This is a genomic window from Xanthomonas sp. fls2-241-TYG-148, assembly GCF_030208815.1.
Lineage (GTDB): Bacteria > Pseudomonadota > Gammaproteobacteria > Xanthomonadales > Xanthomonadaceae > Xanthomonas > Xanthomonas campestris.
In genome coordinates, this window is record NZ_JARVTE010000001.1 from 342,109 (window position 1) to 398,931 (window position 56,823).

At 65.9% G+C, this 56,823-nt stretch carries 51 protein-coding genes, 1 tRNA gene and 1 pseudogene (1 of these 53 only partly in view); 30 read left to right on the forward strand and 23 right to left on the reverse strand.

Features of this window, described 5'->3' with window-relative positions:
* The first annotated feature begins 107 nt into the window (after window positions 1-107).
* From asnS to QRM60_RS01495, 13 genes are all read left to right on the forward strand, one after another.
* Entirely contained in the window at window positions 108-1,502 is a 1,395-nt protein-coding gene (asnS, locus tag QRM60_RS01435; RefSeq protein ID WP_223647796.1) for an asparagine--tRNA ligase, read from the forward strand.
* Between the two features lies 1 nt (window position 1,503).
* The gene (locus QRM60_RS01440; protein WP_285445432.1) at window positions 1,504-1,758 is read left to right on the forward strand and encodes a hypothetical protein; all 255 of its coding nucleotides are present in this window, start codon (window positions 1,504-1,506) and stop codon (window positions 1,756-1,758) included.
* On the forward strand, window positions 1,755-2,060 hold the full coding sequence (locus QRM60_RS01445; protein ID WP_042598819.1) for a hypothetical protein: 306 nt from the start codon (window positions 1,755-1,757) through the stop codon (window positions 2,058-2,060). The genes QRM60_RS01440 and QRM60_RS01445 overlap by 4 nt, the downstream gene beginning before the upstream one ends.
* Window positions 2,057-2,392: a hypothetical protein gene (locus QRM60_RS01450; protein ID WP_012438669.1), complete on the forward strand. Its 336-nt coding sequence runs from the start codon at window positions 2,057-2,059 to the stop codon at window positions 2,390-2,392. The genes QRM60_RS01445 and QRM60_RS01450 overlap by 4 nt, the downstream gene beginning before the upstream one ends.
* 1 nt (window position 2,393) lies before the next feature.
* Window positions 2,394-3,032 (forward strand): FMN-binding negative transcriptional regulator, encoded by a 639-nt coding sequence (locus QRM60_RS01455; RefSeq protein WP_119959862.1) that lies wholly within the window; start codon window positions 2,394-2,396, stop codon window positions 3,030-3,032.
* Window positions 3,033-3,125: 93 nt separating this feature from the next.
* Window positions 3,126-3,788: a carbonate dehydratase gene (gene can, locus QRM60_RS01460; protein ID WP_070692891.1), complete on the forward strand. Its 663-nt coding sequence runs from the start codon at window positions 3,126-3,128 to the stop codon at window positions 3,786-3,788.
* Window positions 3,789-3,863: 75 nt separating this feature from the next.
* Window positions 3,864-4,394 (forward strand): 3-hydroxyanthranilate 3,4-dioxygenase, encoded by a 531-nt coding sequence (locus tag QRM60_RS01465; protein ID WP_014507392.1) that lies wholly within the window; start codon window positions 3,864-3,866, stop codon window positions 4,392-4,394.
* Between the two features lie 62 nt (window positions 4,395-4,456).
* Window positions 4,457-6,586 carry an FUSC family protein gene (locus tag QRM60_RS01470; protein WP_228440380.1) on the forward strand — a complete coding sequence of 710 codons (2,130 nt, stop codon included), beginning with the start codon at window positions 4,457-4,459 and terminating at the stop codon, window positions 6,584-6,586.
* A 32-nt stretch (window positions 6,587-6,618) separates the two neighbouring features.
* Window positions 6,619-7,890: a kynureninase gene (kynU, locus tag QRM60_RS01475; RefSeq protein WP_285445433.1), complete on the forward strand. Its 1,272-nt coding sequence runs from the start codon at window positions 6,619-6,621 to the stop codon at window positions 7,888-7,890.
* 49 nt (window positions 7,891-7,939) lie between these two features.
* Window positions 7,940-9,310, forward strand: coding sequence for an NAD(P)/FAD-dependent oxidoreductase (locus QRM60_RS01480; RefSeq protein ID WP_114997747.1), 1,371 nt, complete (start codon window positions 7,940-7,942; stop codon window positions 9,308-9,310).
* A 360-nt stretch (window positions 9,311-9,670) separates the two neighbouring features.
* The gene (sbcB, locus tag QRM60_RS01485; protein ID WP_285445434.1) at window positions 9,671-11,116 is read left to right on the forward strand and encodes an exodeoxyribonuclease I; all 1,446 of its coding nucleotides are present in this window, start codon (window positions 9,671-9,673) and stop codon (window positions 11,114-11,116) included.
* Window positions 11,113-11,799, forward strand: a complete 687-nt coding sequence (locus QRM60_RS01490) for a DUF2461 domain-containing protein (RefSeq protein WP_285445435.1) — start codon at window positions 11,113-11,115, stop codon at window positions 11,797-11,799. Before sbcB ends, QRM60_RS01490 begins: the two co-directional genes overlap by 4 nt.
* A 111-nt stretch (window positions 11,800-11,910) precedes the next feature.
* On the forward strand, window positions 11,911-12,483 hold the full coding sequence (locus tag QRM60_RS01495; protein ID WP_274348663.1) for a DUF2939 domain-containing protein: 573 nt from the start codon (window positions 11,911-11,913) through the stop codon (window positions 12,481-12,483).
* Between the two features lie 36 nt (window positions 12,484-12,519).
* Here the strand turns inward: QRM60_RS01495 and QRM60_RS01500 are convergent, their stop codons facing one another.
* The 10 genes and pseudogenes from QRM60_RS01500 to QRM60_RS01545 all read right to left on the reverse strand — a co-directional run bounded on the left by QRM60_RS01500 (window position 12,520) and on the right by QRM60_RS01545 (window position 22,373).
* Window positions 12,520-13,263 carry a transferase gene (locus QRM60_RS01500; RefSeq protein WP_285445436.1) on the reverse strand — a complete coding sequence of 248 codons (744 nt, stop codon included), beginning with the start codon at window positions 13,261-13,263 and terminating at the stop codon, window positions 12,520-12,522.
* A complete protein-coding gene (locus tag QRM60_RS01505) occupies window positions 13,260-14,225 on the reverse strand; it encodes a 5'-nucleotidase (protein WP_012438679.1) in 966 nt (321 codons plus the stop codon). The genes QRM60_RS01500 and QRM60_RS01505 overlap by 4 nt, the downstream gene beginning before the upstream one ends.
* A 174-nt stretch (window positions 14,226-14,399) precedes the next feature.
* The gene (locus QRM60_RS01510; RefSeq protein WP_011036730.1) at window positions 14,400-15,176 is read right to left on the reverse strand and encodes an NAD kinase; all 777 of its coding nucleotides are present in this window, start codon (window positions 15,174-15,176) and stop codon (window positions 14,400-14,402) included.
* A 211-nt stretch (window positions 15,177-15,387) separates the two neighbouring features.
* Window positions 15,388-17,523 carry a bifunctional 23S rRNA (guanine(2069)-N(7))-methyltransferase RlmK/23S rRNA (guanine(2445)-N(2))-methyltransferase RlmL gene (gene rlmKL / locus QRM60_RS01515; RefSeq protein ID WP_115572812.1) on the reverse strand — a complete coding sequence of 712 codons (2,136 nt, stop codon included), beginning with the start codon at window positions 17,521-17,523 and terminating at the stop codon, window positions 15,388-15,390.
* Window positions 17,520-17,715: pseudogene (locus QRM60_RS01520) on the reverse strand (hypothetical protein). Before QRM60_RS01520 ends, rlmKL begins: the two are co-directional and overlap by 4 nt.
* Window positions 17,694-19,307 (reverse strand): ATP-binding cassette domain-containing protein, encoded by a 1,614-nt coding sequence (locus tag QRM60_RS01525; RefSeq protein WP_285445437.1) that lies wholly within the window; start codon window positions 19,305-19,307, stop codon window positions 17,694-17,696. The pseudogene QRM60_RS01520 and the gene QRM60_RS01525 overlap by 22 nt, the downstream one beginning before the upstream one ends.
* Before the next feature lie 365 nt (window positions 19,308-19,672).
* Window positions 19,673-20,632: an SAM-dependent methyltransferase gene (locus QRM60_RS01530; protein WP_115555766.1), complete on the reverse strand. Its 960-nt coding sequence runs from the start codon at window positions 20,630-20,632 to the stop codon at window positions 19,673-19,675.
* A 174-nt stretch (window positions 20,633-20,806) separates the two neighbouring features.
* The gene (locus tag QRM60_RS01535) at window positions 20,807-21,313 is read right to left on the reverse strand and encodes an N-acetyltransferase (RefSeq protein WP_029217208.1); all 507 of its coding nucleotides are present in this window, start codon (window positions 21,311-21,313) and stop codon (window positions 20,807-20,809) included.
* 44 nt (window positions 21,314-21,357) lie between these two features.
* The gene (locus QRM60_RS01540; protein ID WP_042598807.1) at window positions 21,358-21,885 is read right to left on the reverse strand and encodes an alpha/beta hydrolase; all 528 of its coding nucleotides are present in this window, start codon (window positions 21,883-21,885) and stop codon (window positions 21,358-21,360) included.
* Window positions 21,882-22,373, reverse strand: coding sequence for an MOSC domain-containing protein (locus QRM60_RS01545; protein ID WP_012438685.1), 492 nt, complete (start codon window positions 22,371-22,373; stop codon window positions 21,882-21,884). Before QRM60_RS01545 ends, QRM60_RS01540 begins: the two co-directional genes overlap by 4 nt.
* Window positions 22,374-22,396: 23 nt before the next feature.
* Here QRM60_RS01545 and QRM60_RS01550 point away from each other — a divergent pair, with 23 nt between their 5' ends.
* On the forward strand, window positions 22,397-22,972 hold the full coding sequence (locus QRM60_RS01550; RefSeq protein WP_115004353.1) for an N-acetylmuramoyl-L-alanine amidase: 576 nt from the start codon (window positions 22,397-22,399) through the stop codon (window positions 22,970-22,972).
* Between the two features lie 9 nt (window positions 22,973-22,981).
* Here the strand turns inward: QRM60_RS01550 and QRM60_RS01555 are convergent, their stop codons facing one another.
* The 4 genes from QRM60_RS01555 to QRM60_RS01570 all read right to left on the reverse strand — a co-directional run bounded on the left by QRM60_RS01555 (window position 22,982) and on the right by QRM60_RS01570 (window position 26,476).
* The gene (locus tag QRM60_RS01555) at window positions 22,982-23,932 is read right to left on the reverse strand and encodes a DUF1684 domain-containing protein (RefSeq protein WP_285445438.1); all 951 of its coding nucleotides are present in this window, start codon (window positions 23,930-23,932) and stop codon (window positions 22,982-22,984) included.
* A 73-nt stretch (window positions 23,933-24,005) separates the two neighbouring features.
* Entirely contained in the window at window positions 24,006-24,893 is an 888-nt protein-coding gene (locus QRM60_RS01560; RefSeq protein WP_285445439.1) for a sulfurtransferase, read from the reverse strand.
* Complete coding sequence (locus tag QRM60_RS01565) at window positions 24,890-25,687, reverse strand: CoA pyrophosphatase (protein ID WP_115555763.1); 798 nt, start codon at window positions 25,685-25,687, stop codon at window positions 24,890-24,892. Before QRM60_RS01565 ends, QRM60_RS01560 begins: the two co-directional genes overlap by 4 nt.
* Before the next feature lie 90 nt (window positions 25,688-25,777).
* A complete protein-coding gene (locus tag QRM60_RS01570; RefSeq protein WP_004429231.1) occupies window positions 25,778-26,476 on the reverse strand; it encodes an FKBP-type peptidyl-prolyl cis-trans isomerase N-terminal domain-containing protein in 699 nt (232 codons plus the stop codon).
* Window positions 26,477-26,640: 164 nt separating this feature from the next.
* Between QRM60_RS01570 and QRM60_RS01575 the strand changes: the two genes are divergently transcribed.
* Genes QRM60_RS01575 through nth form a run of 3 tightly spaced genes read left to right on the forward strand, consistent with a single transcriptional unit; the run spans window position 26,641 to window position 28,482 of the window.
* Entirely contained in the window at window positions 26,641-27,423 is a 783-nt protein-coding gene (locus QRM60_RS01575; protein ID WP_040941495.1) for an enoyl-CoA hydratase-related protein, read from the forward strand.
* 10 nt (window positions 27,424-27,433) lie between these two features.
* Entirely contained in the window at window positions 27,434-27,802 is a 369-nt protein-coding gene (locus QRM60_RS01580; RefSeq protein ID WP_285445440.1) for a hypothetical protein, read from the forward strand.
* The gene (gene nth, locus QRM60_RS01585) at window positions 27,799-28,482 is read left to right on the forward strand and encodes an endonuclease III (protein WP_076035990.1); all 684 of its coding nucleotides are present in this window, start codon (window positions 27,799-27,801) and stop codon (window positions 28,480-28,482) included. The genes QRM60_RS01580 and nth overlap by 4 nt, the downstream gene beginning before the upstream one ends.
* A gap of 201 nt (window positions 28,483-28,683) precedes the next feature.
* On the opposite strand, the gene QRM60_RS01590 is transcribed toward nth, so the two are convergent.
* From QRM60_RS01590 to QRM60_RS01600, 3 genes are all read right to left on the reverse strand, one after another.
* Entirely contained in the window at window positions 28,684-30,243 is a 1,560-nt protein-coding gene (locus tag QRM60_RS01590; RefSeq protein WP_070692868.1) for a SulP family inorganic anion transporter, read from the reverse strand.
* A 12-nt stretch (window positions 30,244-30,255) separates the two neighbouring features.
* Window positions 30,256-30,936 carry a carbonic anhydrase gene (locus QRM60_RS01595; protein ID WP_014507368.1) on the reverse strand — a complete coding sequence of 227 codons (681 nt, stop codon included), beginning with the start codon at window positions 30,934-30,936 and terminating at the stop codon, window positions 30,256-30,258.
* A gap of 111 nt (window positions 30,937-31,047) precedes the next feature.
* Window positions 31,048-31,368 (reverse strand): hypothetical protein, encoded by a 321-nt coding sequence (locus tag QRM60_RS01600; protein WP_192884332.1) that lies wholly within the window; start codon window positions 31,366-31,368, stop codon window positions 31,048-31,050.
* A gap of 339 nt (window positions 31,369-31,707) precedes the next feature.
* Between QRM60_RS01600 and QRM60_RS01605 the strand changes: the two genes are divergently transcribed.
* The 9 genes from QRM60_RS01605 to rnt all read left to right on the forward strand — a co-directional run bounded on the left by QRM60_RS01605 (window position 31,708) and on the right by rnt (window position 40,406).
* Entirely contained in the window at window positions 31,708-32,958 is a 1,251-nt protein-coding gene (locus QRM60_RS01605) for an OprO/OprP family phosphate-selective porin (RefSeq protein WP_014507366.1), read from the forward strand.
* A gap of 192 nt (window positions 32,959-33,150) precedes the next feature.
* Window positions 33,151-34,170: a phosphate ABC transporter substrate-binding protein PstS gene (pstS, locus tag QRM60_RS01610; protein ID WP_285445441.1), complete on the forward strand. Its 1,020-nt coding sequence runs from the start codon at window positions 33,151-33,153 to the stop codon at window positions 34,168-34,170.
* 177 nt (window positions 34,171-34,347) lie between these two features.
* Window positions 34,348-35,439 (forward strand): phosphate ABC transporter substrate-binding protein PstS, encoded by a 1,092-nt coding sequence (pstS, locus tag QRM60_RS01615; protein ID WP_103699696.1) that lies wholly within the window; start codon window positions 34,348-34,350, stop codon window positions 35,437-35,439.
* Between the two features lie 112 nt (window positions 35,440-35,551).
* Entirely contained in the window at window positions 35,552-36,526 is a 975-nt protein-coding gene (pstC, locus tag QRM60_RS01620; protein WP_011036711.1) for a phosphate ABC transporter permease subunit PstC, read from the forward strand.
* On the forward strand, window positions 36,526-37,389 hold the full coding sequence (gene pstA / locus QRM60_RS01625; protein WP_011036710.1) for a phosphate ABC transporter permease PstA: 864 nt from the start codon (window positions 36,526-36,528) through the stop codon (window positions 37,387-37,389). Before pstC ends, pstA begins: the two co-directional genes overlap by 1 nt.
* A 22-nt stretch (window positions 37,390-37,411) precedes the next feature.
* A complete protein-coding gene (gene pstB / locus QRM60_RS01630) occupies window positions 37,412-38,242 on the forward strand; it encodes a phosphate ABC transporter ATP-binding protein PstB (RefSeq protein ID WP_011036709.1) in 831 nt (276 codons plus the stop codon).
* A gap of 123 nt (window positions 38,243-38,365) precedes the next feature.
* Window positions 38,366-39,076, forward strand: coding sequence for a phosphate signaling complex protein PhoU (gene phoU, locus QRM60_RS01635; protein ID WP_115576830.1), 711 nt, complete (start codon window positions 38,366-38,368; stop codon window positions 39,074-39,076).
* A 135-nt stretch (window positions 39,077-39,211) separates the two neighbouring features.
* Window positions 39,212-39,616: an RcnB family protein gene (locus tag QRM60_RS01640; protein ID WP_285445442.1), complete on the forward strand. Its 405-nt coding sequence runs from the start codon at window positions 39,212-39,214 to the stop codon at window positions 39,614-39,616.
* 139 nt (window positions 39,617-39,755) lie between these two features.
* Window positions 39,756-40,406 carry a ribonuclease T gene (rnt, locus tag QRM60_RS01645; protein WP_011036706.1) on the forward strand — a complete coding sequence of 217 codons (651 nt, stop codon included), beginning with the start codon at window positions 39,756-39,758 and terminating at the stop codon, window positions 40,404-40,406.
* A 183-nt stretch (window positions 40,407-40,589) separates the two neighbouring features.
* Here rnt and QRM60_RS01650 read toward each other — a convergent pair whose 3' ends face one another.
* From QRM60_RS01650 to rnr, 4 genes are all read right to left on the reverse strand, one after another.
* On the reverse strand, window positions 40,590-43,502 hold the full coding sequence (locus QRM60_RS01650; RefSeq protein ID WP_285445443.1) for a ligand-binding sensor domain-containing diguanylate cyclase: 2,913 nt from the start codon (window positions 43,500-43,502) through the stop codon (window positions 40,590-40,592).
* Between the two features lie 367 nt (window positions 43,503-43,869).
* Window positions 43,870-44,619, reverse strand: coding sequence for a 23S rRNA (guanosine(2251)-2'-O)-methyltransferase RlmB (rlmB, locus tag QRM60_RS01655; RefSeq protein WP_011036704.1), 750 nt, complete (start codon window positions 44,617-44,619; stop codon window positions 43,870-43,872).
* Window positions 44,620-44,934: 315 nt separating this feature from the next.
* Window positions 44,935-45,408 (reverse strand): GFA family protein, encoded by a 474-nt coding sequence (locus QRM60_RS01660; RefSeq protein ID WP_042598795.1) that lies wholly within the window; start codon window positions 45,406-45,408, stop codon window positions 44,935-44,937.
* Window positions 45,409-45,534: 126 nt separating this feature from the next.
* Window positions 45,535-48,060 (reverse strand): ribonuclease R, encoded by a 2,526-nt coding sequence (gene rnr, locus QRM60_RS01665; RefSeq protein ID WP_115540078.1) that lies wholly within the window; start codon window positions 48,058-48,060, stop codon window positions 45,535-45,537.
* Window positions 48,061-48,181: 121 nt separating this feature from the next.
* Here rnr and QRM60_RS01670 point away from each other — a divergent pair.
* Window positions 48,182-48,268, forward strand: a tRNA-Leu gene (locus QRM60_RS01670).
* A gap of 575 nt (window positions 48,269-48,843) precedes the next feature.
* On the opposite strand, the gene QRM60_RS01675 is transcribed toward QRM60_RS01670, so the two are convergent.
* A complete protein-coding gene (locus tag QRM60_RS01675) occupies window positions 48,844-50,367 on the reverse strand; it encodes a platelet-activating factor acetylhydrolase IB subunit (RefSeq protein ID WP_161962634.1) in 1,524 nt (507 codons plus the stop codon).
* A gap of 317 nt (window positions 50,368-50,684) precedes the next feature.
* Entirely contained in the window at window positions 50,685-51,803 is a 1,119-nt protein-coding gene (locus QRM60_RS01680) for an acyl-CoA dehydrogenase family protein (RefSeq protein WP_238150632.1), read from the reverse strand.
* 153 nt (window positions 51,804-51,956) lie between these two features.
* On the opposite strand from QRM60_RS01680, the gene QRM60_RS01685 reads away from it, so the two are divergent.
* The 3 genes from QRM60_RS01685 to metH form a co-directional block, all read left to right on the forward strand.
* Window positions 51,957-52,952 carry a metalloregulator ArsR/SmtB family transcription factor gene (locus QRM60_RS01685; RefSeq protein ID WP_285445444.1) on the forward strand — a complete coding sequence of 332 codons (996 nt, stop codon included), beginning with the start codon at window positions 51,957-51,959 and terminating at the stop codon, window positions 52,950-52,952.
* Window positions 52,949-54,088 carry a homocysteine S-methyltransferase family protein gene (locus QRM60_RS01690; protein ID WP_285445445.1) on the forward strand — a complete coding sequence of 380 codons (1,140 nt, stop codon included), beginning with the start codon at window positions 52,949-52,951 and terminating at the stop codon, window positions 54,086-54,088. Before QRM60_RS01685 ends, QRM60_RS01690 begins: the two co-directional genes overlap by 4 nt.
* A gap of 82 nt (window positions 54,089-54,170) precedes the next feature.
* Window positions 54,171-56,823 carry the 5' portion of a methionine synthase gene (gene metH / locus QRM60_RS01695; protein WP_285445446.1) on the forward strand. It continues 104 nt past the right edge of the window, so only the first 2,653 of its 2,757 coding nucleotides appear in the window; it begins with the start codon at window positions 54,171-54,173; the stop codon falls past the right edge of the window.

Consider the following 56,823-nt stretch of genomic DNA (forward strand, 5'->3'; position numbering starts at 1 on the left):
CCGTAGACAAGCGCGGCGCGCCTGCGCCTGTTCAGGTGCTCGCGCCGGCGCGGCCGCAGCCAGTAAACTCGCAGGTCACTCCAAGGTCGCTACGGCGAGGAATAGTCATGACGGTGGTCAGCGTTGAACATGCGCTTGCGGGGAAACTCCCGGAAGGCGGCGAAGTTACGGTACGCGGGTGGGTGCGCACGCTGCGCGGGTCTGCCGGACTGGCCTTCATCAACGTCACCGATGGCTCCTGCTTCGCGCCGATCCAGGTCGTGGCCACCGAGTCGCTGCCGAATTTCGACGAGATCAAGCGGCTGACCAGTGGCTGTTCGCTGATCGCCAAGGGCGTGCTGGTGAAGTCGCAAGGCAAGGGGCAATCGTTCGAGATCCAGGCCAGCGGTGTGGAGATCGTCGGCTGGGTCGAAGACCCGCTGACCTACCCGATCCAGCCCAAGCCGATGTCGCCGGAATTCCTGCGCGAAGTGGCGCATCTGCGTCCGCGCACCAACCTGTTCGGCGCGGTCACGCGTATCCGCAACTGCCTGGCGCAGGCGGTGCACCGCTTCTTCCACCAGAACGGCTTCAACTGGATCAGCACGCCGATCATCACCACCTCCGACGCCGAAGGCGCCGGGCAGATGTTCCGCGTCTCCACGCTGGACATGGTCAACCTGCCACGCGATGCCAAGGGCAACGTGGACTTCAGCCGCGACTTCTTCGGCAAGGAAACCTTCCTGACCGTGTCCGGCCAGCTCAACGTGGAGGCCTACTGCCTGGCACTGAGCAAGGTCTACACCTTCGGGCCGACCTTCCGTGCCGAAAACAGCCACACCACCCGCCATCTGGCCGAGTTCTGGATGATCGAGCCGGAAATCGCCTTCGCCGATCTGGCCGAAGACGCGCGCCTGGCCGAGCAGTTCCTCAAGTACCTGTTCCGCGCGGTGCTGGACGAACGTGGCGACGATCTGGCCTTCCTGGCCGAGCGCGTGGACAAGAACGCCATCAGCAAGCTGGAAGCCTTCATCAATGCGCCGTTCGAGCAGATCGACTACACCGAGGCGGTGAAGCTGCTGCAGAACTCCGGCAAGAGGTTCGACTTCCCGGTCGAATGGGGCCTGGACCTGCAGACCGAGCACGAGCGCTGGTTGACCGAAGAACACATCGGTCGCCCGGTGGTGGTGACCAACTATCCCGAGCACATCAAGGCGTTCTACATGCGCCTGAACGACGACGGCAAGACCGTTGCGGCGATGGATGTGCTGGCGCCGGGCATCGGCGAGATCATCGGCGGCAGCCAGCGCGAAGAGCGCCTGGACGTGCTCGACGCGCGCATGGCGCAGTTCGGCCTGGATAAGGAGCACTACAGCTGGTACCGGGATTTCCGCCGGTATGGCTCGGTGCCGCATGCCGGCTTCGGCTTGGGGTTCGAGCGCCTGGTGGTTTACGTGTGCGGCTTGAGCAATATCCGCGACGCGATCCCCTACCCGCGCGCGCCGGGCAGCGCGGAGTTCTGATATGAGCATGTTGGCCGCCTCCACACTGCAGATGCTGGCCTTCGTGCTGGCATTGCTGGCGGCCGGCATCGCCGGCGCGCGAGGCGTACGACTGGCGCGGCAGTCAGCCATGCAACTGGATTCCGCTGCATGGTGGCAAAGCGAGCCCGCACGCAAGGCGATCAGCCACGCAGTGCGCCCGCTGTGGTGGACCATTGCTGCGCTGCTGGTTGGCGCAGCCCTTCCCAAGCTGGCCTCGCTGATGGCGGACACATGACCCTGTTCTTCGCGCTGTGTTTCGTGGGTGTTGCGGTCGCCGGGCTGACCGCCCTGCTGATCTTCTGGCCACTCACCCTGGTACACCTGCGCGACCGCCACCCGGATGCGCTGGACAGCTTCGGCGACCCGGCCTTCATCAGCCCCACCGCGTGGCGCTGGTTGTTGGCGCGCCGCTACCGCAGCTACCGCGACAGTGCGCTGTCCGGTCTGGCCACACCCGCCTGGCTCTCGCTGCTGACCATTTTTTTCGGCCTGGGCATGGCGGCCCTGCTCGGGCTGCTTTCCAAGGTACTGGCATGAACATCATCGACATCGACGCAGCGCACAGCTCTGGCAGCCACGATCAGTGGTGGCTGGCCACCATCGGCCGCACCCTGATCTGGGCGCGCCTGCGCATCAAGGAAGCCGGCACTGCCGAAGTGCTGGACAGCGATGGCAAGACGCTGGCCTACGACAGCGAGGACACCGCACGCGCGGCCTTGTTCGATGCCGAATTCGTGGCACTGGACGGGCTGGACGAAGAAGACGCGCTGATGCGCGGTTTTTCGCTGCATGAGGTGTCGCCACCGCGCGGCGACAGCGATGCCGACCTGCGCGAGCGCATGGTGGTGACGATGGGCGGCCGCGCCTGAGATGTACGCACCGCGCGCGTTCGCACAGACCGATCTGGCGTTGCTGGACGGCCTGATCGCGCATGACCCGTTCGTCACCTTGATCACGCCGGGCGAGACCGGGCAACCGGCCATCTCGCATCTGCCAGTGATCTACCGGCGCGATGCGGAGGCGATCCTCATCGAAGGGCATTGGGCCCGCCCCAATCCGCAGGCGCGCCATCATGGCGATGCAGTGATGCTCGTGCACGGCCCGCATGCCTATGTGTCGCCCACCTGGTATCCGGACAAGGAAGCCGCCGCCCGCGTGCCCACCTGGAACTACGCGGTGGCGCATCTGCATGGCCAGTGCAGCGTAGTTGAGGACGAGGTGGCGGTCGGCGACTTGATCGGGCGCATGAGCGCGCAGTTCGAACACAGCATCGGCAGCGACTGGCTGTTCGAGATGGACCGTGACAGCCATCGGCGCCAGCTGCGCGGGCTGGTGGCCTTCCGCTTCGTGCCCAGCCGCATCGAACTCACTTTCAAGCTCAGTCAGAATCACCCGGTGGCCAATGTGCGTGCCGTCAGCGATGCGCTGGCCGCCCAAGCCTCTGCCGAGACGCAGGCGGTGGCCGCGCTGATGCGCGATGCACTGCAGGCGCGCAGCAGCCATGACTGAGCAGCGCCGTCGGCTTGGCGTTCCTGCACCACGGCTTTACGCCACTGCGGTGGCACCTACGCTCCCTTCCCCACGTTCTGGAATACTGCGCGCATGAACGAGCTCAACCATTTGCTTGAAAACAACCGCGCCTGGGCCGATCGCATCAATCGCGAAGACCCGGAATTCTTTGCCAAGCTGTCCACCCAGCAATCCCCGGAATATCTGTGGATCGGCTGTTCGGATTCACGCGTTCCGGCCAACCAGATCATCGACATGGCGCCGGGCGAAGTGTTCGTCCACCGCAACATCGCCAATGTGGTGGTGCATACCGATCTGAATTGCCTGTCGGTGATCCAGTTCGCGGTGGACGTCCTCAAGGTCAAGCACATTCTGGTCGTCGGCCATTACGGCTGCGGCGGCGTGTTTGCCAGCCTGACCCAGAAGCGCATGGGCCTGGTGGACAACTGGATCCGCCACGTCACCGATGTGGCCGACAAACACGAGGCCTGCCTGCACCAGGCCGGCGACCTGTCGGTGCAGCACGCACGCCTGTGCGAGCTCAATGTGCTGGAACAGGTAGTCAACGTCTGCCGCACCACCATCGTGCGCGATGCCTGGGACCGCGGCCAGGAACTGCGCGTGCACGGCTGGGTCTACAGCCTGCGCGACGGGCGTGCGCACGATCTGCGTATGTCGGTCGATCGTGCGGACATCCTGCAAGAGCGCTACGACACGGCGCTGGCGCAGATTCAGGCCGACCATAGCGAACGCTGAGCGCAGCCGGCCGCGCGGCACCCATCGGTGCCGCCGGTTGGCTATGCTGGGCGTCTTCTTCGCCAAGGAACGCCGATGCTGGTCCCACCGATCAACCTGCACGCCTGGGTCGAGCAGCACCGCCATCTGCTCAAGCCGCCGGTGGGCAACAAGTGCATCCAGCAGGACGGCTTCATCATCATGATCGTCGGTGGGCCGAACGCGCGCACCGACTATCACTATGACGAGGGCCCGGAGTGGTTTTTCCAGCTCGAAGGCGAGATGGTGCTGAAGGTGCAGGACGACGGCACCGCGCGCGACATCCCGATCCGTGCCGGCGAGATCTTTCTGCTGCCACCCAAGGTGCCGCATTCGCCGCAACGCGCCGCCGGATCGATCGGCTTGGTGATCGAGCGTGAGCGATTGCCGCATGAGCAGGACGGCCTGCAGTGGTATTGCCCGCAGTGCAATCACAAGCTGTATGAAGCGATGTTCCCGCTGGAAAATATCGAAACCGACTTCCCGCCGGTGTTCGATCATTTCTATCGTTCGCTTGCGCTGCGCACCTGCTCACAGTGCGGGCATGTGCACCCTGCGCCGGAACGCTATGCCGCCGCCGAGGCCTGAGCCGCGGGCCGTGAGTTGCACCCGCATTTGCCAACCACCTTGTTTGTGCTGACCTCCACGCCATGCTGCGCGCACTGATCGACCTCAAGCCGCGCGACGTGCCATTGCGCGTTGCACTGCGCAACACCGCCGCGGTGGTGTTGCCGCTGCTGATCGGCGTGGCGACGGGGCATGTTGCGGCCGGCCTGGCGGTGTGCAGCGGCGCGTTGAACACCATGTTTTCCGATCAGCCCGGCCCGTATCGGGCGCGCCTGCAGCGCATGCTGATGGCGGCGCTGGCTGCCGGCGGCGCCGCGCTGCTGGGCATCTGGGTCGGCCATAACACCCCCGCCCTGGTGCTCGCCGGGCTGGTGCTCGGCCTGGGCGGCGGCCTGCTGGTCGCATTGGGCCCGGTGGCGGCGCGGGTGGGCCTGACCAGCATGATCCTGTTGGTGGTCAGCGCCGACATGCGCCTGCCAGTAGCGCAGGCGCCAGGCGTTGCGCTGCTGATCTTTGCCGGCGGCGTGCTGCAGGTCCTGCTGGCGCTGGCTGCATGGCCCCTGCAGCGTTACCGGCCCGAGCGCTTTGCATTGGCAGAGCTGATGCGGCAGCTGGCCAGCATTGCGCGGCAACGCCCGGAAGCCAGCGCGCCGCCGCCGGCTACGCAGGAAGTGCTCGATGCCATGGTCATGCTGCATGGCGAGCACCGTTCGCGCGCAATCGCGGTGCAGAGCTTCCGCATCATTGCCGAGCTGTGCGACCGCGTGCGCCTGGAACTGCTGTCGCTGGCCGATGCCGACACCCGCCTGGGCCAGTCGCAGGCGCGGCCGGCGATCGAACGCGTGCTGGAGCGCAGCGCCATCGTGCTGGAACAACTTGCCCACGCGATGACCGTGGGGGAAGACCCCGCTGCCGCCACGGCCTCGATGACCGGCTTCGACGATCTGGTGGCGGCGCTGGCGCAGTTCCAGCACGACAACGCCGATACCCGCGAGCGCCGCCTGGTGCGCGTGGCAGTGGCGCGCGCGCAAGGCCTCGGCGGCCAGCTGCGCGCCCTGGTCCGCAATGCGCACTGGGCCAGCAGCCGCGGCGAGATCCAGGCGCAGCTGGCCGAAGCGCGGCTGCCCGCGGCGCTGCGCCCGGCCGCCACCTGGGCCACGCTGCGAGCGAACCTGGACCTGTCTTCGGTGGCGTTTCGTCATGCGTTGCGCTGCGGCGTGTGCCTGGCCCTGGCGATCGCCTTTCAGCGTTGGCAGCAGATTCCGCACGGCTTCTGGATCCCGATGACCACCGCGATCGTGCTCAAGCCGGATTTCGGCGGCACCTTCAGCTTTGGCGCCTTGCGGGTCGCCGGCACCTTCGTCGGCTTGTTGCTGGCCACGCTGCTTGCGCATCTGGCGATGGACGGTGCCGGCATCCGCCTCAGCCTGTTGGCGCTGTTTTGCCTAGGATTTCGCCTGTTGACACAGGTCAACTACGGCATCGGTGTGGCGTTTTTGACCGGCATGCTGGTGCTGCTGTTGTCGTTCGAAGGGGTGTCGCCGGGCGAGGCAGTCGGCGCGCGTCTGCAGGCCACCGTGGCCGGCAGCGCGCTGGCGCTGATTGCCTACGCACTGTGGCCCACGCGCGAACGCCGGCAGATCCGCGCCTCGCTGGCGCAATTGCTCGACGCCTACCGCGCGCACCTGCGCAACCTGCTGCTCGGCCAACTGGATGCCTTGAGCGACAGCCGCGCTGCCGCGCGGGTAGCGCGCACCAATACCCAGGCCTCGATCGAACGGCTGCGCGGAGAACCCCGCAGCCGACGCAACCTGGACGAGCTCAAGCGCGCCGAATCATTGTTGGCCAATGGCAACCGCTTGATCCGCGCCACGCTGTCACTGGAAGCGGTGCTGCGCGATGGTCACCCGCTGCCGGCACTGGATGGATTGCCTGCGTTTGCCGAGCAGGCCGATCAGGCCCTGGCCGAGTTGAGCGCCTGTCTGCGCGAAGGCCGCGTGCCGGCGCCGGCCACGCTGCGCACCGCCGAGCGCGGGGTGTCCGATGCGCTGGCGGCCCTACCTGATGGCCTGCCCGCAGCGGCGGCGCTGGCCGACACCATCGACCGTATCACCGACAGCATCGGCACCCTGACCCACCTGTTGCGCCCCGCCCGCCCCGCCACTGCCGAGGCGCCGGCCGTGCATGACGGCGCACAGGGCGCCGGCAGGTAAACTGCGGCATTGACCTGCGCCGCGAGCCGATGATGACCGATCCACTGTCCCGCTCCCATGCTGCCGCACTGGACGCTGCCGACCCGCTGCGCGCGCTCCGCGATGCGTTCGTGTTTCCGCAACATGGCGGCCAGGATCAGACCTATTTCGTCGGCAATTCACTGGGCCTGCAACCGCGCCAGGCGCGTGCGATGGTGTCCGAAGTGCTCGACCAGTGGGGCGCGCTCGCGGTGGAAGGCCACTTCACCGGCCCCACCCAATGGCTCACCTATCACCAGCTGGTGCGCGACGGGCTGGCACGGGTAGTCGGCGCACAGCCGGACGAGGTGGTGGCGATGAACACGCTCACCGTCAACCTGCACCTGATGATGGCCAGCTTCTACCGGCCCAGCGGCGAGCGTGCCGCGATCCTGATCGAAGCCGGCGCGTTTCCGTCCGACCGACACGCCGTGGAGTCGCAGCTGCGCCTGCACGGACTGGACCCGGACACGCACCTGATCGAAGTGGAGCCCGACGCACCCGACGGCACGCTGTCGATGGACGCGATCGCTGAAGCAATTGCGCAGCACGGCCCGCGGCTGGCGCTGGTGCTGTGGCCAGGGATCCAGTACCGCACCGGCCAGGCTTTCGCGCTGGGCGAGATTGCGCGGCTGGCACGCGCCCAGGGCGCAGCGGTGGGTTTCGACCTGGCGCACGCGGTGGGCAACATCCCGCTCAGCCTGCACGACGATGGCGTCGATTTCGCCGTGTGGTGCCACTACAAATATCTCAACGCCGGCCCGGGTGCGGTGGGTGGGTGCTTCGTGCATGCGCGGCATGCGCATAGCAACCTGCCGCGCATGGCCGGCTGGTGGGGCCACGAACAACCCACACGCTTCCGCATGGAACCGCAGTTCGTGCCTTCGCCCGGTGCCGAAGGCTGGCAGCTGAGCAATCCGCCAGTGCTGGCGCTGGCGCCGCTGCGCGCGTCGCTGGCGCTGTTCGACCAGGCCGGCATGCCGGCGCTGCGTGCCAAATCCGAGCAGCTCACCGGGCATCTGGAACAGCTGATCCACGCGCGCGTGCCGCAGGTGCTGCAGATCGTCACCCCGGCCGATCCCGCGCAGCGTGGCTGCCAGCTGTCGCTGCGCGTGGCCGGTGGCCGCACCCAGGGCCGTGCCCTGTTCGAATACCTGCAATCGGTGGGCGTGCTGGGCGACTGGCGCGAGCCGGATGTGATCCGCATCGCGCCGGTACCGCTGTACAACCGCTTCTGCGATCTGCACCAGTTGGTGGAGCACGTGGAAACCTGGGCCGCTGCCTGAGCCCTTCCTCCTTGCCGGCGCCCCTGTCCGGCCGCTGCCGGATACCGCATTGAGCGCTGCTGCCTCCCCTCGTTCCCTGACCCTGATCGGCGCCGGTTTGGCCGGTTGCCTGCTCGCCATTCTGCTGTCGCGGCGCGGCTGGCAGATCACCTTGTACGAACGCCGTGGCGACCCACGCATCAAGGGCTACGAGTCCGGGCGTTCGATCAACCTCGCCTTGGCCGAACGTGGCCGGCATGCCTTGCGGCAGGCCGGCGCCGAAGACGCGGTGATGGCCAAGGCGGTGATGATGCGCGGACGCATGATCCACCCGGTCAGCGGCGAGCCGCAGCTGCAGCGCTACGGGCGCGACGACAGCGAGGTGATCTGGTCGATCCACCGCGCCGCTTTGAATGTCACCCTGCTCGATCTGGCCGAACAGGCCGGCGCGCGCGTGCATTTCTATCGGCGCCTGCACACGGTGGATTTCGACGCCGGCTACGCGCGCTTCATCGACGACCGCGACGACCAGCCGCACGAGATCCACTTCCAGGCACTGGTCGGCAGCGACGGCGCCGGCTCGGCCTTGCGCGCGGCCATGCAGCGCAAGGCGCCGGTGGGCGAACACATCGCCTTTCTCGATCATTCCTACAAGGAACTGGAGATTCCGCCGCGGGCGGATGGCGGTTTTCGCATCGAACGCAATGCGCTGCACATCTGGCCGCGCGGGCGCTACATGTGCATCGCCCTGCCCAACGACGGCGGCACCTTCACGGTGACCTTGTTCCTGCCCAACGAAGGCACGCCGAGCTTTGCCACCACCCGCAGCGGCGACGAAGCGTTGGCCTTGTTTGCCCGCGACTTTCCCGATGCATTGCCGCTGATCCCGCAGCTCAAGGAACACTGGGAAGAGCACCCGCCCGGCCTGTTGGGCACGCTGACCCGCGAGCGCTGGCATCTGGATGGCCGCGCCGTGCTGCTGGGCGATGCCGCGCATGCGATGGTGCCGTTCCACGGCCAGGGCATGAACTGCGCGTTCGAAGATTGCGTGGCGTTGGCCGAGCAGCTGGATGCACACAGCGACCTGGGCGAGGCGTTCGCGGCCTTCGAAGCCGCGCGCCGCGACGATGCAGCCGCGATCCAGCAGATGGCACTGGAAAACTATCTGGAGATGCGCGATCGCGTGGGCGATGCGCAATTCCTGCTGCAGCGCGCGCTCGAACAGGAACTGCAGGCACGCTGGCCCACCCGCTTCGTCCCGCACTACACCATGGTCACCTTCCTGCGCACGCGCTACGCGATCGCCCTGGCACGCAGCGAGATCCAGCGCGAGATCCTGGTCGAAGCCACCCACGGCCACACCGATCTAGCGCGGATCGACTGGGCAGCACTCGAAACGGTGGTGCATGCGCGCCTGGAGCCGCTGGAAGGCGCGCACTGAACGCAGGGATGCGGCGTTGCCGATGACGTAGTGGCAGCGCCGTGGCGCGCAGGCGGCCACGACCCGAGCGACGCCTCGCTGTCAGTCGCCGCATGACATGTATGCGCGCCTTGGTCGCTATCTCGCGTGCGGCGCACGGGCAGCAGCGCTGGGCCATGACGTCAGCCGTTTGCCCGCACCCGCTGGCATCGACGAGCGCACAGCGCCTCTCTGCCGCGGGTGAAGCATGCGGCGTATTCCACTGCACCTCACAGCGCCCCCCGCACAGCCGCGCCTCAGCGAGGCGGCGGGAGGATGAGAGATACTAAGCAGCACCGGCGGCGCCTTGCAGCGCGCCGCAGCTTTGGATTGTGATACGGCATGCCTGACAGCTTTCTCTTCTACGACCTGGAAACCTTCGGCCAGGATCCGCGCCGCACCCGCATCGCGCAGTTCGCTGCGGTGCGCACCGATGCGCAACTGCGCGTGATCGAAGAGCCGATCAGTTTCTTCGTGCAGCCGGCCGACGATCTGTTGCCCTCGCCCTACGCCACCATGGTCACCGGCATCACCCCGCAGCACGCGCTGCGTGAGGGCGTGAACGAGGCCGAGGCATTCGCGCGCATTGCCGAGCAGATGGGCCGCCCGCAGACCTGCACGCTGGGCTACAACTCGATCCGCTTCGATGATGAGTTCGTGCGCTGCGGCCTGTTCCGCAATTTCTATGATCCCTACGAGCGTGAGTGGCGTGGCGGCAACTCGCGTTGGGATCTGCTCGACGTGCTGCGGTTGGTGCATGCACTGCGCCCGGACGGCATCGTGTGGCCACAGCGCGAGGATGGCGCCACCTCGTTCAAGCTGGAGCATCTGGCCGATGCCAATGCCGTGCGCGAAGGCGATGCGCATGAAGCCCTGTCGGACGTGTACGCCACCATCGGCATGGCGCGCAAGTTCCAGCAGAGCCAACCCAAACTGTGGGACTACGCGCTGCGGCTGCGCGACAAGCGCTTTGCTGCCAGTTTGCTGGACGTGATTGCGATGCAACCGGTGCTGCACATCTCGCAGCGCTACCCGGCCACGCGCCTGTGCGCGGCGGCGGTGTTGCCGCTGACCCGTCACCCGCGCATCGACAGCCGCGTGATTGTGTTCGATCTGGACGGCGACCCGGATGCGCTGTTGCGCCTGAGCCCGGACGAGATCGCCGACCGCCTGTACATTCGCGCCGCCGATCTGCCCGAAGGCGAGCAGCGCATCCCGCTCAAGGAAGTGCATCTGAACAAGGCCCCCGCCCTGGTGGCCTGGCAGCATCTGCGTAGCGATGATTTACAGCGCCTGGGCGTGGACCGCGCCGCGGTGGAAGCCAAGGCCGCGCGGTTGCGCGAACTGGGCCCGGAGCTGGCGGAAAAAGTACGCCAGGTCTACGGCGCCGAGCGCGCAGGGGCAGCAGCGGTCAACGACGCCGATGCCTCGCTGTATGACGGTTTTCTGGCCGAGGGCGACAAGCGCCTGCTGACGCAGGTGCGCAGCAGCGCGCCGGGCGAACTGGGCGCACTGGAAGCGCGCTTCCGCGACCCACGCCTGATCGAACTGCTGTTCCGTTACCGGGCGCGCAACTGGCCGCAGACACTTTCGCCGGACGAGCACCAACGCTGGAACGATTATCGCCGTCAACGTTTGCTGGAAGACCGCGGCCTGGGCGAGGTTACGCTGGAACAGTTCTACGCGCAGATCGCCGATTTACGGCTTGCTCACCCCGACGATGCTACCAAGCAATCCCTGCTCGACCAGCTCGCCGCCTGGGGTTCGGACCTCCAACGCACGCTATGACCACCTATTTTTCCGACGCCAGCTTCAAGTTCCTGCGCGCCCTGGCCCGCCACAACGACAAGACCTGGTTCAACGACCATCGGCATCAGTACGAGGCGCATGTGCGCCAGCCGTTCCTGCAGCTCATCACCGACCTGCAACCGGACCTTACGCAGGTCAGCGAGCACTATCGCGCCGATCCCAAAACGCAGGGCGGCTCGCTGTTCCGCATCTATCGCGACGCACGCTTTTCCAACGACAAATCGCCCTATAAAAACTGGCAAGGCGCGCGGCTGTTCCACGCGCGGCGGCGCGAGCTGCCGGCACCGTCGTTCTACATCCATCTGCAACCCGGCGAGAGTTTCGTTGGCGCGGGGCTATGGCATCCGGAGCCGGAGACGCAACGCAAGCTGCGGCAGTTCATCTTCGACAACCCGGGCAGCTGGAAAGCCGCCGCGCACGCGCCCAAGCTGACCCGCAAATTCGCACTCGACGACAGCGAAAAACTGGTGCGTGCGCCGCGCGGTTTCCCTGCCGACTTCGAGTTCATCGACGATCTCAAGCACCGCAACTGGGCGTATCTGCGTCCGCTCGACGACGCCACCATGACCGGCAATCGACTACGCCAGACCATTGCGGCCGATCTAGTGGTGTTGGCACCGTTCGTTGACTACCTGTGTGCCGCGCTGGATCTGGAATTCTGAGCGCAGGCACGCCATGCATGCCCGCGCACGGCCTGCCGCAATGCGCACATCCGCCACGCCTTCCAACACGTGCACCCGCTGTAATGCGCTATCAATCCAGGAGTGGCGGCAATGAAAAAATGGTGGTGGTTGCTCCCGCTGTTGATCGTGCTGGCACTGGCCGGCTATGTGGTCGGCGGGCCGTATCTGGCAATCCGCGGCATCAGTCAGGCGGTGGCCAACCGCGACACCGCGCAGCTGGCGCGGCACGTGGACTTTCCGACGCTGCGGGTCAACCTGAAAGCGCAACTGGACGACTACGTGGTGCGCGAGGCCGGCAGCGGCCTGCAATCGAGCCTGCTGGGTGGTTTTGCATTGCAGCTTGCCAGCCGTCTCGGCGGCGCCGGCGTGGATACGCTGGTGACACCGTTAGGCATCAGCGCGTTGCTGCAAGGCCATCAGGTCTGGAACCGCGTGACCGGCGAGACCGTCAGCCCGGACACCTACGCAGCACCCTCGCCTGCGCGACCGCTAGACGGCGCCGAGCAACGCTTCGAATCGACCCGCAGATTCACCGCCACCACCCACACCGCCAGCGGTGCGCCGGTGGTGTTCGTGCTGAGCCGCCAGGGCCTGCGTTGGCGCCTCACCGATATCCAACTGCCGCTGCGCGATGCTGCAGGCAGCGCCCCTGTCGGCGGCTGAGTCGCGCCAGCATGCACATTGGTCGGCACGCAGCGTTTAGCTGAATCGCCAAGCCCGCTCCGTCCACGCCGCCTGCAGGCGCTGCATGGAGGGCCGCAGTTGTCGCGCCGCTGACCACGGCAGCCGCCGCAGTGCATCGGCGACGCTGCCGGGCGTGCGTTTACCTTCCCAGCAAAACACGATCTGGTTACGCAGATCCGGCTCTGGCAGCACCAGCATGTGTCCATCGAACAGCGCGCGCAGCGTGCCCAGATGCTCGGCGGTCGCCACCTGGAACAGGTTCAACACGAGCACACCGCCGGGCCGCAGCGCCGCCTGGCACGCCGCGTAGAATGCGGTAGTGCACAGCGCCGGCGGAATGCCGTCGGCGTCGTAGGCGTCCAGCAATAACAGGTCATAACGTTGCGGACGATGGGCGATCCAGGCCGCGCCATCGTCCAGGCTGACCTCCAGGCGTGCGTCATCGCGCGGCAGGCGAAACACATCGCGCAAGGCCAGCACCTGCGGATCGGCCTCCACTGCTTCGACACGTGCCCAGGGCAGATACCGGTGACAGAACTTGGCCTGCGCGCCGCCGCCCAGACCAATGATGCCGATGCACTGCGGGCGCGGCTGTAGCCATAACGCGGCCAACATGCCGCGCGTATAGGGCACCACCAGCCGGTGCGGCGCCCAGCGCGCCATGCGCGTCTGGATGGTGTCCTCGGCGAAGGACAGCTCCACCGCGCGCCAGCTCATCCGCAGCGCGGCGCGGACCGGCGTGCGCTGCGGCCCGCTCATCCGATCGGTGGGTCGTTGGCCACGCCGTGCGGCACGTGGCCGGCGGCCACATGCTGGTGCTGGCGTGCGCTATCGATGTTGTGTTGCGAATCATCGAAGAAGATATCCGCGCCAAATGCTTCCAGGAACGGCCCCTTGTGGCGCCCGCCCAGGAACAGCGCTTCGTCCAGCCGCACACCCCACTCGCGCAGGGTGCGGATCACCCGCTCGTGCGCCGGTGCCGAGCGCGCGGTGACCAGCGCGGTGCGGATCGGCGAAGCCTCGCCCGGCGGGAACGCCGCCTGCAGCGCATGCAGGGCCGAGAGGAAATTACGAAACGGACCCACCGACAACGGCTCGCGTGCGCGCTCGCGCTCGTGGCGGCCAAACGCTTCCACGCCCTGTTCGCGCGAGATGCGCTCGCTCTCGTCGCCGAAGATCACCGCATCGCCGTCGAAGGCGATCCGCAGCTGCGTGGACAAGCGGGTGTCGTCGTTGTCGACGATGGCCGCAGCCGCCTCGGCCCGTTCGCCCGGTGCACGCGGCATGATGGTGGCCGCTGCGATGCCATGGGTGAGCGCGCGCCGCACCGACTCGGGATTGGCCGACAGGAACAGATCGGTGCCGAACGGTTTGACATAAGGCCAGGTCGGCTGACCAGAGGTAAAGGTGGCGCGCACGATGCCCAGGTTGTAATGCTGGATGGAATTGAAGATGCGCAAGCCGGTGTCGGCGGAATTGCGCGACAGCAGGATCACTTCAACGCGCGGCGTTTCTTCGGGCGTGTCGTGGTTGAGCGCCAGCAACTTGCGCACCACCGGAAACGCCACGCCCGGCTCCAGGATGTCGTCCTCGTGCTCGCGCTGGAATGCGGAATACGCCTCCACCCCGTCGGCCTCGAACAGCGCGTGGCCTTCTTCGAGATCGAACAATGCGCGGGAGGTCACCGCGACGGTCAGCAGTCTGGGGGAGTTGTCAGCCATTTGAATGCCGGGATTGGGGAGTGGGGAATCGGGAATAGGTAGAAGCAGGAACGGCAGATCGGGAGTGCCTCGGGCATCCGTGCAGCATCGTAGCGTGTGCGTACACGTCTAAAGCACACGTGCCGCGCTGTTGCTGTTGCCAATCCCGCATCCCGACTGCCCAATCCCCGCCCCTCACACCGCAAACTGCTCGCTGAAGATGCGTTCTTCCAGGTTGTGTTCGGGGTCGAACAGCAAGGTCACGCGGCGCTCGGTGGATTCGCGGATGGTCACTTCGACCACGTCGCGGATTTCATGCGAATCGGCGGTCACGCTGACCGGGCGTTTGTAAGGATCCAGCACGCGAAAGCGCACTTCGGTATCGGCCTTGAGGATGGCGCCGCGCCAGCGCCGCGGCCGGTACGGCGCGATCGGGGTCAAGGCCAGCGTGTGCGAGCCCAGCGGCAGGATCGGGCCGTGCGCGGAGTAGTTATAGGCGGTGCTGCCGGCTGGGGTTGCCACCATCACCCCGTCGCCGATCAGCTCGGCAATGCGGGTCTGGCCATTGAGATCCACGCTCAGATGCGCGGCCTGGCGGGTCTGCCGCAGCAAGGAGACCTCGTTATAGGCCAGCGAACCGGCACTGGTGCCGGATTCGGTCTGCACCAGCATTTCCAGCGGACGCAGGTGGGCCGGCTCGGCGCGTTGCAGGCGCGCCAGCAGGTCGTCCTCATCGTCGCGGTACTGGTTCATCAAAAACCCGACCGAGCCCAGCTTCATGCCGAACACCGGCTTATCGGCGGCACCGTGCCGGTGCAGGGTCTGCAGCATGAATCCGTCGCCGCCCAGCGCGCAGACGATGTCGGCATCGTGCAAGGCGTGGTCGCCGTAGCGCTGCACCAGGCGCGCGCGTGCGGCCACTGCCGGCTCGGCGGGGCTGGCAAGAAAAGCGATGCGGGGCATTGCGGTCATCGTTGACTCCAGGGCATGCGAATCAGCATACCGCAGCGCCGTGGTGGGCTTGTGCGTGGGCCGCTGTCACGGCGCGCGCGCCGCAGCGGATGCGTTGCTGCGCGGCATCCGCTGCGTGCGGCAGGCCGCCGCGCCGCCAAGGTGCATGAACCCGCCGCAGGTCGTCCAAGCCCTGCGCTGCGCCGTCATCCGCCGCTGGCGCGGCGTGTCATCACGCGGTCAAACGCCAGGCGCGGTGGATGCGTGCATGCCGCTCGAAATCCGGGTCGATGGTGCGCGGGCTGATCTCCTCGCATTGCGCAAACTCGGCCACCGCCTCTTCATCCAGCTTGAACCGGCGGAAATTGTTGGAGAAATACAGCACGCCGCCCGGCGCCAGGCGCGCCACTGCCGCGCGCAGCAAGCGCACATGCTCACGCTGGATATCGAAATCCTCGGCGCGTGCGGAGTTGGAGAACGTCGGCGGGTCGCAGAAGATCACGTCGAAGTGCGCACGCTCGGCTTCCAGCCAGGCCAGCGCGTCGGCCTGCACCAGCTTGTGCTTGCTGCCGGCCTGGCCGTTCAAGGCCAGGTTGTCCGCGCACCACTGCAGATAGGTACCGGACAGGTCCACGCTGGTCGTGGCGCTCGCGCCGGCCACCGCCGCCTGCACGCTGGCCACGCCGGTGTAGCAGAACAGGTTGAGGAAGCGTCGCCCCTTGGACTGTTGCGCCATGGTGCCGCGCAACGGGCGGTGATCCAGAAACAGGCCGGTGTCCAGATAATCGAACAGGTTCACCCGCAGCAGCGCGCCGTGCTCGCGCACGTTGACGATTTCGTTGCGCTGCTCGAAGCGGCCGTACTTGCTGCCACCCTTGCCACGTTCGCGCGACTTCAACGCGACACGTTCGGCCGGCACCTCGAACACCTCGCGCGCAGCGGCCAACAATTCGCCCAGGCGACGGCGCACATCCGCCTCGGGAATGGTCGCCGGCGCGGCGTATTCCTGCACATGCAGGAAGATGCGGCGGTCGCCATCGGCTTGCTGGTACACGTCGATGGCAGCGGAATATTCCGGCAGGTCGGCATCGTAGACGCGGAAGCACTCGATGCCTTCGCGGGCGCGCCACTTCTTGAATTTCTGCAGGTTCTTGCGCAGGCGGTTGGCCACCATCTGCGCGCCTTCGCTGAGCGCCGTCGGTGCCGCCAACGGAGTCCGGCGCGGTACCGCGATCGGGTCGCAGACGATCAACGCGCACTCGATCGCGCCATTGAACAACTGGTATTTCTTGCCCGCACGCAGGCCGGTGGCGTACGCCAGCTCGGCATTGCCGCACAGCAGGCTCGCCCGCCACTGCGGCACCACGCGCTGCAGGGTGTCGCCAAGTTTGCGATACAAGGCCGCGTCGGCAGCCAGGCGCTCGTCGTACGGCGGGTTGCACACCACCACGCCGGTGGCCTGCGGCGGAGTCTGCAGGTCGCCGACCTCGCGCACGCCGAACCAGATGGCCTCCGCCACGCCGGCCACCTGCGCATTTTCCTTGGCAGCGCGAATCGCATGCGGGTCCATGTCGCTGCCATGGATCACCTGCTTGAGCGCGGCACGGCCAACGCTGTCGCGCTCGCGTGCCTCGGTCACCAGCTGCTGCCAGCTGTCGCGGTCGAACCCGCGCCAGCGGCTGGGAATGTCGCTGCCATACCGCTGCAGACCGGGCGCGACATCGGCCGCCATCAGCGCGCCTTCGATCAACAAGGTGCCGCTGCCGCACATCGGGTCCAGCAAGCCACCGCCATCGGCATAGGCACGCGGCCAGCCGGCGCGCAGCAGCACGGCAGCGGCTAGGTTTTCCTTCAACGGCGCTTCGTTCTGCGCCATGCGCCAGCCACGCCGGTGCAGCGGCCCGCCGCCCAGATCCACCGAAATAGTGGCGCGGCCCTTGCGCAGCGACAGGTTCAGGCGCAGATCCGGGCTTTCCACGTCCACCGACGGGCGCTCCAGCCCCTGCCGGCGAATGGTGTCCACCACCGCGTCCTTGATGCGCTGCGCCGCATAACGGGCATGCGTAATGGCGGTGCCGGAGACGTGCGCGTCGACCGACAGCGTGTGCCCGGTAGACAAATGCTCATGCCAGGGCAGCTCGGCAACGCCGGCATACAGGGCGTCTTCGTCCGGGCACTCGAACTCGGTCAGCGGCCACAGCACCCGGCTGGCCAGCCGCGACCACAGCACGGCGCGCTGGGCATCGCGCAAGGCGCCCTCGACGTTGACGCCGGAAATGGTGGCGGTGGCCTTGCTGGCACCGAGCGCGAGCAACTCGTCGGCGAGCAGGTATTCCAGGCCCTTGGCACAGGATGCGAAGAATTTCACGTAGGCAGGTATCGATGGAGACGATGACCGCGCAGCTGGCGGCGACCGTGGAAGCAGGACAGCGGGCCGGTGGCGGTGAAGCGCTGCCGTGGCCGCCGCGGGCGGGGGCAAATGGTCGGCCATCAGGGCCGGCATTACCAGCCCGACGGCCTGCCCTGCCCGTGCGCGGTTCACCACGGCGCCAGCCGCCACTGCGGCTGGGCCGTGTCCAGGCGCTGCTGCAGACCCAGCCGTTGCAGGAAGGCGGCGTCGTGCGAGACCACCATCAGGGCGCCCCGATAGTCCTGCAGCAGCGCTTCCACCGCCTCCACTGAGGCCAGGTCCAGATGGTTGGTTGGCTCGTCCAGCAGCAGCAACTGCGCCGGCCGGGCCCGGTATAGCGCACAGTCCAGCGCCACCTTCAGCCGCTGGCCGCCGCTGAGCTGGCTGGTGGGCAGGTCGGCACGGGCCTGGTCCAGGCCCAGCAGCGCAAGCCGCAAGCGCTGCGAATGGGCCTGGCCATCAGGGTCGGCAGCGTGCAGGTGCTGCGCGGCAGAACGCGCCGGGTCCAGCTGCGCCAAGTCCTGGTCCAGATAGGCCACTGGCACGTGGATCGCGCACTGCCCGGCTGACGGCAGCAGTTGCCCGGCCAGCAGCCGCAGCAACGACGACTCGCCGGTGCCATTGGGCCCGACCACCCCGATGCGCGGCTGGCCGTGCAGCAGCAGGTCCAGCCGCCGCCCACCCAGCCGCCCATCCGCCAGCGCCACCTGCTGCAGCGTGGCGAGCCGGTGCGCCGCGGTGGCCGGCGAGGACGGTGGCAGCAGCGCGACCGCCTGCGCGTGATCCACCTGCAATGCCGCATCGATGACGGCAGTGGCCAGGCGTGCGCGCTCGGCGCTGCGCTGCTGGTGCAGGCGCCCGGCGCTGGCCTCGCTGCGCTGCTTTTGCCGGCCAAGCAGGATCGGCGCCTGATTGGCCTGGCTGGCGGCACGGCTGCCACGTGCCTGGCGCTGCTGCTGCCGTTGCTGCTGGCTGCGCAGGGCCTGCTCGCCCCGCTGCCGCTCCAGCTTGCGGCTGGCCAGCAGGTCGCAGGCGGCCTGCCGTTCCAGCGCCCGCTGCGCGGCATAGGCGCTGTAGTTGCCGCCGTAGCTGCGCAGCCCCTGCGGCGACAGCTCCAGGATGCGCTGCATCGTCTCCAGCAACGCGCGGTCATGGCTGATGACCAGCAGCCCGCCGGTCCAGGCCTGCAACTGCGCCAGCAAGCGCGCGCGCTGCACGCCATCCAGATGATTGCTCGGCTCGTCCAGGATCAAAAAGTCTGGCTGCGCCAGCCATGCGCCCGCCAGAGCCACCCGCATCGCCTCGCCACCGCTGAGCGTGTCCGCCGGCGCACGCGCATCGCGCCCGCCCAGGCCGTGCTGTTCCAGGGCAGCGGCGAATGTCTGATGCGCGGTCCAGCGCTCGCCGACCCGTTCGAAATCAGCCGCTTCCACGCTGCCGTTCGCAATGCGGTCCAATGCATCCAGAAGCGGCGCCACGCCGGCCAGCGCGGCAATGCTCTGCCCAGGCGCGGCGCTCACGCGCTGCGGCAGGTAATGCGCGCTGCCAGTACGAACGCAGCGCCCGGCACTGGGCGCCAGCGCACCGGCCAGGATGCGGCCAAGCACGCTCTTGCCCACGCCATTGCGACCGACCAGGCCGGTGCGGCGCTGATCGATGTGCGTGGTGAGATCAGAAAACAAAGGGCTGCCATCGGGCAGCAGATACATAACGCTTTCCAGCGCCAGCGAAGGACAGGTCATCGGTTACTCCATTGCATGCCAGCACGCGCGCCGATCCAACCGGAACGGCAGCGGGTTCGGCCGTCATCACGACGGCGGCATCAATAGCGCATTGGACCAACCCTCAAACGGTGAGCAATGGTGCAAGTGTAGGCCGGTGCGTGGGCGTGACGGAACCCTCTGGCACGTTTACGCCGCTGATTCCATTCAAGTTGCGCGTCATGTGAGCGCGGCTAGTGCGCGTCGCATCCAACGCCCGGCGTTGGATGCGCACCGCGATCCATCTTGCAGAGCAGCGCGTGCCGCCTGATGGCCACGCACACACCGAGGCCACGTTGCACACGGCCAAGAACGGGCAACCAGGGCCTGCACTCGGGAGTTACATCTCAGTCGCGCATCGGTTTCCGCGCAATCACCGTCGGAAAGATGCTTGCGCGATCATCGATGAAACGCACATCGGCAAACCCTGCGCTCTCCAGCTGCGTGCGGGTCTGCGCATGCGTACGGAACGACGCCCAGCGCGCCTGCACCACATCGATGAATACCTGGCTCTGCAGCACCAACGCAGCCCCGTCGATCAGGGCCAGTTTCCAGGGCGACTCGGCACACAGGCTCGGTGGCGGCGTGAGAAAGCTCGCCACCAGCGTGCCGCCCGGCCGCAGCCTGTCGAAAAATGCGCGGTACAAGGCAATCACGCGCGCATCGTCCGGCTCGTAGAGATTGAGGCCGTTGCTGGTCAACACATCCACGCTGTTCGCCTCGCCCGGCGCCCAGGCATCCTCGAGTTGCAGCGTCAACTGGCCTTCCAGGCCGTACTGCTGCGCAAGCCGCAATGCACCGTCCAACGCCTGCGGGTCGAGATCGATACCCATCAGCCGCACATCCGGGCACTGCCCGTAGTCCAGGCTCAGCACATCGGCCATCCAGCCGCACGGCAGCGAGGCCAACGTCATGCCGGGCCGCAGCAACGCCTGCAACTGCGTACGGAAGATGCCAAAGCGCTCGCGCGTTGCGAGCACGGCGGGCGTCTTTTCGAAGAGTTGGTACTCCAGCGCAGGCGTCGTCTGCTGCACCAGGGTTCCTGTCTGATACGTCACCAGCTGATGCGTCCAATACGCATTGAGGCCGCGGTTGCGCAGCAGGAACCGGCCCAGTTCCATCGCCCACAATGCATCAACCAGTTGCAGTAGATGCTCCAATTCTGCAGCAGAGCGATCGCTGTGTTGACGCAGCCGCGTCTTGATCGACGCGAGCAAGGTCGCGTCATCGGTGTCCGTCTCGCCCAGATGCGAAATCACCCGGCCGTGCGGTGCCGTCTGCGGCAGTGGTTGCTCGTCCCGTTGCATCGTTCACCTCGGCAAGCGCCAATCGCTGTCTACCGCCATGGTGGCGCGTGCGGCGCTGCGATGCGGCCCAAAGGGCGAGGCAAGATGCCGGCGAGCGAATGCGCACGATGCGAGCGCAGCGCGGCTGCGCCATTACCCGTGCGCAGCGACCACAGCGCAGCGAACGCGAAAAGCTCAGCCCAGCCCGAAGGCCGGGTGATAGGCCACATCGGCCAGCGGCAGCAGCCGGTCGCCGAAGGCCAGCGCCTGCAATTCGGATGCGGGCGCGTCGGGCACGCTCAACCCCGGCTCCACCGCAAATCCCAACCGCCGGAAAAAGCCGGGTTCGCCGTAGGCCACGCACCCGGCCGCACCGCGCTCGCGCAAGGTGGCCAGGGCCGCCTGCACCAAGCGCGTGCCGAGCCCCTGACGTTGATGGCCTGGACCCACTGCCAGCGGTCCGAGTGCAAACCAACCGGAAGAACCGTCGGACAGCGCCACCGGCGACACCGCCAGATGGCCGACCACATAGCCGTCGTGATCGGCGACCAACGACAGCGCCAGCGCATCGTCGTTACGCAGCGCGGCAATCACATGCTGCTCGTCATGCCGGCTATGCTCGGCGCGCATGAAGGCCACCATCGTCAGCACCTCGATGGCAGCGGCGTCGCCGTCGCTCGCCTCGCGGATCAGCACACTCATCGGCGCATCGGTCTGCGCCGACGGCATATCGTGGTCGTCGTGCATCACAGGCTCTGCAGCAGTTCGGCGAAGGCGCGCGAAGCGGCCTCCACGTGCGCACCCAGACGATGCCCGTCATCGACCAATAGCAGCCGCGCCGAACGGGCCTGCGCCCAGGCAATGACGTCGGCGGCCGGAATCAGTTCATCGTGCCAAGCATGCACGATGGAGATCGGCACCGCAGCGGCATCCAGCGCCGGCAGCGGCCCCATCTTGGTCGGCGGCACCATCAGGAACAGCGCGCGTGTCGGCACCTGCAGCGAGACCTGTGCGGCGATGTAGGAGCCCAGGCTGGAGCCCGCCAGCACCACCGGGCCTTTCTCGGCGGCGGCGCGCGCAATCTCCAGCAAACGCTGCAGCCGGCCGCGCACGTCGCCCAGCTGGCCCAGGTCGCGGCGCGCGTCCAGGTCGGTGAAATCGGGCCGCTCATGCGTCCATCCCAGGCGCTCGGCCACTTCTGCCAGCGCGGTGACCTTGAGCGCATCGGGCCCGCTTTCGAACCCATGCGCCAGGATGCAATGGCCGCGACTCATAGCGCCTGCACCGTATCGCCGATGCGCAGCACGCCGCCGCGCAGGATGCGCGCGCACAGCCCGCCGTGGCCGCGCATCGCGTTATAGCCGCCCGGCCCCAGCGCCTCTTCCATGCGTGAACACGGGTCGCAAGGGTCGGTGCCTTCCAGCTCCACCTCACCGATGCGGAACCGCCGTCCTTTCAGTGCAATCAACGGAATTCCAGCCACCACCAGGTTGCGACGCAAGGTCGCCGGCGCCAGTGCCGCCTGGCCGGCCAATGCGGCAATCACCGGCAGGTGCTCGGCCTGGATCAGGGTGATGCCGCGCTTGCCGCTGCCGCCCTTGTAGCGATCGCCCACCAAGCCAATACCGGTGGTGGCCTGCGCCGCATCCACTTCCAGCATTGCCACATCACGCGCAGGACGCACGCCGATCCAGGTCACCTGCCCGGTCTGCGGCAGCGTCGCCATCAATTTGCCCAGCGGGCTGTCGGGATTCAAAGCCATCGTCGAATGCTAGCATCCGCACCATGTCCGATGCCGTCCTGCCGTCGCCCCCGATCACCTACGCGCCGTTGTCCTACGAATCGCGGCTGGCCCGGCGCACGCTGCGCGACATCGACATGGTGGTCATTCATTGCACCGAGCTGCCCGACATGGCGATGGCGCGCGAATACGGCGAACGCGTGCTCTACGACAGCGGCACCGGCAACAGCGGCCACTACTACATCGACCGCAATGGCAGCATCCAGCAGTACGTGGCGCTGGAGCGCGTCGCCCACCACGTGCGCGGCCACAATCCGCACACGCTGGGCATCGAGCTGGTCAACAGCGGGCGTTATCCGCATTGGCTGGATTCGCGCCATCAGCAGATGCACGAGCCCTACCCCGACGCGCAAATCAACGCGCTGGTGACCTTGCTGCAATGGTTGCAGCAACAGCTGCCGTCGGTACGGCGGATTGCCGGCCACGAGGCATTGGACACCACCCAGGAAGCGGCCAGCGACGACCCTTCGCGCAAGATCCAGCGCAAGCGCGACCCCGGGCCGTTGTTTCCGTGGGAGCGCATCGAAACTGCCGTGCGCTGGGTGCACGCGCCGCGCTGAGCGCCGCGCTCAGCGACCGGATGGGCGATAGGTCTTCTCGCCGGCGTTGACCGCCAGATCCAGGCGATTATCCGGCGGTGCAATCGGGCACACCACATGCGGGGTCAGCGCGCACGGCGGGTTCTCGGCCAGATTGAAATCCAGCACAACGCGGCCGTCGCGCGGCGCGTCTGTGTAGAGGTAGCGCGCGCCGCCGTAGCTTTCCTTACCACTGGTACGGTCGGCGAACACGAAGAACAGCCGCGCATCCCCGTCCTGTGCGATTGGACGCAGGCGATAACGCTGGCCGTTGCGGGTGAACACCGCTTCGCCCGGCACCTGCACCGTCAACGGTGTGCCGATAGAGGTCAACAACGTGGTGGCACGTGGCGCGTCATACGGCTGCCACTGCGCGTCGATACGCCAGTGCGCATCGGTGGGGAAATAGTCGAGCTCACCGAACTGCGCCAGCGCCGCCGGGTCACGAAATCGCCACCCGTACAAGGCGCCGGTCTGCACCACATAGAACTCGCGCGCATCGATGCGCAGACGGTCGCCCGGCTGCCCTGCCCGCTCGGGCGCGAGCACCACCTCTGTCACGGGCTTGCCGTGCAGCGTCACTCCGGTGCCGGCCGCGGCCTGGAAGCGCAGCTGGCCTTCGGGATCCAGCGTCAGGTTGCCCAGCTGCGCAGGCCCCGCCGGCAGCACGATATCGGCATGCGGGTCGGCCCCCACCCGATAGCGGCCCGGGCGCACGCGGCCGGAGCCGGTGTAGCTCAACCAGCCATCCGGAGCATGCAATTGGGCACGGCGCGCCGCGCGTGCCTGCGCAAGCGCTGCAGCGTAGCCATCACGATCGGTACGCGCGCTCGACGGCTCAGCCGCTGCACCACTGCCCTGCGAGGTCGACCCGGCCGAACATGCAACCACCAGCACGATTCCCACGACGCCTACCGCGCCACGCTGCAACTGCCACCGCATCAGCACACCCAACACTGCGAGAACTGCGCTCCGCGCAGCGAGCCTGCGTCCCCACAGGCCACCTTTCCTGCGGCTATTGTGCCTGCAATTGGCTAGCGACCGCGACCGGGCGGCTGCGATCCTGCAACCAGCCGCTCCACGATCCGGCATACACGCGCGCACCGGAGAGCCCTGCCACCTCCAGCGCGAGCAGCACATGGCAGGCGGTCACGCCCGATCCACACATCACCACGGCCTGCTCCGGCGCGTAGTCGCCCAGCAGCGCGCCCAGTTCGGCGTGCAACTCCGCCGCCGGCTTGAACCGCCCATCGCGCAGGCTCATGCCGAGCGGGCGACTCACCGCGCCCGGCACATGCCCGGCCACCGGATCGATGGGCTCCACCTCGCCACGAAAGCGCTCACCGGCGCGTGCGTCGAGCAGCCAGCCCGGCGCCGCGTCCAGGCGCGCCAGGATCGCCTCGGCGTCCACCACCGCATCCGCATCGAAACTGCCCGGATACGCGCCGCTGTCGGCCGGCGAAGGCACTGCCGTGGTCTCGGGCAACCCGGCCGCACGCCAGGCGGCCAGACCGCCATCCAGTACCGCCACGCGGCGATGGCCCATCAGCCGCAGCATCCACCACGCACGTGCGGCCGCCATGCTGCCGTCGGCCGCGTCATAGACCACCACCTGGCTGTCGGGCGTGATCCCCCAGCGGCCGAGCTGGGCCGCGAAGACATCGCTGTGCGGCAGCGGATGACGCCCTTGCCCAGGGCGCGACACATCCGCCAGCACGTCGTGCAGATCGGCGAAATGCGCACCCGGCAGATGTCCTTGTGCGTAGTCGCGCTGTGCGGCGCTTGGGTCCGGCACAGTGGGCGGTGCCGCCCGCGCATCCAGCAGACGCAGCTGCGGGTGCTGCAGCGCTGCGGCCAGGGTGGCGCTGTCCACCAGCGTGGTCCAGTCGGGTTCGGCACTCATGCACTCTGCTCCAGACGACGGCGAAGATTGAGAAGAATGGCCGCGGTGGCACCCCAGATCCGGTGACCGGGCCAGTCGTATTCGAGCACGCGGCGTGGCCGGCCGCGGTACTCCAGCTCCACGCTGCGCAGATTGTCCGGGTCCATCAGATAGGCCAGTGGCACCTCGAAGACGTCGGCCACCTCGTCCGGCTGCGGTACGGCCACAAAGGCCGGGTCGATCACCGCCACCACCGGGGTGACGCGGAATCCGCTCACGGTCAGAAACGGGTCCAGGTAGCCCAGCGCGTGCACCTGCTGCGCGCCCAGCGCGATTTCCTCGCAGCTTTCGCGCAACGCCGCCGCTGCCGCATCGGCATCGGACGGCTCGATCCGGCCACCGGGGAAACTCACCTGCCCGGCATGGTGGCGCAGGCTGTCGGTGCGCCGCGTCAGCAACACCATCGTGCCCTGCGTGCGCGGCACCAGTCCGCACAACACTGCCGCTTCGGCCGAGGCGCCACCTTCGGTGAGATCGATCAACTCGGCATGGTTCCAGCCGGGCCCGTCCGGCGCGGTGTGCAGCGGATACAGCGCACGCTGCAAGGCCGCGCACTCGGGCAGCTGCGCCGCCAACGCGCGCGCGGGCAGCACCGTCTGCAGATACTCCAGGCGTTCACCGTCACTCATGCTCATCCAGCGTGCAATTTCATCCAGGCTCCGCAGGCAACCGACACAGCTCCCCTGCGCGTCCAGCGAACATACACCGATACACGGGCTGGCCAGGCTACCGCTGTTCGAATCCTCGCCCTGCATCGTGCGGCCTCCGCGCGTGATGTCCTTCCGATACCTGAAACGACAACGCCGGCCTGGTGGCCGGCGTTGTCACAGCAACAGCAAACGCAATTACTTGACGCTGACCAGCTTGATCTCGAACTGCACGGCCACGTTCGGCGGGAACGGGGTACGCGGGTCGGCACCGTAGGCCTTTTCCGGCGGCAGGGTCACTTCCCACTTGGAGCCGGCAGGCATCTGCAGCAGCGTGTCGCGCATGGCCTGCATCTCGACTTCGCTGACCTTGATGGCCGGGATCTGCTGCGCAGGACGTGCCTTCTCGCGGTCGCCGAAGGGGAACGGACCGGCGACTTCGAGCTGCACGGTGCTGGCCTGGGTCGGCTTGGCGCCCTTGCCGGCTTCGATCACGCGGTACTGCACGCCGCTCGGCAACGTCTGCACGCCAGCGGTGCTCTTGTTCTTGGCCAGGAACGCATCGCTCTTGGTCTTATTGGCGGCAGCGGCCTTGTCGTACTCGGCCTTGGCCTGCTGGGCACGGCCCTGCTCACGCTTCTGGAACGCTTCCACGGCCGGCTTCAGCTGGTCGGCAGTGATGGCCGGCTGCTTCTTGGCATAGGCGTCCTGCAGACCCTTCACCACCGAGTTGATATCCAGCTGTTCACCACGTCCGGTGAGCTCGGCAAGGTTGTTGCCGTAGTCATAACCAAAGTAGTAGCTCAGCTTGCCCTTCTCGGACGTTGTGTCCTGGGCCAGCGCATTGCCCGTCAGGGCCAGGGCCGCCACAGCGACCGCGATCGAACGCAACTTCATCAAACAATTCTCCAGGGTGGTGGCACAGGACGGGTCTGCCGCCTGAGATGACGCGCTAGGATAGCGGCCGCGATAGCGAACCGCTACTTATCACGAAACCTATGACCAGCAAGGGTTTCAGAAGTTCCGCATTTACTTTTTTTTTACGTTAGCCAGGAAGTTCGATGTCCAATCACGTCATTCTGATCGCAGACCACGCCAATGTCCGGACCATTACGGTCAATCGCCCGGACAAACTGAACGCCTTGAACCAGCAGACCATGCAGGCGCTGGATGCTGCATTCGCAGAGGCGGCAGCGGCCGAAGACGTGCGCGTGGTCGTGCTGACCGGCGCCGGCCCCAAGGCTTTCGTAGCCGGCGCAGACATCGCCGAGATGAGCGAGCTCTCCGCAATGCAGGGCCGCGAGTTTTCGCTGCTGGGGCAGCGGCTGATGCGCAGGATCGAACGCATGCCCAAGCCGGTGATCGCCATGGTCAACGGGTTCGCGTTGGGCGGCGGGCTGGAACTGGCGATGGCCTGCCACCTGCGCATTGCCGCCGCCACTGCACGGATCGGGCAACCGGAAATCAATCTGGGCCTGATCCCGGGCTTCGGCGGCACGCAACGCCTGCTCCGCCTCACCGGCCGCGCCGCCGCATTGGAGCTGTGTCTGCTCGGCACACCGATCGATGCCGCGCGCGCCCTGCAACTGGGCCTGGTCAATCGCGTGGTCGAACCAGAGGCCTTGCAGGCAGAAACCACCGCACTGGCCGAGCGCCTGGCCGGCTCCGCACCGCTCGCACTGCGCGGCATCTTGGATGCGGTGGTGGTGGGTGGCGAATGCGGCATGGAAGAAGGCCTGCAGCTGGAAACCGCACAATTTGCCCTGCTGTTTGCGACCGACGACATGCGCGAAGGCACACGTGCGTTTCTCGACAAGCGCCCCGCGCAGTTCCGCAATCGCTGATCGCATCGCCATGAATGCCGATGCAGTTTCCTCGCCGCATGCACTGCCTTTGCAGTTGTTCGAACGCGTGCTGGCCGACGATCTCGATGGCGCGCTGGCGCTCGGGCTGATGGAGTACTGCCCTGAACAGCACGACGCAGTGGATGCCGCTGTGACCGCCACCCTGCTTGCCGCACAGCAACGCCTACACACCGCATGGGCCGCGCGTCAACGCTATCAAGCACGCACCGCACGGTTGCAACGACGCGCGGCCGAACGTGACGCGCGCCGCGCGCCTGCGCCCACGCCTGCGCAACCCGCAACGCCAGCGCTGCCCCCGCTCGCCGCCGCGATCCTGGCGCGCGCGAAAGCCAAAGCCAGCGGTGGAGCGTCTACATGAGCAGCGCACTTCCCGCATCGCCCCCGCGTCGCGGTAGCACCCTGCGCAAGCCGGAGATACAGGAGCTGTTTGCGCGGCTGCGCGAACTCAACCCGCATCCCACCACCGAGCTGGAATACACCACGCCGTTCGAACTGCTGATTGCGGTGCTGTTGTCCGCACAAGCCACCGACGTGGGCGTCAACAAGGCCACGCGCAAGCTGTACCCGGTTGCCAATACGCCATGCGACATCCTGGACCTGGGCGAAGAAGGCCTGAAGCGCTACATCTCGACGATTGGATTGTTCAACGCCAAGGCCAAGAACGTCATCACCACCTGCCGCATCCTGCTAGAGCGTTACGGCGGCGAGGTGCCACATGATCGGGCCGCGCTTGAGGCGCTACCTGGCGTGGGCCGCAAGACCGCCAACGTGGTGCTCAACACCGCGTTCGGCGAACCCACCATGGCCGTGGACACCCACATCTTTCGCGTCGCCAACCGCACCGGCCTGGCACCCGGCAAGGACGTGCGCGTGGTCGAAGACAAATTGGTCAAGGTCATTCCGGCCGAATTCCTGCACGACGCCCACCACTGGCTGATCCTGCACGGGCGCTACGTCTGCAAGGCACGCAAACCGGATTGCCCGAATTGCGTGATCCACGATCTATGCCGCTACCGCGACAAGACCGTGGCTGCCTGATCGCGAAAGAAAACCGGGGACGTAAGGATCTGGCTGCGCGCAGTAACCGCCACCCGAAAGCCGCCATTGCGAATCCTCAATCTGCGAATCCCCAATCCCGGCCCAAAAAAAATCGCGACCGGATGATGCGTCTTATCGGCGCCATGCATCATCCGGTCACGACAGGACACACCCGGCGCGAACGCCGGGTGGCTATCAGGGTCAGGCCGCTTTGCGCGGTTCCTGCGTCGGCACAGGATCCACCTTGCGCTGGCCCTCCACGCGACGATCCAGCTCATTCCAGTCCACCGCCAGCTCGCAGCCGCGCGACGCTGCATTGCGGCTCCAGTCACGCAGCAACTCGATGCACGCATGGTCGACGTGATGCAGCTTGGCCACGTCCAGATGCAGCACCGTGTTCGGCGGAACGCTTTCCAACGTGCGCGCCATCGCCGGCACCTTCAGGAACGTTGCAGAACCCTGCAGGGTCAGATGCATTTCGTCCTTCTTGTCGGCGTGCTCGCGCACCTCGACCTTCAGGCGCGAGGAATGCAAGGCCAGACGGAACAGCGACAGACCGAAACCAATCAACACACCGGTCAGCAGGTCGGTGGCCACGATCGCGAACGTGGTGGCCAGATAGATCGCTGCGGTGCCGCGGCCATAGGTCGCCAGTTCCTTGACCTGACCGATCTTGATCATCTTCACGCCGGTGTAGACCAGGATGCCGGCCAGACAGGCCACCGGCGTCATCCGCAACAGCCACGGCAGCAGCATCGCGAACACCAGCAGCCAGCTGCCGTGCAGGATGGTCGACGCACGCGTGGCAGCACCGGCCTGCACATTGGCCGCACTACGCACGATCACGCCGGTCATCGGCAATGCACCCAGGAAACCGCACAGCATGTTGCCCACGCCCTGCGCCGCCAGCTCACGGTCGTACTGCGTCCGTGCGCCCTGGTGCATCCGATCCACCGCCGCTGCCGACAACAAGGTCTCGGCACTGGCGATGAAGGCGAAGGTCACCGCCGACACCAGCAAGGTGTGATTGAACACCCCGAAGATGTCGGAAAGGCTGGGAATACTGATCGCCGAGAACAGGTTGGTCGGAACATCGACCTTGTTGACGTTCAGTCCCTGCAGCTGCACGGTCGCCGTCACCACCACCACCGCGATCAACGCACCCGGCAGGAAGCGCAAGCGCTGCGGACGCAGCTTGTCCCACGCCAGGATGATGCCGATGGTCGCCAAGCCCACGAACAAGGCGGTGCGGCCGGTGCCCTCGCTGATCGCCTGCCACAACACGGCAGGCAGTGCAGCGAAGTTCTCCAGACCACGCGCCTTGGGCGCTGCATCCATCAATACGTGCGCCTGCGAGGCCACGATCAGGATGCCGATGCCCGACAACATCCCGGCCACCACGGCCGGCGACGTCATCCGGAACCACACCCCTGCCCGGCACAGACCAGCGACCAGCTGGATCGCGCCAGCCACCAGAATCACCGGACCGAGCGCGGCAGCGCCATGCTCGCGCACCAGTTCGAACACCAACACAGCCAGGCCGGCGGCGGGGCCGCTCACCTGCAACGGTGAGCCCGCCAGAAAACCAACAACCAGTCCGCCGATGATGCCGGTGATCAGACCCGTTGCCGGCGGCATGCCGGATGCGATCGCGATGCCCATACACAAAGGCAACGCGACAAGGAAGACCACCACTGACGCGAGCAAATCACGCCCGAACAGCCCCTGACGGAAATATCCGCCGATACCTGCTGTGTTCATGAGTGTGCTCCGTCAGACGAGTTCAGCCCGCACCGCTTGCTGCAAGCGCGGGCGAGGAGTGGCTTCGGGAGTCTTCTCGCCCAGGAGCGGGCGGAAGCCCCCCTTTTCGGCATCGAAGGCGCGGATCTCTCCGTGGGCGATATCGTAGATCCAGCCATGGATCCGCAACGTGCCTGCCGCCAGGCGTGCTGCCACGACCGGTTGCGTCCGCAGATGGTCCAACTGCGAGACCACGTTCTCTTCGGTCATGCAGCTCAGCGCCTCCTGGCTGGCCGGATCATGGCCATGGTGTGCGGTGACGTGACGCGCTGCGTCGGTGTGCTTCAACCAGGCAGCCACGGACGGCACATCTTCCAGCGACTCGGGCTTGAGCACGGCCTTCATGGCGCCGCAGTCGGTATGGCCGCAGACCACGATGTGGCGCACACCCAACACGGCGATGGCGTATTCGATCGCCGCAACCACGCCACTGACGTGCTGCGAGTAAGGCGGCACCACATTGCCGATGTTGCGGTAGACGAACAATTCGCCGGGCTGCGCGGAGAAGATCAGCTCCGGCATGACGCGCGAATCGGCGCAGGTGATGAACAGCGTGTGCGGCTTCTGGCCGGCAGCGAGTTCATGAAAGCGCGCACTCTGGCGCGGATACACTTCCTTACGGAAATGACGAAAACCTTCAAGCAAACTTTCCATGGGAGATAACCTCTAGGCAACGGATAGCGATCCGCGGCGCAAACCGCGAATTGCGAAATTGAACAAATCAAGAGAATCCGGCGGAAACGCCGGGTACAGCGACAGCTGGGATCAGGCGCGCAGGGCGTTTGGAGGACGCAGTTGCGGGATCAGGTCGCGTTTGTGATTTGCCGGCGCGTGATGCGCGTACCAAGAGGGTGAATACCGCGCCAGCACCGGCCATGCTTGGGAGAGCAAGGGGATATCGTCTGCAGGCTGTGTATCGACTTGGGTCTGGGAGTCCCCATCGTCCTGCGGATCTTCGGTGGCATCGCGTTCTTCGCCAGCATCCACCATCACCGCCAAGCCGTCGCCCATCACCGCATTCTGGATGCGGGTGTGCGCATTGGCTGCCGACCACGCGGTGAGCGCGAGCAGGCAAACCAACAGCAATTGGAGGAATCGCGGAAACATGGCCTCGAAACTAACAATTTAGAACCCGACAGCGCAAGTGGTGCGATGCACAAAGTGCGATGGAAAGCGCCACTTGCGGGCTGCGGTTCAGCTCGTCATTAACTAAGTCACGCAAATCGCCGGGTTCTAGCGCTTACCAGAACTGTCATAAACGCGACTTCGTTCAGACTCATGACACACACTGACAAAAACTAAACACGCGTAAATCTTTGTCTTGATTGACAAAAAGTGTTCCGACGAGTGGTTGCGGAATTGTCACATTAACGCAACTTTCACAGCCTAGCCTGCGCCCACTTTCTCGTCAGGTCGCAAGGCACCATGAAACTTTCTCCTACCCTGCTCGGCTCCGCATTGCTGATGGCGCTCGCCGCGCCGGCAGCCCACGCCGAAATCGCCATCGATGTGATCGGCGGCTCGGAAATGTCGCTGGAAGGCCTGGTCCAGGCCGATGGCAACTGGTTCCACAACGACGTGCAGGATCTCAACGGCCCGATCGGCGCCAACGGCGACAATTCCGAATTCAGCATTCGCCGCGCCGAGTTGGTGCTCAAGGGCAAGGGGCCGGGCAACTTTGAATGGGTCGCCGGCTACGACCCCAGCGTGCTGAAGGAAGTCACTGTGCGCGGCACCACCATCCGCAGCACCGGGCGCTTCCTGGACAACAACATCAAGTACAAGTTCGGCGGCAACGCCAACAACTACCTGCAGTTTGGCCAGTTCAAGCAGCCCAACAGCCTGGAAGAGCTGTCCAGCACCAAGAACAATGACTTCGTGTCCAAGGCCGCGGTCACCAATACCTACGGCATCTCGCGCCGGCTCGGTGTGGCGTACGGCATGGGCGACAACAACTGGAGCCTGACCGCCAGCGCGTTCGGCCGCGAACTGACCCGCAACCAGGCCCACGGCAGCGGCTACGGCGCACGCGGCACCTGGGCGCCGATCAATGAGACCGGCAATGTGCTGCACTTCGGCCTCAGCTATCTGGCCTACGACACCGACGACGACACCCTGCGCCTGCGCGCGCGGCCGGACGCCGACCTCACCACCGTGCGCCTGATCGACAGCGGTGCCATCACCAATGTCGACAACGTGGGCGTGGCTGGCGCTGAAGCGATGTGGATCACCGGGCCGTTCAAGCTGCAGAGCGAGTACTTCCAGGAAAACGCCAACCGCATCGGCGCCAACGCAAACGACTATAAGAGTGACGGCTGGTACGTCAGCGGGGTCTGGAACATCACCGGCGAGACCTGGGGCTACAAGGCCGGCGTGCCGACCACCCCGCTGCCCAACGAACCGGCATCGGGCATGTGGCAGCTGGCAGTGCGCTACGACACCCTGGACCTCAACGACGGCCACCTGGTCGCCAACGGCAACACGCCGTTCGTCGATGGCGTGCTGGGCGGCAAGATGGATGTGTGGACCATCGGCGCCAACTGGTACTGGCGCTCCAACTTCAAGTTCGCACTCGACTACGCCAAGGTCGAAAGCACCCGCTACAACAGCGCCACCCGCGGGCTGGTCGACGACAACCCGTCGATCATCGAGGCACGCGCGCAGTTCTATTGGTAAGCCATCGCAGCGGCCGGCGTCTGCGGACGCCTGCCGCCGGCATTGACGGCACGTGGCCCTGTGCGTCGCTGTGACAGGCGCCACTTCCGCCCCGTCATCTTCGTGTCATCTCCCCGACATTGCGCAGTCACGCCGTTGCCCTGCAATGGCGCCCTGCGGGACGTCATCCCTATCGCTACAAGGAGCTGTTCCGTGATCTCTTCCATCAAATCCCGTCTGGCTGTCGGCGTGCTCGCTGCCGCACTGGCCATGGGCGCACAGGCTGCCGATGTCACCGGCGCCGGCGCATCGTTCATTTACCCGGTCATGTCGAAGTGGTCGTCCGACTACAACACCGCCACCAAGAAGCAGGTCAACTATCAGTCGATCGGCTCCGGTGGCGGCATTGCGCAGATCAAGGCCGCCAGCGTGGATTTCGGCTCTTCCGATGCCCCGCTCAAGCCCGAAGAGTTGGCTGCCGCCGGGCTGGCGCAGTTTCCCTCGGTGATCGGCGGCGTGGTGCCGGTGATCAACGTGCCGGGCATCGCTGCCGGTGCGGTCAAGCTGGACGGCAAGACCCTGGGCGATATCTTCCTGGGCAAGGTCACCACCTGGAACGATGCGGCCATCGTTGCGCTGAACCCGGGCGTGAAGCTGCCCGACAGCAAGATCACCGTGGTGCATCGCTCCGACGGTTCGGGCACCAGCTTCAACTTCACCAACTACCTGTCCAAGGTCAATCCGGACTGGAAGAGCAAGGTCGGCGAAGGCACCGCGGTGCAGTGGCCGACCGGCATCGGCGGCAAGGGCAACGAAGGCGTGGCCGCCTACGTGAAGCAGATCAAGGGCGGCATCGGCTATGTCGAGCTGTCGTACGCGCTGCAGAACAAGATGGCCTACACCGCAATGAAGAATGCGGCCGGCAAGTTTGTGCAGCCGTCCGATGGGACCTTCGCCGCGGCCGCCAACAGTGCCGACTGGGGCAGCAGCAAGGACTTCTACCTGGTGATGACCAATGCCGCCGGCGACAACGCCTGGCCGATCACCGCCACCAATTTCATCCTGGTGCAGAAGAAGCCGAAGAATCCGGCCGGCCTGAAGAACACCCTGGAGTTCTTCCGTTGGGTCTACAGCAAGGGCGATGCGCAGGCCAAGGCGCTGGACTACGTGCCGCTGCCGGACACGCTGGTCAGCCAGATCGAGGCCTACTGGGCCAAGACCCTGCCCCGCTAAGTGCACAGGACCGACGCCGTCTCTCTCCCCGGCGTCCGGACCGGGACGCGGACTTTCGGGTCCGCGTCTTTTTTTGTGATGCCAGTGCCCGGATGGCACTGTCATGCACGTGTAACAAAAACATCATTTCATAGCTGCGTCTGCCGGACACCCGGCCAATCCTGCCTCGGAGCCACCATGAAACTGCAGTCGGCCAGCCTGACCGCCCTGTCCCTCACCATCGCCCTCGCCCTGGCGGCCTGCTCGCCCGGCAAGGACGCGCAGTCCGGCGATCCCGCACAAGGCGGTGCCAACGCAGGCGCGGCGGCCGGCGAGAGCAAGACCGCGGAGATCGCCGGCGCCGGTGCGTCCTTCATCTACCCGCTGGTGTCCAAGTGGTCGGCCGACTACAACGCCGCCACCGGCAACAAGGTCAATTACCAGTCGATCGGTTCGGGCGGCGGCATTGCGCAGATCAAGGCCGGCACCGTGGATTTCGGCTCCTCCGACAAGCCGCTCGATAGCGCCGAGCTGCAGCAGGCCGGCCTGGGCCAGTTCCCCTCGGCCATCGGCGGCGTGGTGCCGGTGGTGAACATCGAAGGCATGGCGCCCGGCAAGCTGCGCCTGACCGGCGCCCTGCTCGGCGACATCTTCCTGGGCAAGGTCACCATGTGGAACGACGCGGCGATTGCTGCGGCCAACCCGGGCGTGACCCTGCCGGCGACCAAGATCAACCTGGTGCATCGCTCCGACGGTTCGGGCACCACGTTCAACTTCTCCAACTACCTGTCCAAGGTCAGCCCGGAGTGGAAGACCAAGGTCGGCGAAGGCACCTCGGTGCAGTGGCCGGGCGGCGTGGGCGGCAAGGGCAACGAAGGCGTGGCCTCGTACGTGCAGCAGATCAAGGGCTCGATCGGCTATGTCGAACTGGCCTACGCGCTGCAGAACAAGATGCCGTACGCGTCGATGCAGAACGCTGCCGGCCAGTGGGTGGAGCCGAACGCTGAAAGCTTCGGCGCCGCAGCGGCCAGCGCCGACTGGACCAATGCCAAGGACTTCAACCTGGTGATCACCAATGCACCGGGCGAGAAGGCCTGGCCGATCACTGCGACCAACTTCATGCTGATGCACAAGCAGCCCAAGGATGCGGCCCGCAGCAAGGCCACGCTGGACTTCTTCAAGTGGGCACTGGAAAACGGCCAGGCCCAGGCCAGCGAACTGCACTATGTGCCGTTGCCGCCGGAGCTGGTGAAGCAGATCGAAGCCTACTGGGGCAGCGAGTTCAAGTGATGTTCGCCTCCCGCCGCTGTGGCGGGTTGCGCTGCGACGCGGTGCCTGAGGGCGCCGCGTCGATCCTGCTATCTCACGCTCCCGCGATTGCGCGGGTGACGAGCCCAATCGAATGAATGCCACCGCCATTCCCGAAGCGATGACCGCACCGCGCGGCCGCGATCTGCGCGATGCGCGTGCCGATCGCCTGTTCAAACTGGCATTGGCGGCAACCGTCGTCTTCGTCCTGCTGGCCCTGGGCAGCGCTGCGCTGTCGATGTTGTGGGGCGGACGCCACGCGCTGCAGATGCAGGGCCTGAGCTTCTTCTATTCCGCCGACTGGAATCCGGTCGAGAACAAATACGGTGCGCTGGCACCGATCTACGGCACCTTGGTCACTGCGCTGATCGCGATGGTGATCGCAGTGCCGGTGAGTTTCGGCATCGCCTTCTTCCTCACCGAAGTGGCGCCGCGCTGGTTGCGCGGCCCGGTCGGCACGGCGATCGAATTGCTCGCCGGCATTCCTTCGATCATCTACGGCATGTGGGGCCTGTTCGTGCTGGTGCCGGTGATGACCGAGCACGTGACGCCATGGCTCAACGACAACCTGGGCACGCTGCCGCTGATCGGCAAGCTGTTTCAGGGCCCGCCGCTGGGCATCGGCCTGCTGACCGCCGGCTTTGTGCTGGCGATCATGGTGATCCCGTTCATTTCCTCGGTGATGCGCGAAGTGTTCCTGACCGTGCCGACGCGTCTGAAGGAATCGGCGTACGCGCTGGGATCGACCAAGTGGGAAGTCAGCTGGGACATCGTGCTGCCCTACACGCGGTCTGCAGTGATTGGGGGCGTGTTCCTGGGCTTGGGCCGCGCACTGGGTGAGACCATGGCAGTGGCCTTCGTGGTCGGCAACACGGTGCGTCTGTCGCCGTCGCTGCTGGAACCCGGCACCACGATTGCGGCATTGATCGCCAACGATTTCGGTGAGGCAACCGAAACCTATCGCTCCGCGCTGCTGTTGCTGGGCTTCGTGTTGTTCATCGTGACCTTCATCGTGCTGGCCATTGCGCGCTTCATGCTGATGCAGCTGTCGCGTCGGGAGGGCAACTGATGTCGTCGGTCTCGCAACACCTCTACACGCGGCGCCGCATCACCAACGTGGTGGCGCTGCTGCTGTCCTGCGTCACGGCGTTGTTCGGGCTGTTCTTCCTCGGCTGGATCCTGTGGACGTTGCTGTCCAAGGGCGTGCCCGGCATCGACGTCAACCTGTTTACCAAGATGACCCCGCCGCCGATGCAGGAAGGCGGCTTGCTCAATGCCTTCTTCGGCAGCGCGGTGATGTGTGGCCTGGCAATCGCGATCGGCACGCCGCTGGGCGTGGCGGCCGGTACCTGGCTGGCCGAATACGGCAATGCGCGCAAGACCGGCGTGGTGGTGCGCTTCGTCAACGACATCCTGTTGTCGGCACCGTCCATTGTGCTGGGCCTGTTCGTGTACACGCTGTACGTGATGCAGACCGGCGGGCGCTTCTCCGCGTTCGCCGGTGCGCTGTCGCTGGCCTTCATCGTGCTGCCGGTGGTGGTGCGCACCACCGACGAAATGCTGCGCCTGGTGCCTTCGCAAATGCGCGAAGCGGCGCTGTCGCTGGGCATTCCGCACTGGAAGGTGACCGTGCAGGTGCTGTATCGCAGCGCGTCTGCCGGCATCGTCACGGGCGTGCTGCTGGCGCTGGCGCGCATCAGCGGCGAAACCGCACCACTGCTGTTCACCGCCTTCGGCAACCAGTACTGGAACAGCAACATCTTCCAGCCGATGGCCAGCGTGCCGGTGATCATGAACCAGTTTGCCGGCAGCCCGTATGAGTCGTGGCAGACCCTGGCCTGGTCGGGTGCACTGGTACTGACCGTGTTCGTCTTGTTGGTGAGCCTGGGCGCACGTGCGCTGCTGTTGCGTAACAAGATTTCCAATGACTGACCTTTCTTTCCGGACGCCCGACATGAACGATCTCCAAAACGCCAAGCCGATGCATCGCATCGCTGTTCCGGCCGCCAAGGGGGCGCCGACGGCGCAGGCGCCGGTGAAGGTGGCCGCACGCAATCTGGACTTCTATTACGACAAGTACCACGCGCTCAAGGGCATCAATATCGAAATCCCGGAAAAGCGCGTCACCGCGCTGATCGGGCCATCCGGTTGCGGCAAGTCCACGCTGCTGCGCATCTTCAACCGCATCTATGCGCTGTACCCGAAGCTGGAAGCGCGTGGCGAAGTGCTGCTGGATGGCGAAAATATCCTGTCGCCGAAATATCCGATGAACCGCCTGCGCAGCAAGGTCGGCATGGTGTTCCAGAAGCCGGTGCCGTTCCCGATGACGATCTTCGAGAACGTGGCCTACGGCATCCGTCACCACGAGAAACTGTCCAAAGCCGACATGCAGAACCGCGTCGAGCACGCGCTGCGCCAGGGCGCGCTGTGGGACGAGGTCAAGGACAAGCTGGGCCAAAGCGCACTAGGTCTGTCCGGTGGCCAGCAGCAGCGCCTGTGTATCGCGCGTGCGGTGGCGCTGCGGCCGGACGTGCTGTTACTGGACGAACCGACCTCCGCGCTGGATCCGATTTCTACCAGCCGTATCGAGCAACTGGTGGAAGAACTCAAGCGCGATTACACCATCGTGATCGTGACCCACAACATGCAGCAGGCCGCGCGCGTCTCCGATTACACCGCCTTCATGTATCTGGGCGACCTGATCGAACACGATCGCACCGAAACCATTTTCTCGCAGCCGTCCAAGCAGCAGACCGAGGACTACATCACCGGCCGCTTCGGATGATGTAGGCCTGCCGTATCACCGCATTGAAGCAGCTCCGCCATCACCCCGCCGCGTGCGACGCCACCTGCATGCGCGTGCCTGGGCAGGGACGGACATCCACCACTGCCACGAATCGAGAACACGATGAACCAGCACCTCAACGACCACATCGTCAAAAGCTACGACGAGGAGCAGCACCGTCTTGTCACCGAAATCGTGCGCATGGGTGATACCGCAGTGGCGCAGCTGGAAGCGGCGCTGGATGTGGTGGAACGCCGTGATGACAATGCCGCGCACCGCATCGTGGTCAACGACGAAGCCATCGACGCGCTGGAACATGCAATCAGCCACGACGTGATGCGGCTGGCATTGCGCGGGCCGATGGCGCGCGACCTGCGCGAGATCCTGGCCGGCCTGCGGATTCCGGCCGACATCGAGCGCATCGGCGATTACGCGGCCAACGTGGCCAAGCGCTCGATCGCACTCAATTCCGCGCCGCCGCTGCCGCAGACGGTGGGCTTGCGTGCACTCGGCCAGATGGCGGCCGATGCGGTACGCGAAGCCGTGCAGGCCTACCGCAACAAGGATGCCGATGCGGCCATCCGTGTGCGCGACGAAGATGCACGCCTGGACGCGCAGTACACCGCGCTGTTCCGCGAGCTGCTCACCTACATGATGGAAGACCCGCGCAACATCACCCCGTGCACGCATCTGCTGTTCATGGCCAAGAACCTGGAACGGATCGGCGACCACGCCACCAACATCGCCGAGAACGTCTGGTTCCTGGTGCATGGCGAGCAGCCGCTGCCGCCGCGACTGAAGCGCGACGAGACCAGCACTACCGGCGTCATCTGAGGGCAGCGCCCTGCCCCAGCGGCGCTGCGGATGACCGGGAGATCGCCTGCAAAGCCTTATTTCATTACGTATTCATCTTCCGACGCCTAGGGTGAAATTACACAGGCAGTCCCTGTGACCTCAGGAGTCGCGCAGATGAAACGCATCATTGGTTCCTTCATGGCCCTTTCGCTGCTGGCGTCTGGCGGCGCGTTTGCCGCACCTCAGCAGCACGACAATCGCGGCCACGACGACGATCGCAACCGGTCTGCACAACGCCATGACGACCGTGGCCCTGACCATCACGACGACCGCCACGATGATCACCGCGACGACCACCGCAATGCGCGCGCCAACGACCACCGCAACGATCGCCACGGCCCGCCGTACCGCCGCGGCGAACGGCTGGCACCGGACCATCGCGGCAACCGCGTGGCCGACTACCGCAAGCATCATCTGAACACGCCGCCGCTTGGCCACGAGTGGCGCCGGGTGGACAACACCTATGTGTTGATCGCGGTTGCGACCGGCCTGATTGCCAGCGTGGTCGCCGGCCGCTGATACCTGCGCCCCGCAGCTGACGTCACCAGGCCCGATCCGTGCACGCACGGGTCGGGCCTTTTCGTGTTTGGTCGTCTTTCTCATGCGCACGGACGGCGGCCGTGTGACCGATCGGGCCGGCCATGCGACCTGCTAGGCTATGCCGATGAACGAACCGGTCGACCTACAACCCTCCCCCTCCCTGCTCCCCATGTCGCGGCGTTTTCGCGGCTATTTGCCGGTGGTGGTGGACGTGGAAACCGGCGGGTTCGACTGGAACAAGCACGCGTTGCTGGAAATTGCCTGCGTGCCGATCGAGATGGACGCGCAGGGGCATTTCTTCCCGGGCGAAACCGCCAGTGCGCATCTGGTGCCGGCGCCGGGGCTGGAGATCGATCCGAAGTCGCTGGAGATCACCGGCATCGTGCTCGACCATCCGTTCCGTTTCGCCAAGCAGGAAAAGGACGCGCTGGACCACGTGTTCGCGCCGGTGCGCGCAGCGGTCAAGAAGTACGGCTGCCAGCGCGCGATCCTGGTGGGCCATAACGCGCATTTCGATCTGAATTTCCTCAATGCCGCGGTTGCCCGCGTTGGCCACAAGCGCAACCCCTTCCATCCGTTCAGCGTGTTCGACACGGTGACCCTGGCCGGCGTGGCATACGGCCAGACCGTGCTGGCGCGCGCCGCCCAGGCCGCCGGCCTGGACTGGAACAGCGCTGACGCGCACAGCGCGGTGTACGACACCGAACAGACCGCACGCCTGTTCTGCAAGATTGCCAACGCGTGGCCGGGCCCAGCCAGCGCGGGGTGAGTGGGTGGGGATTTGGCAGTCGGGATTAGGGATTCGCAAAAGCGGCGTTCCCGGCTTCTGAGACAACGTCGGTGGCAGCAGTGCTGCATGCACGCGATCAATCATTGCGCCGTTTGTGGTAACCAGCACAGCGCCAGACAGCGCGCTCTTGCGAATCCCAAATCCCCAATCCCCACTCACGTCCTAACCAATACAGATCCGGTCGCGCCCGGCGCTCTTGGCTTCGTAGAGCGCATGGTCAGCGCGTTGCATCAGCGATGAACCCGACTCTTCCTCGCCCAGTTCTGCCAGCCCCGCACTGAAGGTCACCTGCAGGCCTTCCACGCCGCCCCAGTCGTGCCGTGCATGAAACTGCGCGCGGATGCGCAGGCATAGGGCGTGCGCCTGCTCAAGCGTGGTGTCGCTTAGCAGTAGTGCGAATTCCTCACCGCCCAGGCGCGCGGGCAGGTCCGAGGCACGCGCCGCCGCCGTGAGCAGTACGCCCACGTCATGCAGCACCGCATCGCCGCTGGCATGCGAATACTGGTCGTTGATGCGTTTGAAATGGTCGATGTCCAGAATCGCCAGCACCAGCGGCCGCCCGCTACGGCGGGCACGACTTAGATCACGTGCCAGCGCCTCGTCGAAATGCCGCCGGTTCGGCAAACCAGTCAACGCATCTTCGTGGGCCTGGCGTTCGAACGCATCGGACTTGATGCGCAAACGCGTCAGCAACTCGCTCTTTTCCTGGTTGGCCTGCAACAGCCGTTGCGCCTGCCGTTGCAGGTCTTCGGTGCGCTTGCGCACCAGTTCGGCCAGCCGCGCGTTGTGGGTCTTGTAGCGCCGCAACAGAAAGCGATACAGCAACGCCAGCAGCAGCAGCGCGCCCAGCACGCCGGCCAGCCGCACGTCCTGGCGTTGCCACCACAGCGGCAGCACCTCGAACGCCCAGACCGCCTCGTGCGGACTCCAGGCACCACCTGGGTGGCGCGCGGCCACGCGCAAGCTGTAACGCCCCGGCGGCAGGCCGATGAATTCCACGCTGCGCTGCCGGCCGCGCTCGATCCAGGTGTTGTCCAGACCATCCAGGCGCGTGCGGTACTCGATGCGTTCGGGCAGCAGGAAACTCATGCCGACATAGGACACCGTCAGCCGCTGCCCGCCCGGCAGCTTGGTCTGCTGCCGCCATGGCACCGGCCGGCCGCCTTGCTGCACGTTTTCGATCAACGGCGGCGGCGCGGGCCGTTCGCGGAAGCGCTGCAGGCGTGCCGGGTCCACGGTGCTCACGCCACCGGCCGTCACCACCCACACGCTGCCATCGGCACGTTCGATCATGCTCGGGCCAGAGCTGCCATTGGCCTGCGCGTTGCCCATGCCATCGATCTCACTGTAGCGTTCGATGCCGAGCCGGCCGCGCCCGTCGGCCACTGCATTGAGTGTATTGAGTTCAGTTCGCAGCACGCCGCGGTTGCTGCTGATCCAGGCATTGCCCAGGCGGTCGGCGACCAGCTGGAATACGGTGTCCACCGGCATGCCCTGCTCCAGTCCCACGCGTGCCAGCGCGCCATGACGTGCCCGGTACAACCCACGGTCGGTGGAGATCCAGACATCTTCGCCAATGCGCTGGAAACCAAACACGCTGCGCGCGCCGCCCAGCCGCTCCAGTGGCAGTTGCTGCAGCACACCGTTACGGACCACGGCCGCGCCATCGACCGAACCGACCCACAGCGCACCATCGATGCTGGCCAGCGCAGTCACCACACCATCGGGCAGGCCGTTGATGGCCAGCGGCGCACGCCGCCCATCGACCAGATGCACCACCCCACGCTGGGTCGCCAGCCAGACGGTGTCGGCATCGTCGATCACGATTGCGCGAATGTGCCCGTTGGGAATGCCGTCGGCCTCACCGAAGTGGCGCAGCACACGCCCGTTGCGCAGCACGAACACGCCATCGGCGTAGGTGCCCACCCACAGGTCGCCGCGCCGATCCAGCGCCAGGCTGAGCACCGACAGCCGCCGCCCGGACGGCGTGGCCACCGGCACAGGCACGATGCGGCCGTCGGGCAGCAGGCGGTCCAGGCCTGCGGTGGTGGCCACCCACAGGCTGCCGTCGCGGTCTTCCAGCAGCGCGCGCGCGTAGTCGCCACTGAGCCCGTCGCGCTGGCTGTAGCTGCTGAACAAGGTTTCGCGCAGGCGGAACAGGCCACCGTTGGCGCCCACCCAGATGCTGCCTTCGGCATCCTCGCGCAGGCTGACGATGCGCCCGGTGGGCAGCGCACGGCCAGCCTCCAGATGCTCCACGCCGTGGCTGCCAATGCGCAGCAGGCCCTGGCTCTCGCTGCCCAGCCACAGGTCGCCATGGCGATCCTGCAGCATCGCAGTGAAGTGGCCCTGCCCCGGCACCTGGTGCACCAGCTGCGCACGTTCGCCCTGCAGGCGATACAACTGCTCGCCGGCCACCACCCACACGGTGCCGTCCGGTGCCCGATACGGCCAGGCCAGACCCGGCGGCAGGCCGAACGCTGTGGGTGCGCGATGCATGCGGCCATCCGGCTCGCGGTAGATCAGCCCATCCAAGGTGCCGATCAGCAGCCGTCCACGGCCGTCGAACACCATCCGCGGGAAGCTGCTTTGCAACGGCACGCCGGCCTGCGGCGGGAAATAGTCGAAGCGCCCATCCGGCCACAGGCAGCCCAGTCCATGGCCTTCGAACAGCAGCCACATCCGGCCATCGGCATCCATGGTCATGCCGTGGATCAGCGCCTGCGGCCAATCAGCACGGCGCGGCCACTGCCGCCAGTGACCATCGGCACCGTGGCGCACCAGATTGCCGCGTGCATCACTCAGCCACAGGGCGTCGTCGTGATCCACGTATAGCGCACCGACGCCGTTGTCGGGCAAGCCGGGCCGCGTGCTGCGATCGATGACAGTGAATTCCAGCCCGTTGTAGCGGACCAGGCCCTCCCAGGTGGCGAACCACAGGTAGCCATCGGCGGTCTGGGCGATGTCGCGCAACGAGTTATGCGGCAGTCCGTTGCGCGAACTCCAGCTGTCGATGGCGTAGTCGCGCAGGCGTGCGCTCGTGCCCGGGGCCGCGTGTGCTGCAAGCGAGCACATCCACAACAGCGCGCACACGCAGGCCGCGAGCCAGCATTGCCACTGCCCCCACCCTCGTGTCGACGCCGTTGCGCCATCCCCACTATCGCCCGCGCTGCGAGCGCCCACCCCAAGCTTCATCACCCACACGACACGCCGTTCGCTGCGGATATGGTAGGCAAAAACGCGCGCCAGCGCCGCTGCCGCGATGGCCGGGCCTGGTGTAGTGGGCTTGCCGGTGCGTGGGCGAGGCCAGCGCACCGCGCAATGCGCTGCAATTGCGCAGGAGTGTGGTGTTGCCGGTATGCCACCGATGGGCGCTGCGCGCTTATAAACTCGCTGCGGCAGTGCCCGGCCCGCGCACTGCGGCGCCGGCGCACCGCATGACTCAGGCGCCCAGGCGCTGGCGCACGGCCTCGAACAAGGTCACGCCGGTGGCCACCGAGACATTGAGGCTTTCGATGTCGCCGGGCATCGGGATCTTGACCAGGCCATCGCAATGCTCGCGGGTGAGCCGACGCAGGCCATCGCCCTCGCCGCCCAGCACCAGGCCGACATTGCCGCGCAGGTCCACGCTGTAAAGCGAAGCCTCTGCTTCGCCGGCCAGGCCATACAGCCACACGCCCTGCTTCTGCAGATCACGCAGGCAGCGCGCCAGGTTGGTCACCGCCACCACCGGGATGCGGTCGGCCGCGCCGGCCGAGGTCTTGCGCACGGTGGCGTTGACCGTGGCGGACTTGTCCTTGGGAATCACCACCGCGGTGACGCCGGCAGCAGCGGCGCTGCGCAGGCAGGCCCCCAGGTTGTGCGGGTCCTGCACGCCGTCGAGGATCAGCACCAGCGCGCGCCCTTGTGCGGCCTCCACCAGGCCTTCCAGTTCGTTCTCTGCCCAGAGTCGCGCCGCAGCGTAGCGCGCAGCCACGCCCTGATGGCGCACCTGCCCGCCCACGCCGTCCAGCGCCTGGGTGTTGACGCGGCGCACGTCGATGCCCTTGCGGCGCGCCTGTTCTTCGATCTCGGTCAGGCGCGGGTTCTTGCTACCGGCCTCGATCAGGACCTCGCGCACGTTGTCGGCGTCGTTCTCGACGGACGAGGCGACAGCATTGACGCCGACGATCCACTGGTTCTGCTTGCTCATTGCGCGGGCATACGAAGAAATGAGGGGGAATGGTAGGGCCTGCGGCCTGCTACGTCACGGCCGGGGCATGGATCGCCTGATAAAGCAGGTAACCGCATTGCAGCGCCGCCGCCGGCACCTGCGGGAGTCATGCGCCGCTGGCCGCCGCGCGCATGCCGTAACGGCAACCGTGCGCCGGACTGTTTTCGCGCGACGTGAACCGCTGTGGACCAGCGCTTTAACGCATATCGCGCCGACGTCGGCAACAAACCGCAGTGCACCGACATCAGCCTGATTGACCACAGCGAGGACCGCAAGGCGAGGCCCCATCGCTGCTTACACCGGCCACCGCTCGGTGTCGTGATCCGGATGCTGATGCGATACGAGCGCGGCCTGGAATGCCAATGCCGCCGCGTCATCCTCGCTCGGGCGTGTCGGCAGCTGCGTCAGGGTATCGACGAACGGCACCTTGCGCTCCAGCCCGTACTGAATATGTGGGGGCAACCGCTCTGGCGTATCGAATGCACCAGCGGCAATCGCCACGCCATCAGGTGCTTCATAGGTCAACGGCGTCCCGCACTCGGCGCAAAAACCGCGCTGCACCAGCGTCGAAGACGCGAAGCGCTTGGGCTCACCGCGGGTCCAGCGGAACGCGGCGCCACGCACCGACACCAGCGGCGCGTAATACGCCCCAAACGCTTTCTGACACATGCGGCAGTGACAGATTGACGCGTGGTCCAGCACGCCGCGCACATGAAAGCGCACCGCGCCGCATTGGCAGCCACCGCTGTATTCGGAAGATGCGCTCATCGTTTGCCTCGCAGATCGGCGTGTTAGGCAAACCACCGCGTCATCATGGCGCGGTGGCACTCACTCCGCACTGTCCGGCTCAGCAGTGCGGGCCGCCATGCCGGCCACCCGCACTACCGCGCAGCATCAATACGGCTTTTTCTTGCGCTTGGCCGGCTTCTCACGCGGCGGCAGCGGTGCTTCTGCAGGCGCACCATCTTCGGCCAGACGGAAGTCGATCTTGCGTTCTTCCATGCTCGCCTTGAGCACCAACACGCGTACCGGGTCGCCCAGACGGAATTCGCGACCGCGGCGTTCGCCGGTCATCGTCTTGCGGATCGGATCGAACTGGTAGTAGTCCTGCGGCAGCTGGGTGACGTGCACCAGGCCGTTGACCTTGGACTGGGTCAATTCCACGAACAAGCCGAAGCTGGTCACGCCGCTGATCACGCCGTCGAACTGGCCGCCGACATGCTTTTCCATCCAGGCGGCGCGATAACGCTCGTCCACTTCGCGTTCGGCTTCATCGGCACGGCGACCACGCTCGGAACACTGCAGCGACAACGCGGCCATCTGGCGCGGGGTGTAGATGTATTTTTCCGGGCTGGCGCCGGTCAGCGCGTGCTTGATCGCACGATGCACCAGCAGATCGGGATAACGGCGGATCGGCGAGGTGAAGTGCGCGTACGCCTCCAGTGCCAGACCGAAGTGACCGTTGTTTTCCGGCGAATACACCGCCAGGCTCTGGCTGCGCAGCAGCACCGATTCCAGCAGCGCGGCATCCGGACGCGCACGCACCTTCTTCAGCAACTTGGTGTAGTCACCTGGGCGCACCTTGCTCCACGCCGGCAGGCTCAGCTGGAATTCCTTGAGGAACTCCAGCAGGTCTTCGAACTTGCTCTCCGGCGGCCGCTCGTGCACGCGGTACGGCGCAGGCACATGCATGCTCAACAAATAACGCGCTGCCTCGACGTTGGCAGCGATCATGCATTCCTCGATCAGCTTGTGCGCGTCGTTACGCACCAGCATGCCGGCCTGCGTGACCTCGCCGGTATTGTCGAGCACAAAGCGCACTTCGGAGGTTTCGAATTCGATCGCGCCGCGATGCGTGCGCGCCTTCGACAACACGTTGTACAGCTGATGCAGACGCTGCACCTGCGGCAACAACGGGCCGATAAACGCCTTGGTATCGGCATCGTCTTCGCCCACCGCCTTCCAGACCTGGTTGTAGGTCAGGCGCGCGTGCGAATTCATCACCGCTTCGTAGAAACGCGAGCCGGTCACTTCACCATCGCGTCCCACCTGCATATCGCAGACGAAACACATGCGGTCGACCTTGGGCATCAGCGAACAAATGCCGTTGGACAAGGTCTCCGGCAGCATCGGCACCACGAACCCGGGGAAGTACACCGAAGTGGCGCGCTTTTGCGCTTCGTCGTCCAGCGGCGTGCCGGGACGCACATAGTTGGACACGTCGGCGATCGCTACCACCAGACGGAAACCGTCGGCATTGGGCTCGCAATACACCGCGTCGTCGAAATCCTTGGCGTCCTCGCCATCGATGGTGACCAGCGGCATCTGCCGCAGATCCACGCGCCCGCCGATCATCTGCGGCTCGACCACCAACGGCACCGCCGCGGCTTCGTCGAGCACTTCCTGCGGGAATTCATGCGGCAGCTCGTGGCCATGGATGGCCATTTCCACCACCAGCGACGGCGTCAGCTTGTCGCCAAGCACCGCGATGATCTTGCCGATCGCCGGGCGGCGCGCGTCCGGCGGTGCGATCAGCTCGCACACCACCAGCTGGCCTTCGCGGGCCTCGCCGATGCCGTCCGGGGCGATCTGCACATTGCGCTGCACGCGCTTGTCGTCGGGGTCGACGTAGGCCACGCCGTGCTCGTAGAAGAAGCGCCCGATCATGCGCGACATGCGCCGTTCCAGCACACGCGCAATGGCGCCTTCGCGGCGGCCACGGCGGTCGATGCCGGTCACGTTGGCCAATGCACGGTCGCCGTGCATCACCTTGCGCATTTCGAACGGCGGCAGGAACAGGTCGTCGCCACCTTCGTCCGGCTTGAGGAACCCGAAGCCTTCCGGATTAGCGATCACCACGCCGGCAATCAGACTGGTCTGCTGCACCGGTGCATAGCCGCCACGGCGGTTCTGCACCAGCTGCGCTTCGCGCACCATCGCGGCCAGGCGCTTGCCCAACGCATCGATGCGATCGCTCAAGCCCAGCTGTTCGGCGATTTCTTCAGCGGTCTGCGGGCCGTCGCAATCTTCCAGCAATTGCAGGATGGCTTCGCGGCTGGCAATCGGCTCGGCGTAGCGCAGCGCTTCGCGGTCGGCGTGCGGGTCCTTGAATCCGGCGTCCGCAACCGCCTGGACAGGGTCTTTCTGGAATCGTTCCGGCGGCGGCGCAGGCGGGCCGCTCTTGCGAGGATGCGGTGCGCGGGGCGCGGCAGGCTCGACGGGAGGTGCCGGCTGGTCGGACGACGCCTTTGCCGCAGCGCGCTTGTTGGCGGATTTGGTGGACGCACCTGCCGCAGCGCGGACCAGGAAGTCCGGCATCCAGCCCGGCAGTTTCTGTTGCTCGGCGGTGCTGGACTCGCCCGGGCTTGCGGATTTGCGGCGGCTGGGCCGGTCGGAATCGGGGGTATTTTTCTTTGTCATTACCCTAATGGTACCCCTTGCGGTCCTGACGTGGGCGGCAATGCGAGCCAGGCCCTTGGCAATTGCTCCACATCCCCCGTTGACAAGCCCGCCAGGAGTCTGCAAAATTCGCGGCTCACCTGCCCAGGTGGCGGAATTGGTAGACGCACTAGCTTCAGGTGCTAGCGGGGGCAACTTCGTGGAGGTTCGAGTCCTCTTCTGGGCACCAGTTTAAAAAGACCTCCGAGCGATCGGGGGTCTTCTGGTTTCTGGGGCCAGGTTTTTTTCGGGTAGGTGCTGCGACGTGGGCACTGCACGCTGCGCGAGATCGGTGATGCAGGCCTTGCGCCAGAGGCGCGCGGCTGCGCTCGGCTTGTGGCGAAAGCGCCTAACCAGCCCTGTTTTTTCCTGCTCGATGCGTTGCCGCTTGCGCCCTCGATGCAGGCAGCCTCAGCCTGCCTGTTGACTGCATGACCATGCAGTTCAACGGACTCTGACAAGCACGGCAACTGCGTGGTTTCTGCCCTGCCCCACGGCTTGCTTGCTCCCAGCCTTTCCGAACTCATGTGCGCACCGCGCGCAGACGTGGTGTTCCATCGCAAGGCTCGACCATCAGAGCGATAGACGTCAGGTTGTAAGCCATAACGATGGGCGTCGACGAAACCGGACGCGCCGTGCGCCAGCTGCGGCGCAACAGCAACTCGACCTAAGCAACTCGACCCACCTCATCGCAACCGCATCGCATCGCATCGCATCGCAGGGACGATCACAGGCGCAGGCGACGCCGCCCCTGAACACCGCAGCTCAAGGCGCGGCAGTAATGCCTGCCGCGCGCAGCGCCTGTGCCCAGATCCTATAGCCGGCCTCGCTGGGGTGGGTACCGTCGGGCATCAGCGCCTCGGGCAAGGCGCCGTCGGGTTGCAGCATTTGCGGCCCGATATCCACCAGCCGCACCGCCGGGTCACCGGCAAAGCGTGCAGCAAGCAGGCGGTTGGTTTCGGCGATCAGCGCTCGCTGCGGGCTGTCGGGGTGATGGCCGCGGGGCATGATCGCCATCAGGATCAACTTGCTGTTGGGCAGGCGCTGGCGCACCTCGGCAACTACGGCTTCTACCCCCTGCGCGGTCTCAGCGGGCGTGCTGGCGCGCGATTGCGCGGTGCCGGTGAGATTGTTGGTGCCGATATGCAGCACCACCCAGCGCGGATCGAGCCCATCGAGTTCGCCCTGGCGAATGCGCCACAGCACGTTTTGGGTGCGGTCCCAGCCAAAGCCCAGATTCAACACCGGCCGCTTGCCATACAGCCAAGCCCAGGACGCAGGCCCGCTGACGCGCGTGGCCTGCGGCGGGCCGGCCCAGAAATGCGTGATCGAATCACCAATCATCACCACCTCCGGCTTGAGGCTGCGCGCGGTGGCCAGTGCGGCGTGGTGGCGCGCGTACCAGTCGTAGGAGTCCTGTTCCAGCCAATCGACCGGGATCAGCGAGGTTGCCACCCCGCGGCTCAGCTCGGCGACCAGCTTGACCGGTGGCTCGCCCAGCAGCTTTGCCAGGGTCGGCTCGATGGCTTCCGCCAGCATGCGCTGGCCCTGCGTGTCCGGATGCAGGGCACCGGCCGGCGGGCGGAAGCGGGTGTCGTAGAACAGCTCGGTGCGCAGCGCGCCGTCGCGCAGGAAGATCGATCCCACATCCAGGTAGGTCACGCGCGAATTATCGCCATAGCGCATCGCCAGGGTCTGGTTGACCTGCGCGTCGCGGCGTGACTTTTCTGCCGAGACCGCACTTGGCAGCACGCCCAGCAACAAGATGTGCGTGCGTGGCAGCTTCTGTTCGATCGCCGCGACCACCGCATCGATGCCCAGCTGGGTCTGCTCGGCGGTGTGCTGCAGGTGCCCGGTGTTATTGGTGCCGATCAACACCACGGCCACCTTGGGATGCAGGCCATCCACTTCACCGTTGGCCAGGCGCCACAGCACGTGCTCGGTGCCGTCGCCGCTGAAGCCTAAGTTGAGCGCACCACGGCTGCCGTAGAAAGTCTGCCAGGTGGGCTGGAAATTCTCGTCGGGCGCCTGGGCCTTGTCGTAGTTCTGGGTGATCGAATCGCCGATCAGCAGCAGCGGCGTGTCGGCGTGTTGTTTTGCCTGCTCCAGCACCTGCGCATGCCGTTGCGCCCACCAGGGCTCCTGCAGCCGGTCAGTCGGCACGATCGACGGTGGCGGCGTCTGCGCAGTGGCCGCGGTGCAGACCAGCAACAGCCCACAGCACACCAGCGCGGGCGCAATGGCAGACAGCGAAAGGCGGGAAACCACCGCGTGCAAAGACCGGAACATGCGCGCACCAGAGACAGGAGATGCGGCGATTGTGGTCTGCGTGCACGGCGTACGACAAGCCGTGAACGCGGCGAGGCTGCGGTTCGGTGCTGCTGTGGTGGTGGCTCGGCGCCTGACGCCGTGCAGGCTGAGCAGCCTAGACATTGTAGGAGCGCGCTTGCGCGCGATGCGGCGTTCTCGGTAACGCTTCATCGCGCGCGAGCGCGCTCCTACGAGGCGGGGTATCGCAACCGGATACGCCACGATTCCAGCAAAACTATTACGCGCCTGATGTGGATAGGCCTCGACCGGTGGCACGTGACGAGACGCGGCCGACCTCAGCGCAGCCCTGTTTCGCCGCGCGCGATCACCAGGCGTTGAATCTCCGAGGTGCCTTCGTAGATCTCGGTGATCTTGGCATCGCGGAAGTAGCGCTCCAGCGGCATTTCCTTGGAATAGCCCATGCCGCCGTGGATTTGCACGGCCTGATGGGTGATCCACATCGCCGCTTCGGAGGCGGTGAGCTTGGCCACCGCTGCTTCGGTGCCGAACTTCTGCCCCTGCCCCTTGAGCCAGGCCGCGCGCAAGGTGAGCAGCAAGGCTGCGTCGAGCTTGCACTTCATGTCGGCGATCTTGGCCTGGGTCATCTGGAAGGTGCCGATCGCCGCGCCAAACGCCTTGCGCTCCTTCACATACGCCAGCGTGGCTTCATAGGCCGCACGTGCAATACCCACCGCCTGCGAGGCGATGCCAATCCGTCCGGCATCGAGCACGCTCATCGCGGTCTTGAAGCCCTCGCCTTCCGCGCCCAGCACCTCCTCCGGCTGCGCCACATAATCGGCGAACTCGATCTCGCAGGTGGCCGAGGCGCGGATGCCGAGCTTGGGCTCGGTCTTGCCGCGATGGAAGCCGGCGCGCGCGGTGTCGACCATGAAGGCGGTGATGCCGCGCGAACCCTTGTCCGGCTCGGTCACCGCGAACAATACGATGTACTTGGCCACCGGGCCGGAGGTGATCCAGCTCTTCTTGCCGTTGATGACGAAGCTGCCATCGCCCTGCTTGATCGCACGGCAACGCATGGCCGAGGCATCCGAGCCGGACTGCGGCTCGGTCAGCGCAAATGCGCCGATGTGCGTGCCTTCGGCGATTGCGCGCACGTACAGCTGCTTCTGCGCCTCGGTGCCGTTCTTCAGGATGCCGGTGCAGAACAGCGAATTGTTGACCGACATGATGGTGGAATGCGCGCCATCGGCGGCGGCAATCTCGATCATCGCCAGCGCATAGCTGATCGGGTCCATGCCGGCGCCGCCGTACTCGGCCGGCACCTCGATGCCCATCAGGCCGTTCTCGCCCAGCAGCTGGATGTTCTCCAGCGGAAACTCGCCGCTGCGGTCGAACTGCTCGGCGCTGGGGGCGATCTTTTCCTGCGCGATCCGGCGGGCCACGTCCTGGATCATCAGTTGTTCTTCGGTAAAGCTGAAATCCACGTTCGATCCCTCCCGGGTATTGGCTGAGCGGCCATTGTAGCCACAACCATTCGCATGCGTATGTAGTTGACCCCACACCCCGCGCGGCCGAAAATATCTCCATATCGCGATATAGAGATATTCATGGATCTGGAAGACTGGTCGGCCCGCCTGAAAGTGTTTGCCGACGCCACCCGGGTACGCCTGCTGGCCTTGCTGGAACAGGAAGAACTCACCGTGGCCGAGCTGTCGGCCATCACCCGTCTGGCGCAGCCGCGCGTGTCCACCCATCTGGCCAAGCTCAAGGAGGCCGGCCTGGTGCGCGACCGCCGCGCCGGCGTGTCGGCCTATTACCGCTTCGACGAAGTGTCGCTGGACCCGGCCCAGCGTGCGCTGTGGCTGGCGCTGAGCACCGGCAGCGACGACCCGTTGTTGCGTCAGGATGCCGAGCGCGTGGCCGCCGTGCTCGCCAACCGCGCTGCCGACCAGAACTGGGCCGATTCGGTGGCCGGCGACATGGAGCGTCACTACTCGCCCGGCCGCACCTGGGAAGCGCTGGCGCGCACCGCGCTGCCGCTGCTGGAAACCGGCGACGTGCTGGACATCGCCTCCGGTGACGGCGTACTCGCCGAGCTGGTGGCGCCGCACGCCACCCGCTACATCTGCATCGACACCAGCGCACGCGTGGTCGCTGCGGCCAGCGAGCGCCTGCGCAAGCTGCGCAACGTGGAAGTGCGCGAAGGCGACATGCATGCACTGCCCTTCCCCGATGCCAGCTTCGACCTGGTGGTGCTGATGCACGCACTCACTTATGCAGCCAAGCCCGCGCAGGCGGTGGCCGAGTCGGCGCGCGTACTGCGCCCCGGCGGCCGCTTGCTGCTGTGCAGCCTGGCCAAGCACGAACACCGTGCAGCGGTGCAGGCCTACGGCCATGTCAATCTCGGTTTTGCGGCCAAGGAACTGCGCAAGTTCGTTGAGAAAGCCGGCTTGGACGTGTCCAGCCTGGAGTCGGTGACGCGCGAAAAGCGTCCACCGCATTTCGAAGTGATCTCGTTGATTGCGATGAAGCCGGGAATTGGGAATCGGGAACCGGGATTGGTTGAAGGCAAGAGCAACACGTCGCGGAGAGCCAGCGCATGACACCCCTGCCAATCCCCAGTGCCGAATCCCCCACTCCGTTTTCGCTGCCATGGCTGCACCCGGAGCGCGCGGCCAAGCTCACCGCAGCGCTACGCGAGCGCATCCTCATCATCGATGGTGCGATGGGCACCATGATCCAGCGCCACGATCTGCAGGAATCCGATTACCGCGGCAAGCGGTTTTCCGAAGGGTACGACAGCACGCAAGGGCACGTGCACGGCGCCGGCTGCGATCACGCGCCGCAAGGGCATGACCTGAAGGGCAACAACGATCTGCTGCTGCTGTCCAGCCCGGAGATCATCGCCGGCATTCATCGCGCCTATCTGGATGCCGGTGCGGATCTGCTGGAAACCAATACCTTCAACGCCACCTCGGTCAGTCAGGCCGACTATCACCTCGAACACTTGGTGTACGAGTTGAACAAGGCCGGTGCCCAGGTCGCACGCGCCTGTTGCGATGCCGTCGAAGCGCTGACGCCGCACAAGCCGCGGTTTGTGATCGGCGTGCTTGGCCCCACCAGCCGCACCGCATCGATCAGCCCGGACGTCAACGACCCCGGTTACCGCAATACCAGCTTTGATGCGCTGCGCGAAACCTATCGCGAGGCCATCGACGGCCTGATCGATGGCGGCGCCGACACCTTGATGGTGGAAACCATCTTCGACACGCTCAACGCCAAGGCAGCGCTGTATGCGATTGAAGAAGTGTTCGAAGCGCGTGGCGGCCGCCTGCCGGTGATGATCTCCGGCACCATCACCGATGCCTCCGGGCGCACGCTGTCCGGGCAGACCGCTGAAGCGTTCTACGCCTCGGTCGCACACGGCAAGCCGTTGTCGGTGGGCCTGAACTGTGCGCTGGGCGCCAAGGAGTTGCGCCCGCACGTGGAGACGCTCTCGCAAATCGCCGATGCCTACGTCAGCGCGCATCCCAATGCCGGGCTGCCCAATGCGTTCGGTGAATACGACGAGACGCCAGAAGAAATGGCCGAAACGCTGCGCGAGTTCGCCAAATCCGGCCTGCTCAACCTGGTAGGCGGTTGCTGCGGCACCACGCCGGACCATATCCGCGCGATTGCCGAGGCCGTGGCCGACCTGCCGCCGCGCCAGCTACCCAACGCGCTGGAGCAAGCCGCATGACGCAGGCCTGCGCGCGCCATCTTCGTTGCCGGCCTGACACGCACGCGTGCTCTAGCCGACCCGTCACCTTTCAGATGCCCGCATGAACGCACAGCCCCGCTACACCCGTCTGTCCGGCCTGGAACCGCTGGTCATCACCCCGGACCTGCTGTTCGTCAACGTGGGCGAGCGCACCAACGTCACCGGCAGCGCGCAGTTCCGCAAGCTGATCAAGGAAGAGCGCTACGAGGAAGCGGTGGAGGTGGCGCGCCAACAGGTTGCCAACGGCGCTCAGATTCTCGACGTCAACATGGACGAGGGCCTGATCGATTCCGAGAAGGCGATGACGCGCTTTCTCAACCTGATCATGTCCGAGCCGGATATCGCGCGCATCCCGGTGATGGTGGATTCGTCCAAATGGACCGTGATCGAAGCGGGCCTGAAGTGCCTGCAAGGCAAAAGCATCGTCAACTCGATTTCGCTCAAGGAAGGCGAAGCGGTGTTCATCGAACAGGCGCGCAAGGTGCTGCGCTACGGCGCCGCCGCGGTGGTGATGGCGTTCGATGAAGTGGGCCAGGCCGACACCTGCGCGCGCAAGGTGGAGATCTGCACACGCGCCTACAAGGTGCTGACTGAAAAAGTGGGCTTCCCGCCGGAAGACATCATCTTCGACCCGAACATCTTTGCGGTGGCCACCGGCATCGAGGAGCACGACAACTACGCGGTGGACTTCATCGAGGCCACGCGCGAGATCAAACGCACCCTGCCGCATTGCCATATCTCCGGCGGCGTCTCCAATGTGTCGTTCTCGTTCCGCGGCAATGAAAGTGTGCGTCAAACGATCCACTCGGTGTTCCTGTTCCATGCAATCAAGGCCGGCATGGACATGGGCATCGTCAACGCCGGCGGCATGCCGATCTACGACGAGCTCGACCCGGAGCTGCGCGAGCGCGTGGAGGATGTGATCCTCAACCGCCGCAAGGACGGCACCGAGCGGCTGCTGGAAATCGCCGAGCGCTACAAGGGCACCAAGGGCGCCGCCAGGACCGAAGATCTCGCCTGGCGCGAAAAACCCGTGCGTGCACGCCTGGCGCATGCGCTGGTGCACGGCATCGATGCGTTTGTGGAAACCGACACCGAAGAAGCCCGGCAACTCTCCACGCGCCCGCTGGACGTGATCGAAGGGCCGCTGATGGATGGCATGAACGTGGTCGGCGATCTGTTCGGCGCCGGCAAGATGTTCCTGCCACAGGTGGTCAAATCCGCACGCGTGATGAAAAAGGCCGTGGCCTATCTGCTGCCCTTCATCGAGGCGGAAAAACTGCGCACCGGCGATGTCGGCAAGTCCAACGGCAAGATCATCATGGCCACGGTCAAGGGTGACGTGCATGACATCGGCAAGAACATCGTCGGCGTGGTGCTGGCGTGCAACAACTTCGATGTGGTCGACCTGGGCGTGATGGTGAGTGCACAAGTCATCCTGGATCGTGCGCGCGAAGAAAACGCAGACCTGATCGGGCTATCGGGCCTGATCACGCCCTCGCTGGAAGAGATGTCGCACGTGGCGCGCGAGATGCAACGGCAGGGCTTCGAGATTCCGCTCTTGATCGGTGGCGCCACCACCTCGCGTGCGCACACGGCGCTGAAGATCGACCCGCATTACACCGCGCCGACCGTGTGGGTGAAGGATGCCTCGCGCGCGGTGGGTGTGGCGCAATCGTTGATCTCCCGCGATCTGCGCCAGGCCTTCGTCGCCGCCAACGATGCCGATTACGCCGAGATCCGCGCGCGCCACCGCAACCGTGGCGATGCCAAGCGGCTGGTGTCGCTGGAAAAGGCACGCGCGCAAAAGTTCGATGGCGGCTGGCACAGCTACACGCCCCCCGCTCCGCGCCAGCCCGGCCTGCACGTGTTCGACGACTACCCGCTGGACGAGCTGATCGAGCTGATCGACTGGACCCCGTTCTTCCAGGCCTGGGAACTGGCCGGCAAGTTCCCGGCCATCCTCAGCGACGAGATCGTCGGCCCCCAGGCCAGCGAGCTGTATCGCGATGCCCGGCGCATGCTCAAGCGCATCGTCGAAGAGAAATGGCTGACCGCCAAAGCCGTCTTCGGCCTGTGGCCGGCGAACAGTGTGGGCGATGATGTTGTTGTCCTCACTGAGCCGGCGGACTCGGCAATCCCGCGTGTCGAATCGCACAGCGCCGCGGAAGCGCTCGACCATTCCCGATTCTCCATTCCCCATTCCCTGCATTTTTTGCGCCAACAAGTCGACAAACCCGTCGACCGCCCGGACTTCTGTCTGGCCGACTTCATCGCGCCCAGGAGCAGCGGCAAGCAGGACTGGATTGGCGCGTTCGCGGTCACCGCCGGGATCGGCATCGACCCGCATGTGGCACGTTTCGAAGCGGCCCACGACGACTACAACTCCATTCTGCTCAAGGCGTTGGCCGATCGCCTGGCCGAGGCCTTGGCCGAACGCCTGCATCAGCGCGTGCGCACCGAATTCTGGGGCTATATCGCCGATGAGACGCTGGACAACGAGGCGCTGATTGCAGAGCGCTATCAAGGTATCCGCCCGGCGCCCGGTTATCCGGCCTGCCCGGAGCACAGCGAAAAACGCACCTTGTTCAATCTGTTGCATGCCGAGCACAACGCGGCGATGTCGCTGACCGAAAGCTTCGCCATGCTGCCCACCGCGGCCGTGTCGGGCTACTACTTCAGCCACCCCAAGAGCCAGTATTTCGTGGTGGGGC

Bases quoted from the DNA above. Each gene is read 5' to 3' on its own strand.
- QRM60_RS01640 (WP_285445442.1), top strand. From the start codon at position 39,212: ATGAAACGCATCATTGGTTCCTTCATGGCCCTTTCGCTGCTGGCGTCT.
- phoU (WP_115576830.1), top strand. From the start codon at position 38,366: ATGAACCAGCACCTCAACGACCACATCGTCAAAAGCTACGACGAGGAG.
- QRM60_RS01680 (WP_238150632.1), bottom strand. From the start codon at position 51,803: ATGATCCAGGACGTGGCCCGCCGGATCGCGCAGGAAAAGATCGCCCCC.
- QRM60_RS01660 (WP_042598795.1), bottom strand. From the start codon at position 45,408: ATGAGCGCATCTTCCGAATACAGCGGTGGCTGCCAATGCGGCGCGGTG.
- QRM60_RS01575 (WP_040941495.1), top strand. From the start codon at position 26,641: ATGTCCAATCACGTCATTCTGATCGCAGACCACGCCAATGTCCGGACC.
- QRM60_RS01505 (WP_012438679.1), bottom strand. From the start codon at position 14,225: ATGGCTGACAACTCCCCCAGACTGCTGACCGTCGCGGTGACCTCCCGC.
- QRM60_RS01605 (WP_014507366.1), top strand. From the start codon at position 31,708: ATGAAACTTTCTCCTACCCTGCTCGGCTCCGCATTGCTGATGGCGCTC.
- rnt (WP_011036706.1), top strand. From the start codon at position 39,756: ATGCCGATGAACGAACCGGTCGACCTACAACCCTCCCCCTCCCTGCTC.
- QRM60_RS01525 (WP_285445437.1), bottom strand. From the start codon at position 19,307: ATGACCTGTCCTTCGCTGGCGCTGGAAAGCGTTATGTATCTGCTGCCC.
- QRM60_RS01540 (WP_042598807.1), bottom strand. From the start codon at position 21,885: ATGAGTCGCGGCCATTGCATCCTGGCGCATGGGTTCGAAAGCGGGCCC.
- QRM60_RS01595 (WP_014507368.1), bottom strand. From the start codon at position 30,936: ATGGAAAGTTTGCTTGAAGGTTTTCGTCATTTCCGTAAGGAAGTGTAT.
- pstS (WP_103699696.1), top strand. From the start codon at position 34,348: ATGAAACTGCAGTCGGCCAGCCTGACCGCCCTGTCCCTCACCATCGCC.
- QRM60_RS01685 (WP_285445444.1), top strand. From the start codon at position 51,957: ATGGATCTGGAAGACTGGTCGGCCCGCCTGAAAGTGTTTGCCGACGCC.
- QRM60_RS01445 (WP_042598819.1), top strand. From the start codon at position 1,755: ATGACCCTGTTCTTCGCGCTGTGTTTCGTGGGTGTTGCGGTCGCCGGG.
- rlmB (WP_011036704.1), bottom strand. From the start codon at position 44,619: ATGAGCAAGCAGAACCAGTGGATCGTCGGCGTCAATGCTGTCGCCTCG.
- nth (WP_076035990.1), top strand. From the start codon at position 27,799: ATGAGCAGCGCACTTCCCGCATCGCCCCCGCGTCGCGGTAGCACCCTG.
- QRM60_RS01650 (WP_285445443.1), bottom strand. From the start codon at position 43,502: ATGTGCTCGCTTGCAGCACACGCGGCCCCGGGCACGAGCGCACGCCTG.
- QRM60_RS01535 (WP_029217208.1), bottom strand. From the start codon at position 21,313: ATGAGTGTGCTGATCCGCGAGGCGAGCGACGGCGACGCCGCTGCCATC.
- QRM60_RS01450 (WP_012438669.1), top strand. From the start codon at position 2,057: ATGAACATCATCGACATCGACGCAGCGCACAGCTCTGGCAGCCACGAT.
- QRM60_RS01590 (WP_070692868.1), bottom strand. From the start codon at position 30,243: ATGAACACAGCAGGTATCGGCGGATATTTCCGTCAGGGGCTGTTCGGG.
- QRM60_RS01500 (WP_285445436.1), bottom strand. From the start codon at position 13,263: ATGAGCGGGCCGCAGCGCACGCCGGTCCGCGCCGCGCTGCGGATGAGC.
- QRM60_RS01580 (WP_285445440.1), top strand. From the start codon at position 27,434: ATGAATGCCGATGCAGTTTCCTCGCCGCATGCACTGCCTTTGCAGTTG.
- QRM60_RS01545 (WP_012438685.1), bottom strand. From the start codon at position 22,373: ATGGCTTTGAATCCCGACAGCCCGCTGGGCAAATTGATGGCGACGCTG.
- pstC (WP_011036711.1), top strand. From the start codon at position 35,552: ATGAATGCCACCGCCATTCCCGAAGCGATGACCGCACCGCGCGGCCGC.
- can (WP_070692891.1), top strand. From the start codon at position 3,126: ATGAACGAGCTCAACCATTTGCTTGAAAACAACCGCGCCTGGGCCGAT.
- asnS (WP_223647796.1), top strand. From the start codon at position 108: ATGACGGTGGTCAGCGTTGAACATGCGCTTGCGGGGAAACTCCCGGAA.
- pstA (WP_011036710.1), top strand. From the start codon at position 36,526: ATGTCGTCGGTCTCGCAACACCTCTACACGCGGCGCCGCATCACCAAC.
- QRM60_RS01440 (WP_285445432.1), top strand. From the start codon at position 1,504: ATGAGCATGTTGGCCGCCTCCACACTGCAGATGCTGGCCTTCGTGCTG.
- sbcB (WP_285445434.1), top strand. From the start codon at position 9,671: ATGCCTGACAGCTTTCTCTTCTACGACCTGGAAACCTTCGGCCAGGAT.
- QRM60_RS01565 (WP_115555763.1), bottom strand. From the start codon at position 25,687: ATGCAGGGCGAGGATTCGAACAGCGGTAGCCTGGCCAGCCCGTGTATC.
- rnr (WP_115540078.1), bottom strand. From the start codon at position 48,060: ATGACAAAGAAAAATACCCCCGATTCCGACCGGCCCAGCCGCCGCAAA.
- QRM60_RS01675 (WP_161962634.1), bottom strand. From the start codon at position 50,367: ATGTTCCGGTCTTTGCACGCGGTGGTTTCCCGCCTTTCGCTGTCTGCC.
- QRM60_RS01490 (WP_285445435.1), top strand. From the start codon at position 11,113: ATGACCACCTATTTTTCCGACGCCAGCTTCAAGTTCCTGCGCGCCCTG.
- QRM60_RS01530 (WP_115555766.1), bottom strand. From the start codon at position 20,632: ATGCAACGGGACGAGCAACCACTGCCGCAGACGGCACCGCACGGCCGG.
- kynU (WP_285445433.1), top strand. From the start codon at position 6,619: ATGACCGATCCACTGTCCCGCTCCCATGCTGCCGCACTGGACGCTGCC.
- QRM60_RS01510 (WP_011036730.1), bottom strand. From the start codon at position 15,176: ATGACCGCAATGCCCCGCATCGCTTTTCTTGCCAGCCCCGCCGAGCCG.
- QRM60_RS01690 (WP_285445445.1), top strand. From the start codon at position 52,949: ATGACACCCCTGCCAATCCCCAGTGCCGAATCCCCCACTCCGTTTTCG.
- pstB (WP_011036709.1), top strand. From the start codon at position 37,412: ATGAACGATCTCCAAAACGCCAAGCCGATGCATCGCATCGCTGTTCCG.
- QRM60_RS01555 (WP_285445438.1), bottom strand. From the start codon at position 23,932: ATGCGGTGGCAGTTGCAGCGTGGCGCGGTAGGCGTCGTGGGAATCGTG.
- QRM60_RS01455 (WP_119959862.1), top strand. From the start codon at position 2,394: ATGTACGCACCGCGCGCGTTCGCACAGACCGATCTGGCGTTGCTGGAC.
- QRM60_RS01470 (WP_228440380.1), top strand. From the start codon at position 4,457: ATGCTGCGCGCACTGATCGACCTCAAGCCGCGCGACGTGCCATTGCGC.
- QRM60_RS01560 (WP_285445439.1), bottom strand. From the start codon at position 24,893: ATGAGTGCCGAACCCGACTGGACCACGCTGGTGGACAGCGCCACCCTG.
- QRM60_RS01570 (WP_004429231.1), bottom strand. From the start codon at position 26,476: ATGAAGTTGCGTTCGATCGCGGTCGCTGTGGCGGCCCTGGCCCTGACG.
- QRM60_RS01495 (WP_274348663.1), top strand. From the start codon at position 11,911: ATGAAAAAATGGTGGTGGTTGCTCCCGCTGTTGATCGTGCTGGCACTG.
- QRM60_RS01465 (WP_014507392.1), top strand. From the start codon at position 3,864: ATGCTGGTCCCACCGATCAACCTGCACGCCTGGGTCGAGCAGCACCGC.
- QRM60_RS01550 (WP_115004353.1), top strand. From the start codon at position 22,397: ATGTCCGATGCCGTCCTGCCGTCGCCCCCGATCACCTACGCGCCGTTG.